The organism is Planomonospora antibiotica (assembly GCF_014647955.1).
Classification (GTDB): domain Bacteria; phylum Actinomycetota; class Actinomycetes; order Streptosporangiales; family Streptosporangiaceae; genus Planomonospora; species Planomonospora parontospora.
On record NZ_BMQE01000039.1, the window covers coordinates 1 to 56,771 of the forward strand.

Annotated in this window: 52 protein-coding genes (1 of these 52 running past the window's edge); 31 read left to right on the forward strand and 21 right to left on the reverse strand. The window is 73.0% G+C overall.

Going from position 1 to position 56,771, the window contains the following annotated elements; genetic code table 11:
* Nucleotides 1–59 precede the first annotated feature (59 nt).
* Nucleotides 60–308 carry a hypothetical protein gene (locus tag IEZ06_RS36700; protein ID WP_229798769.1) on the reverse strand — a complete coding sequence of 83 codons (249 nt, stop codon included), beginning with the start codon at nt 306–308 and terminating at the stop codon, nt 60–62.
* Between IEZ06_RS36700 and IEZ06_RS27085 the strand changes: the two genes are divergently transcribed.
* Genes IEZ06_RS27085 through IEZ06_RS27095 form a run of 3 tightly spaced genes read left to right on the forward strand, consistent with a single transcriptional unit; the run spans nt 286 to nt 2,249 of the window.
* Nucleotides 286–1,326 (forward strand): sensor histidine kinase, encoded by a 1,041-nt coding sequence (locus IEZ06_RS27085; RefSeq protein ID WP_203872262.1) that lies wholly within the window; start codon nt 286–288, stop codon nt 1,324–1,326. The two genes, IEZ06_RS36700 and IEZ06_RS27085, sit on opposite strands and share 23 nt — an antisense overlap.
* Entirely contained in the window at nt 1,323–2,021 is a 699-nt protein-coding gene (locus IEZ06_RS27090; RefSeq protein ID WP_189239507.1) for a response regulator transcription factor, read from the forward strand. Before IEZ06_RS27085 ends, IEZ06_RS27090 begins: the two co-directional genes overlap by 4 nt.
* 57 nt (nt 2,022–2,078) lie before the next feature.
* A complete protein-coding gene (locus IEZ06_RS27095) occupies nt 2,079–2,249 on the forward strand; it encodes a hypothetical protein (protein WP_189239508.1) in 171 nt (56 codons plus the stop codon).
* 45 nt (nt 2,250–2,294) lie between these two features.
* Here IEZ06_RS27095 and IEZ06_RS27100 read toward each other — a convergent pair whose 3' ends face one another.
* Genes IEZ06_RS27100 through IEZ06_RS27110 form a run of 3 tightly spaced genes read right to left on the reverse strand, consistent with a single transcriptional unit; the run spans nt 2,295 to nt 4,816 of the window.
* On the reverse strand, nt 2,295–3,500 hold the full coding sequence (locus tag IEZ06_RS27100) for an MFS transporter (protein ID WP_189239509.1): 1,206 nt from the start codon (nt 3,498–3,500) through the stop codon (nt 2,295–2,297).
* 51 nt (nt 3,501–3,551) lie between these two features.
* Nucleotides 3,552–4,343 (reverse strand): SDR family NAD(P)-dependent oxidoreductase, encoded by a 792-nt coding sequence (locus IEZ06_RS27105; protein WP_229798747.1) that lies wholly within the window; start codon nt 4,341–4,343, stop codon nt 3,552–3,554.
* Nucleotides 4,340–4,816, reverse strand: a complete 477-nt coding sequence (locus IEZ06_RS27110; RefSeq protein WP_229798749.1) for a MarR family winged helix-turn-helix transcriptional regulator — start codon at nt 4,814–4,816, stop codon at nt 4,340–4,342. The genes IEZ06_RS27105 and IEZ06_RS27110 overlap by 4 nt, the downstream gene beginning before the upstream one ends.
* Nucleotides 4,817–4,936: 120 nt before the next feature.
* Here IEZ06_RS27110 and IEZ06_RS27115 point away from each other — a divergent pair, with 120 nt between their 5' ends.
* The 4 genes from IEZ06_RS27115 (at nt 4,937) to IEZ06_RS27130 (ending at nt 11,736) form a co-directional block, all read left to right on the forward strand.
* A complete protein-coding gene (locus tag IEZ06_RS27115) occupies nt 4,937–8,191 on the forward strand; it encodes an efflux RND transporter permease subunit (RefSeq protein ID WP_189239511.1) in 3,255 nt (1,084 codons plus the stop codon).
* Nucleotides 8,192–8,362: 171 nt separating this feature from the next.
* The gene (gene purB, locus IEZ06_RS27120) at nt 8,363–9,793 is read left to right on the forward strand and encodes an adenylosuccinate lyase (protein WP_189239512.1); all 1,431 of its coding nucleotides are present in this window, start codon (nt 8,363–8,365) and stop codon (nt 9,791–9,793) included.
* Between the two features lie 3 nt (nt 9,794–9,796).
* Nucleotides 9,797–10,606 (forward strand): GNAT family N-acetyltransferase, encoded by an 810-nt coding sequence (locus IEZ06_RS27125; RefSeq protein WP_189239513.1) that lies wholly within the window; start codon nt 9,797–9,799, stop codon nt 10,604–10,606.
* A 125-nt stretch (nt 10,607–10,731) separates the two neighbouring features.
* Nucleotides 10,732–11,736 carry a DUF4037 domain-containing protein gene (locus IEZ06_RS27130; RefSeq protein WP_229798750.1) on the forward strand — a complete coding sequence of 335 codons (1,005 nt, stop codon included), beginning with the start codon at nt 10,732–10,734 and terminating at the stop codon, nt 11,734–11,736.
* Between the two features lie 30 nt (nt 11,737–11,766).
* Here the strand turns inward: IEZ06_RS27130 and IEZ06_RS36705 are convergent, their stop codons facing one another.
* The gene (locus IEZ06_RS36705) at nt 11,767–12,099 is read right to left on the reverse strand and encodes a DUF3817 domain-containing protein (protein WP_229798752.1); all 333 of its coding nucleotides are present in this window, start codon (nt 12,097–12,099) and stop codon (nt 11,767–11,769) included.
* 269 nt (nt 12,100–12,368) lie between these two features.
* Between IEZ06_RS36705 and IEZ06_RS27140 the strand changes: the two genes are divergently transcribed.
* Entirely contained in the window at nt 12,369–13,196 is an 828-nt protein-coding gene (locus tag IEZ06_RS27140; protein ID WP_189239514.1) for a MerR family transcriptional regulator, read from the forward strand.
* 220 nt (nt 13,197–13,416) lie between these two features.
* Here IEZ06_RS27140 and IEZ06_RS27145 read toward each other — a convergent pair whose 3' ends face one another.
* From IEZ06_RS27145 to IEZ06_RS27155, 3 genes are all read right to left on the reverse strand, one after another.
* Nucleotides 13,417–14,034, reverse strand: coding sequence for a hypothetical protein (locus IEZ06_RS27145; protein ID WP_189239515.1), 618 nt, complete (start codon nt 14,032–14,034; stop codon nt 13,417–13,419).
* Between the two features lie 241 nt (nt 14,035–14,275).
* The gene (locus IEZ06_RS27150; protein WP_229798754.1) at nt 14,276–15,343 is read right to left on the reverse strand and encodes a tyrosine-type recombinase/integrase; all 1,068 of its coding nucleotides are present in this window, start codon (nt 15,341–15,343) and stop codon (nt 14,276–14,278) included.
* 98 nt (nt 15,344–15,441) lie between these two features.
* A complete protein-coding gene (locus tag IEZ06_RS27155; RefSeq protein ID WP_189239517.1) occupies nt 15,442–16,185 on the reverse strand; it encodes a CTP synthase C-terminal region-related (seleno)protein in 744 nt (247 codons plus the stop codon).
* A gap of 77 nt (nt 16,186–16,262) precedes the next feature.
* On the opposite strand from IEZ06_RS27155, the gene IEZ06_RS37325 reads away from it, so the two are divergent.
* The gene (locus tag IEZ06_RS37325) at nt 16,263–17,231 is read left to right on the forward strand and encodes a LysR family transcriptional regulator (protein ID WP_189239518.1); all 969 of its coding nucleotides are present in this window, start codon (nt 16,263–16,265) and stop codon (nt 17,229–17,231) included.
* Here IEZ06_RS37325 and IEZ06_RS27165 read toward each other — a convergent pair.
* From IEZ06_RS27165 to IEZ06_RS27175, 3 genes are all read right to left on the reverse strand, one after another.
* Entirely contained in the window at nt 17,174–18,577 is a 1,404-nt protein-coding gene (locus tag IEZ06_RS27165) for a serine hydrolase domain-containing protein (protein WP_189239519.1), read from the reverse strand. The two genes, IEZ06_RS37325 and IEZ06_RS27165, sit on opposite strands and share 58 nt — an antisense overlap.
* A gap of 49 nt (nt 18,578–18,626) precedes the next feature.
* Nucleotides 18,627–21,008: a HelD family protein gene (locus IEZ06_RS27170; RefSeq protein WP_189239520.1), complete on the reverse strand. Its 2,382-nt coding sequence runs from the start codon at nt 21,006–21,008 to the stop codon at nt 18,627–18,629.
* 162 nt (nt 21,009–21,170) lie between these two features.
* Nucleotides 21,171–22,358: an NAD(P)/FAD-dependent oxidoreductase gene (locus IEZ06_RS27175; protein ID WP_203872264.1), complete on the reverse strand. Its 1,188-nt coding sequence runs from the start codon at nt 22,356–22,358 to the stop codon at nt 21,171–21,173.
* 181 nt (nt 22,359–22,539) lie between these two features.
* Here IEZ06_RS27175 and recD2 point away from each other — a divergent pair, with 181 nt between their 5' ends.
* From recD2 to IEZ06_RS27195, 4 genes are all read left to right on the forward strand, one after another.
* Nucleotides 22,540–24,759: an SF1B family DNA helicase RecD2 gene (recD2, locus tag IEZ06_RS27180; protein ID WP_189239522.1), complete on the forward strand. Its 2,220-nt coding sequence runs from the start codon at nt 22,540–22,542 to the stop codon at nt 24,757–24,759.
* Between the two features lie 151 nt (nt 24,760–24,910).
* On the forward strand, nt 24,911–25,882 hold the full coding sequence (locus IEZ06_RS27185) for a GlxA family transcriptional regulator (protein WP_189239523.1): 972 nt from the start codon (nt 24,911–24,913) through the stop codon (nt 25,880–25,882).
* Nucleotides 25,879–26,562 (forward strand): DJ-1/PfpI family protein, encoded by a 684-nt coding sequence (locus IEZ06_RS27190; RefSeq protein ID WP_229798755.1) that lies wholly within the window; start codon nt 25,879–25,881, stop codon nt 26,560–26,562. The genes IEZ06_RS27185 and IEZ06_RS27190 overlap by 4 nt, the downstream gene beginning before the upstream one ends.
* Before the next feature lie 225 nt (nt 26,563–26,787).
* Nucleotides 26,788–27,993: a L,D-transpeptidase gene (locus IEZ06_RS27195; protein ID WP_229798757.1), complete on the forward strand. Its 1,206-nt coding sequence runs from the start codon at nt 26,788–26,790 to the stop codon at nt 27,991–27,993.
* A 148-nt stretch (nt 27,994–28,141) separates the two neighbouring features.
* Here IEZ06_RS27195 and IEZ06_RS27200 read toward each other — a convergent pair whose 3' ends face one another.
* On the reverse strand, nt 28,142–29,098 hold the full coding sequence (locus IEZ06_RS27200; protein WP_189239525.1) for a radical SAM protein: 957 nt from the start codon (nt 29,096–29,098) through the stop codon (nt 28,142–28,144).
* 174 nt (nt 29,099–29,272) lie between these two features.
* Between IEZ06_RS27200 and IEZ06_RS27205 the strand changes: the two genes are divergently transcribed.
* Together IEZ06_RS27205 and IEZ06_RS27210 are read left to right on the forward strand one after the other, a co-directional pair.
* Nucleotides 29,273–29,836 (forward strand): GNAT family N-acetyltransferase, encoded by a 564-nt coding sequence (locus IEZ06_RS27205; protein WP_189239526.1) that lies wholly within the window; start codon nt 29,273–29,275, stop codon nt 29,834–29,836.
* Entirely contained in the window at nt 29,833–30,210 is a 378-nt protein-coding gene (locus tag IEZ06_RS27210; protein WP_189239527.1) for a DUF952 domain-containing protein, read from the forward strand. The genes IEZ06_RS27205 and IEZ06_RS27210 overlap by 4 nt, the downstream gene beginning before the upstream one ends.
* Nucleotides 30,211–30,379: 169 nt before the next feature.
* Here IEZ06_RS27210 and IEZ06_RS27215 read toward each other — a convergent pair whose 3' ends face one another.
* Nucleotides 30,380–30,805 carry a VOC family protein gene (locus tag IEZ06_RS27215; RefSeq protein WP_189239528.1) on the reverse strand — a complete coding sequence of 142 codons (426 nt, stop codon included), beginning with the start codon at nt 30,803–30,805 and terminating at the stop codon, nt 30,380–30,382.
* Nucleotides 30,806–30,900: 95 nt separating this feature from the next.
* Here IEZ06_RS27215 and IEZ06_RS27220 point away from each other — a divergent pair, with 95 nt between their 5' ends.
* Complete coding sequence (locus tag IEZ06_RS27220) at nt 30,901–31,881, forward strand: helix-turn-helix transcriptional regulator (protein WP_189239529.1); 981 nt, start codon at nt 30,901–30,903, stop codon at nt 31,879–31,881.
* 108 nt (nt 31,882–31,989) lie between these two features.
* On the opposite strand, the gene IEZ06_RS27225 is transcribed toward IEZ06_RS27220, so the two are convergent.
* Entirely contained in the window at nt 31,990–32,184 is a 195-nt protein-coding gene (locus IEZ06_RS27225; RefSeq protein WP_189239530.1) for a DUF6203 family protein, read from the reverse strand.
* 147 nt (nt 32,185–32,331) lie between these two features.
* Between IEZ06_RS27225 and IEZ06_RS27230 the strand changes: the two genes are divergently transcribed.
* From IEZ06_RS27230 to IEZ06_RS27240, 3 genes are all read left to right on the forward strand, one after another.
* Complete coding sequence (locus IEZ06_RS27230; RefSeq protein WP_189239531.1) at nt 32,332–32,586, forward strand: hypothetical protein; 255 nt, start codon at nt 32,332–32,334, stop codon at nt 32,584–32,586.
* A 180-nt stretch (nt 32,587–32,766) separates the two neighbouring features.
* The gene (locus IEZ06_RS27235) at nt 32,767–33,651 is read left to right on the forward strand and encodes an MEDS domain-containing protein (RefSeq protein ID WP_189239532.1); all 885 of its coding nucleotides are present in this window, start codon (nt 32,767–32,769) and stop codon (nt 33,649–33,651) included.
* Nucleotides 33,648–34,592 (forward strand): anti-sigma factor RsbA family regulatory protein, encoded by a 945-nt coding sequence (locus tag IEZ06_RS27240; RefSeq protein WP_189239533.1) that lies wholly within the window; start codon nt 33,648–33,650, stop codon nt 34,590–34,592. Before IEZ06_RS27235 ends, IEZ06_RS27240 begins: the two co-directional genes overlap by 4 nt.
* Here IEZ06_RS27240 and IEZ06_RS27245 read toward each other — a convergent pair.
* Complete coding sequence (locus tag IEZ06_RS27245; protein WP_373293952.1) at nt 34,575–35,624, reverse strand: tyrosine-type recombinase/integrase; 1,050 nt, start codon at nt 35,622–35,624, stop codon at nt 34,575–34,577. The genes IEZ06_RS27240 and IEZ06_RS27245 overlap by 18 nt on opposite strands.
* Nucleotides 35,625–35,945: 321 nt before the next feature.
* Between IEZ06_RS27245 and IEZ06_RS27250 the strand changes: the two genes are divergently transcribed.
* Nucleotides 35,946–37,625 (forward strand): ATP-binding protein, encoded by a 1,680-nt coding sequence (locus IEZ06_RS27250; RefSeq protein ID WP_189239535.1) that lies wholly within the window; start codon nt 35,946–35,948, stop codon nt 37,623–37,625.
* Between the two features lie 81 nt (nt 37,626–37,706).
* Here the strand turns inward: IEZ06_RS27250 and IEZ06_RS27255 are convergent, their stop codons facing one another.
* Nucleotides 37,707–38,282: a dihydrofolate reductase family protein gene (locus IEZ06_RS27255; RefSeq protein WP_189239536.1), complete on the reverse strand. Its 576-nt coding sequence runs from the start codon at nt 38,280–38,282 to the stop codon at nt 37,707–37,709.
* A gap of 14 nt (nt 38,283–38,296) precedes the next feature.
* Nucleotides 38,297–39,091, reverse strand: coding sequence for an alpha/beta fold hydrolase (locus tag IEZ06_RS27260; protein WP_189239537.1), 795 nt, complete (start codon nt 39,089–39,091; stop codon nt 38,297–38,299).
* Nucleotides 39,092–39,185: 94 nt separating this feature from the next.
* On the opposite strand from IEZ06_RS27260, the gene IEZ06_RS27265 reads away from it, so the two are divergent.
* Both IEZ06_RS27265 and IEZ06_RS27270 read left to right on the forward strand, forming a co-directional pair.
* Nucleotides 39,186–39,806 carry a TetR/AcrR family transcriptional regulator gene (locus IEZ06_RS27265; RefSeq protein WP_229798759.1) on the forward strand — a complete coding sequence of 207 codons (621 nt, stop codon included), beginning with the start codon at nt 39,186–39,188 and terminating at the stop codon, nt 39,804–39,806.
* Between the two features lie 537 nt (nt 39,807–40,343).
* Nucleotides 40,344–40,703, forward strand: coding sequence for a hypothetical protein (locus IEZ06_RS27270; RefSeq protein ID WP_189239539.1), 360 nt, complete (start codon nt 40,344–40,346; stop codon nt 40,701–40,703).
* Between the two features lie 302 nt (nt 40,704–41,005).
* Here IEZ06_RS27270 and IEZ06_RS27275 read toward each other — a convergent pair whose 3' ends face one another.
* From IEZ06_RS27275 to IEZ06_RS27290, 4 genes are all read right to left on the reverse strand, one after another.
* Nucleotides 41,006–41,245, reverse strand: coding sequence for a hypothetical protein (locus IEZ06_RS27275; RefSeq protein ID WP_189239540.1), 240 nt, complete (start codon nt 41,243–41,245; stop codon nt 41,006–41,008).
* Between the two features lie 45 nt (nt 41,246–41,290).
* The gene (locus IEZ06_RS27280; protein ID WP_189239541.1) at nt 41,291–41,986 is read right to left on the reverse strand and encodes an alpha/beta hydrolase; all 696 of its coding nucleotides are present in this window, start codon (nt 41,984–41,986) and stop codon (nt 41,291–41,293) included.
* Between the two features lie 207 nt (nt 41,987–42,193).
* A complete protein-coding gene (locus IEZ06_RS27285) occupies nt 42,194–42,565 on the reverse strand; it encodes a spore germination protein GerW family protein (protein ID WP_189239542.1) in 372 nt (123 codons plus the stop codon).
* Between the two features lie 190 nt (nt 42,566–42,755).
* The gene (locus IEZ06_RS27290) at nt 42,756–45,071 is read right to left on the reverse strand and encodes a phosphoketolase family protein (RefSeq protein WP_189239543.1); all 2,316 of its coding nucleotides are present in this window, start codon (nt 45,069–45,071) and stop codon (nt 42,756–42,758) included.
* A 193-nt stretch (nt 45,072–45,264) separates the two neighbouring features.
* On the opposite strand from IEZ06_RS27290, the gene IEZ06_RS27295 reads away from it, so the two are divergent.
* The 9 genes from IEZ06_RS27295 to IEZ06_RS27335 all read left to right on the forward strand — a co-directional run.
* Nucleotides 45,265–45,678: a pyridoxamine 5'-phosphate oxidase family protein gene (locus IEZ06_RS27295; protein ID WP_189239544.1), complete on the forward strand. Its 414-nt coding sequence runs from the start codon at nt 45,265–45,267 to the stop codon at nt 45,676–45,678.
* A gap of 138 nt (nt 45,679–45,816) precedes the next feature.
* Nucleotides 45,817–48,501, forward strand: coding sequence for a multicopper oxidase domain-containing protein (locus tag IEZ06_RS27300; protein WP_189239545.1), 2,685 nt, complete (start codon nt 45,817–45,819; stop codon nt 48,499–48,501).
* On the forward strand, nt 48,498–48,935 hold the full coding sequence (locus tag IEZ06_RS27305; RefSeq protein WP_189239546.1) for a hypothetical protein: 438 nt from the start codon (nt 48,498–48,500) through the stop codon (nt 48,933–48,935). Before IEZ06_RS27300 ends, IEZ06_RS27305 begins: the two co-directional genes overlap by 4 nt.
* Before the next feature lie 363 nt (nt 48,936–49,298).
* Nucleotides 49,299–53,033: a nitrate reductase subunit alpha gene (locus IEZ06_RS27310; protein ID WP_189239547.1), complete on the forward strand. Its 3,735-nt coding sequence runs from the start codon at nt 49,299–49,301 to the stop codon at nt 53,031–53,033.
* A complete protein-coding gene (narH, locus tag IEZ06_RS27315; RefSeq protein WP_189239548.1) occupies nt 53,033–54,697 on the forward strand; it encodes a nitrate reductase subunit beta in 1,665 nt (554 codons plus the stop codon). Before IEZ06_RS27310 ends, narH begins: the two co-directional genes overlap by 1 nt.
* On the forward strand, nt 54,694–55,320 hold the full coding sequence (gene narJ / locus IEZ06_RS27320) for a nitrate reductase molybdenum cofactor assembly chaperone (protein ID WP_229798761.1): 627 nt from the start codon (nt 54,694–54,696) through the stop codon (nt 55,318–55,320). Before narH ends, narJ begins: the two co-directional genes overlap by 4 nt.
* Nucleotides 55,317–56,048, forward strand: coding sequence for a respiratory nitrate reductase subunit gamma (gene narI, locus IEZ06_RS27325; protein WP_203872380.1), 732 nt, complete (start codon nt 55,317–55,319; stop codon nt 56,046–56,048). Before narJ ends, narI begins: the two co-directional genes overlap by 4 nt.
* Nucleotides 56,049–56,199: 151 nt before the next feature.
* On the forward strand, nt 56,200–56,394 hold the full coding sequence (locus tag IEZ06_RS27330) for a hypothetical protein (RefSeq protein WP_189239549.1): 195 nt from the start codon (nt 56,200–56,202) through the stop codon (nt 56,392–56,394).
* Nucleotides 56,395–56,665: 271 nt separating this feature from the next.
* Nucleotides 56,666–56,771: the beginning of a YceI family protein gene (locus IEZ06_RS27335; protein WP_189239550.1), read on the forward strand. The gene runs 428 nt beyond the window's last position; the window shows 106 of its 534 coding nt (coding positions 1–106); it begins with the start codon at nt 56,666–56,668; the stop codon falls past the right edge of the window.

The following is a 56,771-nucleotide window of genomic DNA, read 5'->3' on the forward strand; positions in this document are numbered from 1 at the left end:
CGTCCGCCTGTGGAGACGGTGTGAGACCTCAACGGGAGTCCTCCCGGACGGGGCGGTCGTCAGTGAAGCAGGAACCCCAGCGGGCGACCGCTGGAATCCCCCGCCTTTAGGTGGGGGAGGAAGTCAACACCGTGATGCAGGTCCAGGGCACGATGGTCCGCAATGCCGGCGAGGTGGTGCAGCGTCCCCTTACCGACCTCGGAAATCTGGGATACGTCCTGCTGATCGCGGGTGGCGCGGTCGTCGCCGTCCGCCGCCGGTGGCCGCCGCCGGTGGCCGGCGCCGGTGTTCGTCACCGCCGCGCTCACCAGCCTGGTGTACTACACCCTTGACTTCCCGGACGGGCCCGGCTGGCTCGGGCTCTTCGTCGCCCTCTACACCCTTGCCGCCTACGGTGACGGGCGCCGGTCGCTGGTGATCGCCGGCGCGGGCACCTCGGTGCTCGCCGTCGGCTGGCTGATCGCCGCGACCGGCATCGAACCACGCGCCGCCATCGGCTGGGTGTACTTCCGGATCGGTGTGTCGGTCATGAGCGCGGCCCTCGGCGAGTCCGTCCGGTCCCGGCAGGTCGTCGCGGCCGAAGCCCGGGAACGCGCCGAGTCGGCCGAGCGGACGCGCGAGGAGGAGGCGCGGGCGCGGGTGGACGCCGAACGGCTCCGGATCGCCCGTGAGGTCCACGACACCGTCGCGCACGCCATAGCGATCATCAACGTCCAGTCCGGTGTCACCGCGCACGTCCTTGACAAGCGGCCGGAAATGGCGCGTGAAGCGCTGCGCGTCATCGAGCAGACCAGTTCCCGGGCGCTGCAGGAGATGCGGGCCGTCCTCGGGGTGCTCCGTGACGGCGACGGTGACGACGAGGGGCGGGTGCCGTACCCCGGGCTGGGGCAGATCGGCGAACTGGCCGCCGAGGCACGGGCGGCGGGACTCGATGTCGAACTCGAGGAGACCTCGCCCGCGGCGCCGTTGCCCAGCGCGGTGGGAGGCGCCGTCTACCGGATCGTTCAGGAATCGATCACCAACGTGGTCCGTCACGTCGGCCCCACCCGGGTGACGATAGCGCTGAACCCCGGGATCGAGGCACTGGAGGTCCGCGTGACCGATGAGGGCCGCCGTGCCGCCCCGGATCACGACTCCGCGGATCCGCGCCTGTCCGCCAGGGGTCCGAGCGGTACGGGCGGCTCGGCCGGGCCCGGCCGCGGGATCGTCGGCATGCGCGAGCGTTGTCGACTGCTGGGCGGAGAGGTCGACGCCGGGCCGATGCCGGGCGGCGGTTTCGAAGTCAGGGCACGGCTGCCCACCGCGCCGACCGGGTCGCGCCGGTGAACGCGCCGGCCGCCTCACCGCTGACCGGGGCTTCCATCAAGGTGCTGGTCGCCGACGACGAGGGCCTCGTGCGATCCGGGTTCAAGGTCCTGCTCGACCTCGAGGACGACATCACTGTGGTGGGGGAGGCCGCCAACGGCGCCGAAGCCGTCGAGCGGGCCCGCGCCACCCGTCCCGACGTCGTCCTCATGGACATCCGCATGCCCAAGGTGGACGGAATCCAGGCCACCGCCCGGATCGCCGGAACGCGCGGGTTGGAGCAGGTCCGAGTCCTCATCCTCACCACCTACGACACGGAGGAGTACGTCTTCGACGCCTTGCAGGCCGGTGCCAGCGGCTTCCTGCTCAAAGACGCCGGGCCGGCCGAGCTCCTGCACGCCGTACGGGTGGTCGCCGCCGGAGAAGCGCTGCTCGCACCGCGGATCACCCGGCGCCTCATCGGCCGGTTCACCGCGCGGCGAACGGCCGCCCGGGCCGGGGAGGAGCGGCTCGCGGTGCTGACCGGCCGCGAGCGCGAAGTGCTGGCTCTGGTGGGGCGGGGCCTGAGCAACCATGAGATCGGTGCCGAGTTGTCTCTCAGCCCGGCCACAGCGCGCACCCATGTCAGCCGGGCGATGGCGAAGCTGGGTGCGCGCGACCGTGCGCAGCTGGTCGTCATCGCCTACCGGACGGGGCTGGTCGACCCTGCGAGTTGAGCTGTCGGCGCAGGTGCTCGGGGGTCCGAGCTGCCGGAGGGGCAGGAGTCGCACCTGTTGCGGATCGACGTCACCGGAGTGGTCCGCAGGTTCGTGGACGCGGACGGGGAGCACCTGGTCATCCAGATGTGGCGTGAGGGCCGGGGCTTCCACGAGGTCCGGCGCCGCCAAACAATAATCTACATAGTAAAGGCGGTGGGTTGTTTCATGAAACAACCCACCGCCTGAAAACCCAGCTGCAAAAGGGAAAGCGCCCTCTCGGCCGACCTGGTCTCAGGGGTCGGGGCGGACCGCCGCCGCGGTGTCCCCGGCGTCGCGGGGCGCACGGGGGCGCAGGGCGCCGGCGGAGGCCGCCATGAACGCCGCCAGGACGGCGGGGATGGCCAGAGCGGTGGGCAGGTCGGTGAGCTCTGAGACGCCGCCGATGATGGCGGGCCCGGCGACGAGCCCGGTGTAGCCGACGGTGGCGACCTGGGCGATCGCCTGCCCGGCCCGGGCGGGGTCGTGGTTGCCGGCGGCGGAGAAGACCTGGGGGACGATGGTGGCCAGGCCGAGGCCGAACAGGGCGAAGCCGACGATGGCGACCGGGACGCTGCCGATGAGCAGGGCGGCGCCGAGACCGAGCGCGGCGATGACGCCGGAGACGCGGACGAGGCGGACGGGGCCGTGCTTCAGGGCGAGGTGGTCCCCGGCGAAGCGGCCGACGGTCATGGCGACGGAGAAGACGGCGAAGCCGAGGGCGGCGACGGTCTCGGAGGCGTGGAGGTCCTCGAAGAGGTAGACGGAGGTCCAGTCGACGGCGGCGCCCTCTCCGACGAGTCCGGCGAAGGCGACGACTCCCATGAGGACGATCCAGCCGGTCCAGCGGGCGGGTCCTGCGCGGTCCTGCGTCTGCCGGGCGGAGGGGCGGCGGTCGGCGGGCAGGAGGTGGCGGCCGGCGTACAGGGAGATGAGCGCGAGGGGGATGCCGGTGGCGGCGAGGGTGGCGCCCGCGCCGAGGCCGAGGAGGGCGAAGAGCCCGCCGATGCCCGCGCCGAGGAGTCCGCCGATGCTGAACATGCCGTGGAAGGAGGACATGATCGGGCGGCCGTAGGCGCGTTCGACCTCGACGCCGTGGGCGTTCATGGAGACGTCGAGGGAGGCGTTGACGAGGCCGTACAGGAAGAGGGAGGCGATGAGGGCGGGGAGGGTGGGGGCGTAGCCGGGGGGGATGATGGTGAGGGCGGTACCGATGGCGGCGGGGACGATGACGCGGGCGCTGCCGAAGTGGTCGGTGAGGCGTCCGGCGAAGCGCATGCCGACGACGAGGCCGACGGCGATGGCGAGCAGGCCGTAGCTGAGTTGTCCGTCGCTGAGTCCGAGGTCGGTTTTGACGGCGGGGATGCGGGCGGCCCAGGCGCCGGAGACGGTGCCGAGGACGATGAAGAAGTAGGAGACGGCGCGGCGGGCGTTGGCGGCCTGCCGGGGTGTGGTGCTCATTGGCCTCTCGGGTCGGTGTGTGGGCCTGGCGGGCTGGTCGTGTCCGGTTGTTCAGTGGACGGAGAAGCCCCCGTCGACGCAGAGGGCCTGGCCGGTGATGTAGGCGCCGGCGGGGCCGGCGAGGAGGACGGCGAGGCCGGCGAAGTCGGTGGGCAGGCCGTTGCGGCCGGTCATGGTGCGGTCGGCGAGGGCTTCGACACGGCCGGGGACGGCCTGGACGGCTTCGGTGAGGGGGGTGAGGACGAAGCCGGGGATGATCGTGTTGCTGGTGACGCCGTGGCGGGACCAGGCTTCGGCCTGGGAGCGGGTCAGGCCGGTGAGGGCGGCCTTGGCGATGCCGTAGGCGCCGCTGTCGCCGAAGGCGCGGATGGACTGCTGGGAGCCGATGTTGATGATGCGTCCCCAGCCGCGGGCGGCCATGCGGGGGCCGTAGTGCTGGCCGAGGAGGTAGGGGGCGGTGATGTTGACGGCCATGGTCTGCTCGTAGTCGTCGGTGGTGAGTTCGGCCATGGGGCGGCGGATGTTGTTGGCGGCGTCGTTGACGAGGATGTCGATGTCGCCGTGGTGGGTGGCGGCGTCGCGGCAGAGGCGGGTGAGGTCGGTGCGGTCGGCGAGGTCGGCGCTGAGGGCGGTGGCGTTGACGCCGTGGGCGCGCAGGCGGGCGACGGCGGTGGCGAGGGGTTCGGGGCGGCGGGCGACGATGACGAGGTCGGCGCCTGCGCGGCCGAGGGCTTCGGCGATGGCGTAGCCGATGCCGGAGCTGCCGCCGGTGACCAGGGCGGTTCTTCCGGTGAGGGAGAAGAGGGTGTCGAGGTAGCCGGGCATGAACAGAAAACCTATCATCCTACCTTTCTGGCGGGAGGGTCTTCTTCCTGGAGCGTGGCGGCGACGGCCTGGATGCGGTCCATGACGGAGCACAGGTCGTGCAGGGTCTGGGTGTCGAGGTGCACGAGCAGGCGCCGGAAGTCGTCGAGGCCCGCGTTGGAGATGTGCTCCATCAGGGAGTGGCCGGCCGGGGTGAGTTCGGCGCGGCGGACGCGGCGGTCGTGGGGGTCTTCGCGGCGGGCGGCGAGGCCGTGGCCGACGAGTCGGTCGACGAGGCCGGTGACGGTGCCGAGTCCGACTCCGAGGTGGTGGGCGAGCTCCTGGCCGGAGGCCGAGCCGCGGGCGGCCAGGAGCATGACGACCTTGAGCTGGCGCATGGTCAGGCTGGAGTCGAACAGGGGGGAGGACTGGCGGTTCTGGGCGAAGATGCGGCCCAGGTCGCGTTGTATGTCGCCGATCCGGCCGATCAGCCGGTCACGTTCGTCGTCCACGCTCACCCCTCGTTTCCTGAGAAGGTTATCAGGATCGTGAGACTCCGTTAAATATTCGTTCGAGGCGAAGTGTTAGTCTGGCGGCAACATTATTCTGACGTCCTCTAGGAGCCCCCTCTTATGACCGCCCTGGCCAGGTTGAGCCTCGCCAACCGCAGCCTCGTCATAATGATCGCGGTCGTGGTGAGCGCGTTCGGCGCCTTCGCGATCCCGTCGCTGAAACAGCAGCTGCTGCCCTCGCTCTCGTTCCCGGGGGCGTTCGTGGTGACCGCCTACCAGGGCGCCTCTCCCGAGATCGTCGAGGAGCAGGTGACCAAGCCGATCGAGGACAGCTTCCAGGGCATCGCGGGGGTCACCGAGGTGACCTCCACCTCCCGGGAGGGCCTGTCGCAGGTCCAGGTGGCGTTCGAGTACGGCACGGACATCGACGACGCGGTCGCCAAGATGCAGCAGTCGGTGGCCAGGATCGAGGCCGGGCTGCCGGAGGGGACCGACCCGCAGGTGATGACGGGCGGCACCGACGACATCCCGGTGCTGGTGCTGGCGGTGGGGGACGGCGGCGACGGCCGGGCGATGGCCGACAAGCTCGAGCGGATCATGGTTCCGGAGCTGCGGGGCATCGAGGGCGTGCGCGACGTGGCGGTGACCGGCGTGCGCGACGAGACCGTGGTGATCACTCCTGACCTCAAGAAGCTCGCGCTGCTCGGCCTGCAGCCGACCGCGGTCGCCGACGTGCTGCGGGCCAACGGCCAGCCGATCCCGGCGGGCGCCCTGACCGAGGGGAACAGGTCGCTGACCGTGCAGGTGGGCGACCGGATCGATTCTCTGAAGGAGCTGGAGGACCTCTATCTGACGCCGGCCGCTCCGGCGGCGCAGGTTCCGCAGGCCCAGCAGCAGGCGGCGCAGCAGGGCCGCCAGGTGCCCGGCACCGGGGGCCGGGCGGGGCAGGCCCGTCCCGCGGCGGCGCCGAAGGCGCCCAAGCCGGTCAGGCTCGCCGACGTGGCCGACATCGAGCGGGAGCCGGCGGCGGCCACGTCGCTGACGCGGACGAACGGTGAACCGAGTCTGGGCGTGTCGGTGACGATGGCGCCGGACGGCAACGCGGTGGCGATCTCCCACGAGGTGGAGAAGCGGATCCCGGAGATCGTCCGGGCGATCGGCGACACCGCGGAGGTGACGGTCATCTTCGACCAGGCGCCGTACGTGGAGCGGTCGATCGAGGATCTGACGACCGAGGGCCTGCTGGGGCTGGCGTTCGCGGTGCTGGTGATCCTGGTGTTCCTGCTGTCGGTGCGTTCCACGCTGGTGACGGCGGTGTCGATCCCGCTGTCGGTGGTGATCGCGCTGATCGCGCTGTGGCTGGGCGACTACTCGCTGAACATGCTGACGCTGGGCGCGCTGACCATCGCGGTGGGCCGCGTGGTGGACGACTCGATCGTGGTGCTGGAGAACATCAAGCGGCATCTGGAGTACGGCGAGGCCAAGCGCGACGCGGTGCTGGCGGGTGTGCGCGAGGTGAGCGGCGCGGTGACGGCCTCGACGCTGACGACGGTGGCGGTGTTCGCGCCGATCGCGGTGGTCGGCGGCATGGTGGGGCAGCTGTTCGCGCCGTTCGCGATCACGGTGACGGTGGCGTTGCTGGCGTCGCTGCTGGTGTCGCTGACGGTGATCCCGGTGCTGGCGTACTGGTTCCTGAAGGCTCCGGTGCTGGGCGCGGAGGAGGCGCGGGCGGTCCGGGAGGAGGCCGAGGCCAAGGAGCTGCGCAGCCCGCTGCAGCGGGCGTACCTGCCGGTGCTGCGGTTCGCGACGCGGCGGCGGCTGGTGACGGTCCTGGTGGGCGTGGTGGTCTTCGTGGCGACGATGGGCCTGGCGGGGCGGCTGGAGACGAACTTCCTGGACTCCTCCGGGCAGGACACGGTCTCGATCAGCCAGAAGATGCCGGTGGGCACGGATCTGGCGACCACGGACGCGGCGGCCAGGAAGGTCGAGGAGGTGCTCGCCGGCCTGGAGGATCAGGGTGTGCAGTCCTACCAGGTGAACGTGGGTTCCGGTGGCGGGTTCATGCGGGCGATGGGCGGCGGCGGTGACAGCGCGTCGTACTCGGTGACGGTGGCCGAGGGCACGGACACGCCGGCGCTGGAGGAGACGCTGCGTGAGCGGCTGAAGGGCCTGTCGGGCGTCGGTGAGATCACCGTGGGCGGCGGACAGGGCGGCGGCATGGGCGGTTCGGCCAACCAGGTCCAGGTCATCGTGCAGGCGCCGGACATCGAGACGCTGGAGGCGGCCGCGGAGAGGGTGCGCGGGGCGATGGCCCCTCTGGAGGGGCTGCGGGACGTGTCGTCCAACCTGGCGGCCAGCGCGGAGCGGGTCGAGGTCCGGGTGGACCGGGAGAAGGCGGCGGCCAGGGGCCTGACGGAGTCGTCGGTCGGCCAGTTGCTGGCGCAGCGGTTCCGCGGTGCTCCGCTGGGCCAGGTCACGCTGGACGGGCGGGCGGAGGATCTGATCCTGCGCACCGGTGAGGCGCCCGAGGACGTCGAGGCGATCCGGAAGCTGGAGCTGCCGACGGCCGCGGGGATGGTGGAGCTGTCGGATGTGGCCGCGGTGGAGAAGGTCGAAGGCCCTCCGCAGGTGACCCGGATCGACGGCGAGCGCAGCGCGACGGTGTCGGGTACGGCGACCGCCAGTGACCTGGGCGGTGTGACGGCGTCGCTGACGACGCGGCTGGAGGGGCTGTCGCTGCCGGAGGGGGCCTCGTACGAGATCGGCGGGGTGAGCGCGGACCAGGAGGAGGCGTTCGGTCAGCTGGGGCTGGCGATGCTGGCGGCGATCGCGATCGTCTTCATGATCATGGTGGCGACGTTCCGGAGTTTCGTGCAGCCGCTGATCCTGCTGGTGTCGGTGCCGTTCGCGGCGACGGGTGCGATCGGGCTGCTGCTGGCCACGGGCACTCCGCTGGGGGTGCCGGCGTTGATCGGCATGCTGATGCTGATCGGCATCGTGGTGACGAACGCGATCGTGCTGATCGATCTGATCAACCAGTACCGGGAGCAGGGGATGGGGATCGTGGAGGCGGTGATCGAGGGGGGTCGCAGGCGTCTGCGGCCGATCCTGATGACCGCGGTGGCGACGATCTTCGCGCTGGTGCCGATGGCGCTGGGGCTGACCGGGTCGGGCGGGTTCATCTCCCAGCCGCTGGCGATCGTGGTGATCGGCGGGTTGCTGTCGTCGACGCTGCTGACGCTGGTGCTGGTGCCGACGCTGTACGTGATGCTGGAGCGGACCAAGGAGCGGCTGCGCCGGGGGCCGGGGAAGGCCGCGCGGGAGGGGGCCGAGGTGAAGGTGTACGACGCCGACGAGCTGGCGGCTTCGCGCTAGCGGTCCGGGCCGGTCGCCGTGCGGTGGTGCGCTGTGTCGCGCCCGCCGTACGGCGGCCGGTTTTTCGGCGGGTCCGGTGCTTGGCGGGCTGCGGTGGGCCGGCGGGGTGCCGGCGGGCGGGGGAGGACCCCGGGCGCGCGGTGCGCGCGGGCGCCGATAAGCTGAGGCAACGTGACTGCCAAGCCGCGTATCCCCAATGTCCTGGCCACCCGCTACGCCTCGGCGGAGCTGGCCCGTCTGTGGTCTCCCGAGTACAAGGTGGTGGCCGAGCGCCGCCTGTGGCTGGCCGTGCTGGCCGCCCAGGCCGAGCTGGGCGTGGAGGTCGGCGCGGGGGTGGTGGCCGACTACGAGAAGGTGGTCGAGCGGGTCGACCTGGCGTCGATCGCGGAGCGGGAGCGCGTCACCCGCCATGACGTGAAGGCCCGCATCGAGGAGTTCAACGCGCTGGCCGGGCACGAGCACGTGCACAAGGGCATGACGTCGCGGGACCTGACGGAGAACGTCGAGCAGTTGCAGATCCGCGACAGCCTGGTGCTGGTGCGGGACCGGTGCGTGGCGCTGCTGGCGCGGCTGGCGGGTCTGGCCGCCGGGCATTCGCAGACGGTGATGGCGGGCCGTTCGCACAATGTGGCGGCGCAGTCGACGACGCTGGGCAAGCGGTTCGCGTCGGCGGCCGACGAGCTGCTGGTGGCGTTCGCGCGGCTGGAGGAGCTGATCGCCCGCTACCCGCTGCGCGGGATCAAGGGCCCGGTGGGCACGGCGCAGGACATGCTGGACCTGCTGGGCGGGGACCGGTCCCGGCTGGCGGAGCTGGAGGACCGGATCGCGGCGCATCTGGGGTTCGCCCACCGGTTCACCAGTGTGGGGCAGGTGTACCCGCGGTCGCTGGACTACGAGGTGGTGACGGCGCTGGTGCAGCTGGCGGCGGCGCCGTCGTCGCTGGCGAAGACGATCCGGTTGATGGCCGGGCACGAGCTGGTGACCGAGGGGTTCGCCGAGGGGCAGGTCGGGTCGTCGGCGATGCCGCACAAGATGAACACCCGCTCGTGCGAGCGGGTGAACGGGCTGGCGGTGGTGCTGCGCGGGTACGCGTCGATGGCGTCGGAGCTGGCCGGGGACCAGTGGAACGAGGGGGACGTGTCGTGTTCGGTGGTGCGCCGGGTGGCGTTGCCGGACGCGTTCTTCGCCTTCGACGGGCTGGTGGAGACGATGCTGACGGTGCTGGACGAGTTCGGGGCGTTCCCGGCGGTGGTGGCCGCGGAGTTGGACCGGTACCTGCCGTTCCTGGCGACGACGAAGATGCTGATGGCGGCGGTGCGGGCCGGGGTGGGCCGGGAGACGGCGCATGAGCTGATCAAGGAGCATGCGGTGGCGGCGGCGCTGGCGATGCGGGAGCGGGGGGCCGGTAACGAGTTGCTGGCGCGGCTGGCGGCCGATGAGCGGTTCCCGTTGGATGCGGCGGCGCTGGAGGCGCTGCTGGCCGACCGGGTCTCCTTCACGGGGGCGGCGGCCGAGCAGGTGGAGGCGGTCGTGGCGCGGGTGGGTGAGATCACCGCCCGGCATCCGCAGGCGGCCGGCTACGTTCCGGGCGCGATCCTGTAGCCGGTGGTGGAGTTGTTCACGGTCCCGGACGTGGTGGCCGCGTCCGGGGGCGACTGCATGGTGCTGTGGGCCGCGCAGGGGCTGCGGGGCGGGGTGCGGGCGTGGGCGCTGGACGGGGCGGTGGCGGTGGCCAGTCCGCAGTTGAACCGGCGTGACCGGTTGACGGTGCACGGTCCGGCGGTGGGGGCGGCGGAGCTGGTGCGGCGGGTGCTGCCCGGGTTGGGGCCGTCCTACCGGTTGCTGGGGGAGCGGTCGCTGGTGGCCGCGGTGGTGGAGCGGCTGCCGGGGGCGCGGCCGCCGGTGGGGTTCGAGTGGATGGACACCGCGATGGACACCGCGATGGACACCGCGATGGACACCGCGGCAGACGCGGGCGCGGCGGTCGCCGGGGGCGGGGCGGGTGGTGTGGACGGCTCTGGCGCGGTGTGGCTGCCGGCGGAGGCCGACGGTGAGGTGGCGGCGCTGCTGGCGGAGGCGTCGCCGTCGGCGTGGGCGGTGCCGGGGGTGGCGGGGATCCGCAGGTGGGCCGGGGTCCGGGAGCCCGGCGGGAGGCTGGTGGCGGTGGCCGCCGATGCGTGGTCGGCGCCGCAGGTCGGTTTCGTGGCGGGGGTGGGTACGGCGCCGGCCTGGCGGGGCCGGGGGCTGGGCGAGGCGGTGTGCCGGTTCGTCTTCGGCGAGCTGGCCGCCGGGCACGGCAGGGTGGCGCTGATGGTCGATACCGCCAACCGGGGCGCGATCCGCGTCTACGAGCGGTTGGGCATGCGGATCCGGCCGGTCGCCGCGGCGGAGCTGCCCGCGGTCTGCGGGGGGTGACGGGTTTCCCCCCGGCCTGGGGGCGGTGTGGAGGTGGTGGGGGGACGGGCCGCGGCCGCGCGGGGAAAACCGGGTGCGCGGGGAGGGCGGGCCGGGGCAGAGTGGACGGAATGATGTCCAGTTTCGTGCCTGGTTTGCAGCTGTCGCGTGACTTCTACACCGAGGTGGTGCGGCCCCTGGTCGCCGGGGTGCCGCACAGCGCCGCGCTGATCGGCGCGGGTTCGGAGGTGCTGGCGTTCGACACCGAGCGCTCGACCGGCCACGGCTGGGGGCCGCGGGTGGTGCTGTTCACGGCCGCCGGGGTCGCGCAGGAGGTGCGGGAGGCGGTCGGGCGGGGCCTGCCCGAGGTCTTCGCGGGCTATCCGACGGTGTTCGGGGGCGGTAGCGGTGTCGTGGTCGCCGATCCCGGTGAGTGGTTCTCCGGGCGGCTCGGGTTCGATCCGGGCCGGGGGGTGGGCGTCCTGGACTGGTTGTCGGCGCCGTGGCAGCGGCTGGCGGAGGTCACCAGCGGGGAGGTCTTCCACGACGGGCTGGGCGTGCTGGAGCCGGCGCGGGCCGCGCTGCGCTGGTATCCGGCTGATCTGTGGCGGTACGTACTGGCGGTGCAGTGGCGGCGCCTGGCGCAGGAGGAGTCGTTCCCGGGCCGGTGCGGGGAGGTGGGGGACGATCTGGGTTCGGCGGTGCTGACCGCCGGGCTGGCGCGCGAGGTGATGCGGCTGGCGCTGCTGATGCGCCGCCGCTATCCGCCGTACTCGAAATGGCTCGGCAGCGGGTTCGCCCGCCTGTCGGGGGCGGCCGAGCTCGGTGACGCGCTGTCGCGGGCGGTGGCGGCGCGGGAGTGGCGGGAGCGGGAGCGTCATCTGCGCCGCGCGTGCGAGCGGGTGGCGGCGCTGCACAACCGGGTGGGGCTGGCCGAGCCGCTGGAGGCGGCGGTGCGGGGTTCCTCCGGCGGGCCCTTCCAGGTGATCGGCGCCGGGCGGTTCGCCGACGCGCTGGTGGCGGCGGTCACCGACCCGGTGGTGGCGGCGCTGCCGCCGGCCGGGTCGGTGGACCAGTTCGCCGGCTCCGCCGACGTGCTGACGTGCCCGGATCGCTGCCGCGCCGTCACACGGACCGTGCTGGGTCTTTGACGGGCGCCCTGGGGCGGGCCGACAGGGCCCTCAGGCGGCGGTGGCCGGGGCGGCGGTGGACAGGCGGGCGGACATGCGCCGTTCGAACCACAGGGAGGTGAACGGCGGCACCGCGCACGCCAGGCCGAGTGCGATCGTGCCGGTGCTCCAGCGGGCCGCGCGGGCGGCGGCGAGTGCTCCGAGGACGTACAGCACGAACAGGGCGCCGTGGACCGGGCCGAAGATCTTCACACCGAGGTCGCCGGTGGCGGCGATGTACTTGAAGTACATGCCGGCGAGCAGGCCCGCCCATGAGCACGCCTCGGCGATCGCGACGTAGCGGAACAGACGCAGAGCTGCGGGCGCGGCGGGGATGCTGGACACGGCGGGGCACCTTCCTTCGGAACCGGGAACGGCCTTCAGCCTAGGGGGCCGGGACCGTGCTCCCCGCCGGGAGGGCGGCGGGCCCGGCGGGTAGGGTGTCGTGCGGCGTGCGCGCCGTCGCTCCCGGCGGTGCGGGCGGCCCGCCCGCCCGGCCGGTCGGTCTCCTTTCTTCCGGCCGGTGTCGCCGGGGCGGATCCGTCCGGTGCGTGCGGTGCGGGCCGGTTGGCGCGATTGGACCCTCCTCGCGGGGGAGGGGCCATGCTGGGGACGTGAACGAGGATCGGGAAGAGGATCTGCTGCCGATCGGGCGGTTCGCCCGGTTGTGTCGCCTCAGCGTCAAGCAGTTGCGCCACTACGCCGAGCTGGGCCTGCTGCCGCCGGCGTGGGTGGATCCGGGCACCGGCTACCGCTACTACCGGGCCGGGCAGGCTCGCGAGGCGCTGTCGATCGGGTTGCTGCGCTCGCTGGACGTGCCGCTGGCCGCCATCGGGGAGGTGCTGTCGGGTGCCGACCCCCACCGGGCGCTGGGCCGGGTCCGTGACGGACTGGAGGCGGAGCTGGCGCGGCGGCGCCGTACCCTGGCGACGCTGGAGCGGGTGCTGGGCACGGGCCTGCCCGCGCTGCCGGTGGAGGTGGTGGCCGAGCCCGCCCGCAGGGTCGCGCTGGCCCGGGAGATGGCCGCCTCGACCGAGGACATCGGCCGGGCCGTCGCGGTGTGCGTGGCCCGGCTGGGCGTCCCCGCACCGGACGGCGACGGTCCGGCCGGGCTGGTCGGGTTGTTCCCCGTGGAGCTGGAGGGCCCTCTGCCGGTGGCGATGGCCGCGCTGCTGGATCCCGGAGGCCCCGGCGGGGGCGGCCACCGCCCGCGGCCCGGGACGGAGTTGGACCTGCTGCCCGGCGGGGCCTTCGCCCGCGTCGTCCACATCGGCCCCTATGACCAGTCGGCGCCGGCCTACCACTCGCTGCTGGCGTGGTGCGCCGAGCGGGGGCATCCGGTGCGGGGCCCTGTCCGCGAGGTCTACCTGTCCGATCCGGCCGTCACCGTGCCGGATCGGCTGGTCACCCATCTGATGGTCCGGTTGGAGGATCTGGAGTGACCGGGACGGAGCGGTGCCGGGCGGCGCGGCTGCCGTCGGCGCTGGACGGGGTCCAGCCGTCGGGGGCGGTGACGTGGCCGGCGAAGCACACCGAGCCTGTTCCTCCGGTCTTCGTCCAGCAGGCGAGGAGAAGCTGCGCGGCTGCGGCGGAGAAGCCCCGGCGCGCCGGCGCGGCGCTGGAGGCCGAGGCCGCCGACGCCGGCCGGGGGAGCGCCGCCTCTCAGTTGCCGCAGTCCTGCCTGTCGAGAGCCATGACCATCTGGTTGATCCTGCCGCCTGACAGGACGAAGATGTAGTCACCCTTCGGGTTGCGCGGAAGCGGAGCGTAGAAGACTCCGCTCGGGCTGCGGCGCACCTTCGGATAGGCCTGCTTCATCTGCTTCCTGGTGGAGCCGACTCCGATCCCCCGAGGGGTTCTGGCGCTCCGGGGTGCCTCAATGTAGGCCACGGCACGGAGTCTCTTGGAGATGCCCAGGGACGCGCGCGGGGGCGTCCTGAACCTCCAGGTCGAGCAGGTGCCCCTGCTGCTCACACGTCTGATCTTTCCTGTCGCCCGCGCCTTCTCGGCTCTCATCCCGAGTTTGATCCCGCGATAGCCGAACGGCCCGAACCTGCTCTTCGCGGCTGCGGCGGACTCGGCCGTGGTGACGGTGGCCGCGGCCGCGGCCGTGGTCACCGCCGCGTCGGCGGAGCCGCCGCTCAGAAGCATGCTCGCGGTCAGCGCGGCCGCCAGCAGCGGGTGGCCCGGCATCGGGGTCGAGTACCTCATCATGGTCCCCCTGGTGGTGATCGACGATCTGGTCTCACCCGGTGCGGTGATGCGTGCGCAGACTGTCACGTGATCGTGTTTCTGCAGGTTAATCGGTGGGCGCCCGCGAGATCGTGCACGTGGCCGGTGTGTCGCTCATGCTTCCCGTGACCGCAGTTCGCAGGATGCACCGGGTGCCGGTGCAGCCCGGCCGACCCGGACGTCGCACGGGCGGTGCCGGCCGTGCCTCGGGAGCGGTTCGACCCGGAGCAGCGGTCGCTGGTGCAGGGCAGGGTGTCCGGCCGTCCGGGCTTCCCGCGCGGGGCGCAGGTCAGGCGCCGTCGGGGCGCTGGGCGGGCCCGCGCAGCAGGGGGTGGGCGCGCATGGCCACCTCCAGCTCACCGGGCAGCTCGTCGCGGTAGCGGCCCAGCGTCGCCAGGTCGCTGTGGCCCAGCACCCGCCGCACCGCGTCCATGTCCACCGCGTCGGCCAGCAGGTGCGTGGCCGTGGTGTGCCGCAGGCCGTGCGGCGTCACCGAGCGCCGCCGGTCGGCCTCCACCCGCCGCTGCACCCGGTCGATCACCGCCTGCACGTCTCCCCGCGCCAGCCGGCGTCCCCGCCACGACAGCAGCAGCGCCTTGTCCGGCGAGCCGGCCCGGCCCCGCTCCAGATAGGCGTCCAGGACCCGCGCCACGTCGGCGGGCAGCGGCACGTCCCGGGTCCTGCCGCCCTTGCCGAAGATCCGCCAGTAGCGCACCCCGCCGTTGGTGTAGAAGTCCTCGACGTTGGCGCGGACCAGCTCCGACACCCGCGGGCCCAGCGTCGTCAGCAGCAGCACGATCAGCGCGTCCCGCAGCTCGGTGCGCTGGTCGCGGCGCCTGCGCCGCTCCCGGTCGGCATCCGGACCCGCGCCGGAGCCGGAGCCGGGATCGGGGTCCGCGCCGCCGCCCAGCCGCCGGGCCGCGCCGATCAGTCCCTGTGCCTGCTCGCGGGTGAGCGCCCGCCGCTCGGGGCGCAGCCCTCCGCGCTCCCTGGAGGTCACCGTCGCCGCCGCCATCGGGTTGATCTGCACCCAGCCGGCCAGTGCCGCGTGCTTGAACAGCGCCGAGACCGACCGCCGGAACCGCGCCTGCGACGACGCCGACTGCACGGCCCGCCCGGGAGCCGGGGCAGGAGCCCCGTCCGGCCGGGTGCGCCGCTCGTCGGGCTTGCGGGCGAACGCCAGCAGGACCGCGTCGACGTCCTCGCCGGTCAGGTCGTCCAGCACCCGGCCGGCGCCGGCCAGCCGCACGAAGGTGGCCACGTCCCGGGCGTAGACCTCCGCGGTGGCCGGGGACAGGGCGCCGGTCGAGGTCTTGGCCCGGATCAGCTCCACATAGCGATCGGCCGACTCCTGCACGGTGAGACGGTTCAGCTCCGCAGGCCGCATGGTTTCGGGGACGCCCTTTCTCGATCTTCCCGGATGCTACCGGCCGGCACCGACATCCGGCCGCCGGATCACCTCCCCGCCGGGCTGCGCTCCGGATACGGCGAGACGGGCCCGGCGGGGTCCGCGGCCCGGGCGACGGCGGCCGCGGCGAAGGCGGTGATGATCGGGTGCGGGCGGGTGCCGTCACCGGCCAGCTCGGGCTGGAAGAGCGTGGCCAGGAAGAACGGGTGGCCGGGCAGTTCCAGGATCCGCGGCGCCCCCGCCCCGTCGCGGCCGGAGAAGCGCAGCCCGCCGCCGGTCAGGGCCGGCAGGTAGCGGGCGTCGGGCCCGTAGTGGCAGGAGTAGCGCTCCATGGTCTGCTCGGCGCCGATGATCTGCTCGGCCAGGGAGCCGGGTGCCAGCCGTACCGCGTCCTCATGGCCGGCCAGGGAGCACTCCAGGGGCACCAGCAGCGGGTCGGCGGTGGCGGCGGGGTCGTTCTCGGCGTGCGATACGGCCAGGCCCAGGACGTGGCGGGCGTACTCCAGGAGAGCGTGCTGGAAGCCGCCGCAGGTGCCCAGGAACGGGACGGCGTGCTCGCGGGCGGTGCGGGCGGCCCGCAGCGCCCCGGCCTCGCTCCGGTACGGGCTGCCCGGCAGCATCCAGATCGCGTCGAAGCGCTCCAGATCGCCGGTGTCGGTGGTGGGGATCCAGTAGGCGTCCAGCGTCAGCCCGTCGCGCCCGCGCAGCGCCGACAGCAGGGCGGGGATACGGGCGTGGGCCTGGACATGGGGGGATCGGTCGCCGACCAGGGCGACGGTCGCGGTGGTCATGCGCCCATCCTGACCGGCCTCCCGCCTTAAGCGCCAACGATGATCCCTGCTGATGCGATAAGGGATACTGATGGGCCGTGGACCCCCATCTGCTGCGCACCTTCGTCGCCGTCGCGGACCTGCGCTCCTTCTCCGCGGCGGCCGAGCGGCTCGGCTACACCCAGTCGGCGGTCTCCCAGCAGATCGCCGCGCTGGAGGCCGACCTGGGAGTGGTACTGCTGGGGCGGCGGCCGGTGGCGCCCACCCCGGCCGGGCGGCGCCTGCTGGAGCACGCCGGTCCGCTGCTGCTGCGCCACCGGGCCGCCCGCGCCGACGTGCTGCGCGCCGCGGCGGGGCCGCCGCGGACGGTCGTCGTGGCCGCTTCGGCGCTGGCCTGCCCGCCCGCTCTCGCCCGAGCGCTGCGCGGGCCCCGGCTGGAGGTGACGGTGCGCACCGTCGACCGCCGCCGGGTCGCCGAGCAGGTCGCCTCGGGTGCGGCGGACCTGGGGCTCGTCGACGGGATCGCCGCGCCCAGCGACCCGCTGCGCCTGCCCGACGTCGGGCCGCTCACCGCCGTCGGCGTGGCGTCCGGGCCTTTGGCGGTGGTCGTGCCGTCCGGTCATCCGCTGCAAGGGCGCAGCGGCCTGGCGCTGGGCGACCTGGCGGGTGCGCTGTGGCTGCAGGCGCCGGCCGCGGTCACGGTGGAGCGGCTGCGCGAGCTGGCGGGCGAGCCGCCCGGCTCCGGCGGTTTCCGGGTGGCCTGCCGCTATGACGGGCACGACCTGCACACGGTGCTGAACCTGGTCGCAGCCGGGCACGGCCTGACCCTGCTGCCCGTCTCCGCGGCGGCCCGCCCGGCGCCCGGGGGGACGGCCGCGGTCCCGCTGAGCGCGCCGCGCGTGGTGCACCGGGTGGAGGTGCTGCACGGCGCGCTCGCCGGCGGCCGGGGCGACGGCGAGGACGCCGGGGACGCCGTGGCCGCCGGGGACGCCGTGGCCGCGCTGGTCGCTCAGCTGCGCCAGCCGCCGTCGTCCACGCCGCCGGGCACGCCGGCCTCCGGGTCGTAGGGGGTGCGGGTGAAGACGAACGTCGCCAGGTCCAGGTGGCGGACCGAGCCGTCTCCCCGGCGGACCGGGCGCAGCGTCTCCCCGGCGTAGTAGCCGTCCAGGCCGAGCCAGGTGCCGTCGGGCCGCGCGGTGAAGCGGGAGGCGCGGCCGGTGCCGCCGAGCGGCGTCAGCGACAGGTCGCGGCCGCCCAGCAGCCGCAGCGCGTAGGGGGCCGGTCCCCAGTACCAGGGGCCGGCCAGTTCCAGCAGGGCCGGATCGACCTCGGCGGGCGCCCACTCGGCCGGCAGCCGCGGCTCGCAGGCGTCCAGGATCGCCAGCAGGTCGGTCAGCAGGGTGCGGCCGGCCCCGGAGGTGGAGTTGGCGCAGAACAGCACACCGGTCCGGTCGGAGGGGTCGGCCCAGACGGTGGCCAGGAAGCCGGGCATGGAGCCGGTGTGCCCGGCCAGGCGGCGCCCGCCCGCCCTGGCCAGTTGCAGGCCCAGGCCGTACCCGCCGGTCCAGGCGTCGCCGTCGTCGACGGTCGCCGGTTCGCGCATCTCCGCCAGCGTCGGGGCGGCCAGTACGCCGCCGGTGTCGCCGGCCACGAACGCCGCCCACCGGGCCAGGTCGGCCGGGGTGGACCAGATCTGCCCCGCCGGGGCCATGGCGCCGGCGTCGTGCTCGGGCTCGGGCAGCAGCACGTCGGCCCACGGGTGGACGGCGTAGCCGCGCGCGTGCGGCGCGCGCGGCCGCGTCGTGGTGTCGCGCATGCCGAGCGGCTGGAGGATCTCCTCGCGTACGGCGGTGGCCCAGTCGGTGCCGCGGTGGCGGGCGACCAGCTCGCCCAGCAGGCCGAAGCCGACGTTGGAGTAGTGGTAGCGGCGGCCGGGCCGGTGCCGGGCCGCCTCGGGGCCGAGCAGGGCCAGCAGCTCGGTGAACGGCAGGCCGGGGGTCCGCTCCCACCACTGGCCGGGTGGTTCGGCGGTCAGGCCGGAGGTGTGCGACAGCAGCTGCGCGACGGTCACCTCGTCCACGGGGGTGCCGGGCAGGTGCTTGCCGATCGGGTCCGTCAGGTCCAGGCGGCCCTCGTCGCGCAGCCGCATCACCACGACGGCGACCATGCTCTTGGTGATCGACCCGATGCGGTACTGGGTGTCCGTGGTGGGCGCAGCGGGCGCAGCGGCCTCCTGCGCGCCGCCTGCCGCGCCGTCCCCGCCGGTCCCGTCGACGCGGCCGCGCGCGCCGAACCAGGCGATCTCCCCGCCGCGCACCACGGCCGCCGCCAGCGACGGCAGCCTCGACTCGGACTGCTCGGCCGCGATCCTGCGCAGCAGAGCGCGAGCCGTACCCTCCAGCACCGGTGACATCGACGGGGCTCCTCCCCTGTGAGACGACTGGGACCACTGACCGCCCACGTTAGCGCCGGGCCAGCCGCGACAGCATCGGCGGGAGGTCACCGGCGAAGAGCACGGTCAGCCGGCGGGTGGCGCGGGTGACGGCGACGTACAGGTCATGGCCGCCCCGGGGGGAGCCGGCCAGGATCTCGGCGGGCTCGACCACGATCACCGCGTCGAACTCCAGCCCTTTGGCGGTGGTGGCCGTCAGCACCGCGACGGGGCGGTCCAGCACGTCGGGCCCGGCGCCGTCCTGCGCGCCGGACTGCGGTCCCGCGGCCCGGGCCCGGGGTTCGACGCCGTTCCGGGCGCCCGCCTGCGCGGCGGAGGGCGCGGCCGGCTCCGGCAAGCCCGCGCGGGCGAGGACGGTGGCGACCTCGGCGTGCCGGGCGGCGGGCACGATGACCGCCAGCCGGCCCTCGCCGATCGCCTCCAGTTCCCGCTCTGCCAGGACCGGCAGCTCCCCGATGCCGGCGCGCACCGCGCGCGGCCGGTCGCCGCCCGCCCGCACCGACTCCGGTGGCCGCCGGTCCGGCGCGACCGCCGCCAGGACGTCGGCGGCGACCTCCATGATCTCCGCCGGGGTGCGGTAGTTGACCTGCAGCCGTTCCACCCGCCACCGGCCGGCGACGTAGGGGTCGAGGACCTCGCCCCAGGAGCGGGCCCCGGCGGCCGAGCCGGTCTGCGCCAGATCGCCGACGACCGTCAGGGAGCGGGCCGGGATGCGGCGCATCACCGTCCGCCAGGCCATCGCCGACAGCTCCTGGGCCTCGTCCACGATGACGTGCCCGTAGACCCACGTGCGGTCGGCGGCGGCCCGCTCGGCGGTGGTGACGTGCGGGCCGGCCGGGCGGTGGCGCTCGGCCAGCGCCGCGGCCTCCATCATCTCGTCGGCGGCCAGGCCGGTGAACTCCAGCACGCCCCGGGCGTAGGCCTCCTCCTTGCGCCGCGCCTCGGCGGCGGCCCGCTCGGCGGCCGGGCTCACCGAGTCGTCGACGCCCAGCAGTTCGGCGGCCTCGTCCAGCAGCGGGACGTCGCCGGTCGTCCACGGCGAGCCGGGCGGGCGCAGCAGGGCGCCGCGTTCGGCGGCCGACAGCCGCGGCGCGGCCCGCTCCAGCGCCTCCGGGTCGGACAGCAGGTCGCCGACCAGCCGCTCGGGGGTGAGGTCGGGCCACAGGGCGTCCAGCGCGGCGCGCACCTGGGGGCGGCTCCACAGCACCTTGCGGGCGTAGGCCAGGTCCTCGGCGTCGGCGGGGGCGTCCAGCCGGGCGGCCTCGTCGGCGGCCAGCGCCCGCAGCACGTCCAGCACGAACAGCCGGCGGGCGACGTTGTGCGGGCGGCCCGAGCGCCGGGCCCGGTCGCGGGCGGCCGCGCAGACGGCGCGGGAGGCGCGGAGGGTCATCTCCTCGACCACGACCTCGACGCCGCCGCGCAGGGAGGTCCGTACCGGGAAGGTGACCTCCAGGTCGCCGTCGGGCAGGCGCTGGCGGTCACCGATCGCGGCGGCGACGACGGCGGCCATGCGCAGGTCGCCCTTGACGACGGCGGCGGCGGGCGGGTCGTCGGCGGCGGTCCGCACTCCGGGGTGCAGCTCGCCCACGGTCGCCACCACCACGTCGGTCTCGCCGAGGGAGGGCAGCACCTGGCCGATGTAGCGGGAGAACAAGGTGGTGGGGCCGATGACGAGGATGCCGCGCCGCGACAGGACCTCGCGGTGGGTGTAGAGCAGGTAGGCGGCGCGGTGCAGCGCGGCGACGGTCTTGCCGGTGCCGGGGCCGCCCTCGACGACCAGCGCTCCGGCCAGGCCGGAGCGGATCACCCGGTCCTGCTCGGCCTGGATGGTCGCCACCACCTGGCTCATCCTGCCGGTACGGCCGCGCCGCAGCGCCGCCATGAGCGCGGCCTCGCCGACGAGGGTGCGCCGGTCGGGTTCGGTGAGGCGGTCTGGGTCGAAGACCTCGTCGTCGAGGCCGACCACGGTGCGCTCGCGGGTGTGCAGGTGGCGGCGGCGCACCAGCGGGCCGGGGTCGGCGGGCGTGGCGGTGTAGAAGGGGCGGGCGGCGGGGGCGCGCCAGTCGGTCAGGACGATCTCGCCGTCGGTGCCGCGCAGCCCGGTCCGGCCGATGTAGAGGGTCCGGCCCTCGGTGTCGTCGGTGCGGCCGAAGCACAGGCCGTGCTCCACGGCCGACAGCTGCGCCAGGCGGCGGGCGTGCTCGGCGGCGGAGACGTCGCGTTCGAGGCGGGCCTGGTGGGTGCCGCCGGCCGTGCCGCCGGCGTGGGCGGCGGCGAGCGCGGCGCGGGTCCGCTCGCGGACGGCGTCCAGGCGGTCGTAGAGGGCGGTGAGGCGGGTCTGCTCGGTCAGCAGGGCTTCGGCGAGGGCGGGGTCGGGTTGACGGGATCCCATCTCTTTGATAGACTCCTGTGTGATAGCCTACTTGCAGGGTGAAGACGATCGAGTATAGCGCTCTCGCCTTCTTCTCCGCATGCCCGCGCGCCGCAGTACGCCGCCGCCGCACCCGCAGGGCCGGCCTGCCCGCCGGTCGGCTCCGGGCAGGTCCTCCCGTGCTCAGCGGCCGCGCAGCCGCAGCCCGTCCAGCAGCCAGCGGCCGGCCACCGCCCCCGCCAGCCGCGGCGGTACGGTCCCCGCCCCCAGGCCCACCTCCACCAGCAGGTCGAACACCTCCCGGCGCCGGGAGGCGACGGCGATCGCCGCGTCGATGAAACCGGGGGAGCGGGCGGCGCGGGCCAGCACGTCGGTGGTGCGCAGATGGCGCCCCAGAGCCCCGCGCAGCGCACGCCGGTAGGCGGGCAGCGGGTCGCCGGCCGCCCGCACCGCCGCCTCCCCGGCCAGACGGCCCGACAGCAGCGCGTAGTAGATGCCCTCGCCGGTCAGCGGGTTGATGAGGCTGGCGGCGTCGCCGGCGAGCATCACCCGGCCCGCACCGGGCCGCGGCCGCCCGCACGACAGCGGCAGGTGGTGGGCCCGCAGGTCCCGGGCGGGCAGGTGGGGCAGCAGCTCGGCGAGCCGGCCGTGCAGGACCCGGCGGCCGGGCAGGTCGCAGGCCCGCAACCGGGGCAGGAGCATCCCGAAGCCGACGTTGGCGCTGCCGTCGCCGACCGGGAACGACCAGGCGTAGGCCGGCCAGCCCTCCCGCTGCATGGCGATGAGCTGGACGTCGTCGCCGGCCGGCACGTCGGCGTAACCGCGCACCGCGATCGCGGTGTGCCGCTCGGGGGTGGCCGGCAGGCCGATGAGGCGCCGCACGGTCGAGTTGGCCCCGTCGGCGGCGACGACGGCGCGGGCGGCGAAGGCCCCGTCGACGACCACGTGCGAGCCGCGCTCGGCCAGCGCCCGCACCCGGTGGCGGCGCACCTCGACCCCGCGGGCCCGGGCCGCCTCCACCAGGCGGGCGTCGAAGACGCGGCGGGGCACGACGTGGTTGGGCCGGGCGACGGTCGCGTGGACGCGCTCGCCGCCCGGGGAGACCACCTCCAGGCGCCGCGTCGGCCGGTGGTCGTCGATCAGGCCGGGCAGGCCGAGCCGGACGAGCTCGTCGCGGCCGTGGGCGGCGATGCCGTCGCCGCAGGCCTTGTCGCGGGGGAAGTCCTCGCGGTCCAGCAGCAGCACCCGCGCGTCGGGGCGCAGCTGCCTGGCCCGCAATGCCGCCGCCGAGCCCGCGGGGCCCGCCCCGACGACCACCAGGTCCCATACGCCGTCCGCCGCACCTCTCACCCAGGTGGTCTGCCACGCCACGCCCCGGCGAAACCCGCCCGCGCCCGCCCGCGCCGTCCGGGGATCTTCACCGCCCGGCCGCTCCCGCTCCGCGGGACCGGCACCGGAAGGGCCCGGGACGGCCGGAGCCGTCCGGGGATCCGTCCGGGGCCGCGGCGCCGGGAGAGAGAGGTTGTCGGGGATCTGCGGCACAATACCCGCCATGACCACTGCGGAGGCGCAGCGTCCCCCCGGCACCGTGCTGGAGGCGGTGCTGGAGCGCATCACCTATGCCAACGAGGAGACCGGCTACACCATCGCCCGGGTGGCCACCGAGCGGTCGGGGTCGGAGCTGCTGACCGTGGTGGGCCCGCTGCTGGGCGCGCAGGTGGGCGAGTCCCTGCGGCTGACCGGCCGGTGGGGCTCGCACCCGCGCTACGGCCGCCAGTTCGAGGTGTGGTCCTACACCACGGTGCTGCCCGCCACCGTCCAGGGCATCCAGCGCTACCTCGGCTCCGGGCTGATCAAGGGCATCGGGCCGAAGATGGCCGAGCGGATCGTCGGCCACTTCGGCACCGCGACCCTGGACGTCATCGAGACCACCCCCGAGCGCCTGGTCGAGGTCCCCGGCCTGGGCCCCAAGCGCACCAAGATGATCGCGGCCGCCTGGGAGGAACAGAAGATCATCAAAGAGGTGATGATCTTCCTGCAGGGGGTCGGGGTGTCCACCTCCATCGCGGTGCGCATCTTCAAGCAGTACGGCGACCGCTCCATCGAGGTCGTCAGGAGCGAGCCGTACCGGCTGGCCGACGACGTGTGGGGCATCGGCTTCAAGACCGCCGACACCATCGCCCAGGCCGTCGGCATCCCCCACGACAGCCCCGAGCGGGTCAAGGCGGGCCTGCGCTACACCCTGTCGCAGGCGGCCGACGACGGCCACTGCTACCTGCCGGCGCCCAACCTGATCGGCGACGCCGTCAAGATCCTCGACGTGCCCGCCGAGCTGACCGCGCAGTGCCTGGAGGAACTGGTCGCCGAAGAAGGCGTGGTCCGCGAGGAGCTGCCCGCGGGCGACGTGACGATCCCCGCGGTCTACCTGGTGCCGTTCCACCGCGCGGAGCTGTCGCTGGCCCGCTCGCTGCGGGCGCTGCTGGGCGCAGGCCACGACCGGCTGGGCGTCTTCGCCGACGTCGACTGGCCGGTGGCCCTGCAGTGGCTGCGCGGCCGTACCGGCGCGGATCTGGCCGCCGAGCAGGAGAAGGCGGTACGGCTGGCGCTGTGCGAGAAGGTCGCGGTGCTGACCGGCGGCCCGGGCTGCGGCAAGAGCTTCACGGTGCGCTCCATCGTCACCCTGGCCCGCGCGAAGAAGGCCAAGGTGATCCTGGCCGCGCCCACCGGCCGGGCCGCCAAGCGCCTGGCGGAGCTGACCGGCCACGAGGCGACCACCGTGCACCGGCTGCTGCAGCTGCGCCCCGGCGGGGACGCCACCTTCGACCGCGACAACCCGATCGACGCCGACCTGGTCGTCGTCGACGAGGCCTCCATGCTCGACCTGCTGCTGGCCAACAAGCTGGTCAAGGCCGTCGCGCCCGGCGCGCACCTGCTGTTCGTCGGCGACGTCGACCAGCTGCCGTCGGTCGGCGCCGGGGAGGTCCTGCGCGACCTGCTGGCCGCCGAGGAGGAGATCCCGCGGGTACGGCTGACCCACATCTTCCGCCAGGCCCAGGAGTCGGGCGTGGTCACCAACGCCCACCGGGTCAACACCGGCCTGATGCCCGCACTGGAGGGCATGAAGGACTTCTTCCTGTTCCCGTGCGAGGAACCGGAGGAGATCGCGGCGCTGACCGTCGACGTGGTCGCCAACCGCATCCCGCGCAGGTTCGGCCTGAACGCCCGCCGCGACGTGCAGGTGCTGGCGCCGATGCACCGCGGCGCGGCCGGCGCCGGCAACCTCAACACCGTGCTGCAGGAGGCGCTCACCCCGGCCCGCGAGGGCATGCCCGAGCGCCGCTACGGCGGGCGGGTGTTCCGCATCGGCGACAAGGTCACCCAGCTGCGCAACAACTACGACAAGGGCGCCGCCGGGGTGTTCAACGGCACCGTCGGAGTGGTCACCGACATCCGGCCCGACGACCACAAACTGCTGGTGCGCACCGACGAGGACGAGGAGGTCGAGTACTCCTTCGACGAGCTCGACGAGCTCGCCCACGCCTACGCGGTCTCCATCCACCGCTCCCAGGGCAGCGAGTACCCCGCGGTGGTGATCCCGCTGGCCACCAGCGCGTGGATGATGCTCCAGCGCAACCTGCTCTACACCGCGATCACCCGCGCCAAGAAGCTCGTCGTCATCGTCGGCTCACGCCGGGCGCTGGGCCAGGCGGTGCGCACCCGCGGCGCCGGGCGCCGCCACACCAGCCTGACCCACCGGCTCCGCCAGGGCTGACCGGGGCCCGCCGGGCCGCCCCGGTCCCGCTGCTCCTGCCCGGAAGACGCCCCGCGGATCCCCGCGAGACGCCCCGCGGAGAAGCGGCATGGCGCAATCTGCAATACCTGTGTCGTTGACGCCGCGGCGCCCCGCTGGCCAGCATGAGGGCATGCACCGACGCGTCGTCCTCGTCGTCTTCGACGGCTTCCAGCTGCTCGACCTGGCCGGCCCGGCCGACGTGTTCGCCGTCGCGGACCTGCTGACGCGCGGGCAGGGCTACCGCGTGGAGGTGGCCGCCGCCCGCGCGGGAGCCGTACGGGCGCAGAACGGGATCGAGGTCACCGCGCAGGCGGCGCTCGCCGACGTCGAAGGGCCGATCGACACGCTGCTGGTCACCGGCGGGCTGCCGGCGTCGGAGCGGTCGCGCGACCCGGAGCTGCCCGGTCAGGTCGCGCGGCTGGCCTCCGGCGCCCGCAGGGTCGCGTCGGTCTGCACCGGGGCGTTCGTCCTGGCCGAGGCCGGGCTGCTCGGCGGCCGGCGCGCGACCACGCACTGGCTGATGGCCGGCGACCTGGCCGAGCGGTACCCGGACGTGCGGGTGGACGTCGACCCGATCTACGTCAGGGACGGCGACGTGTGGACTTCGGCCGGGGTCAGCGCGGGGGTGGACCTCGCTCTGGCCCTCGTGGCCGACGACCACGGCCACGCCCTCGCCCGCGACGTCGCGTGCGGGCTGGTGGTGTACCTGCACCGGCCCGGCGGGCAGAGCCAGTTCAGCACCCAGCTGAACGCCCTCACCCCGCGCAGCGAGCCGCTGCGGGAGGTGCAGGCGTTCATCGACGCCAACCCCGCCGGGAACCTGAGCGTGCCGGCCCTGGCGCGGCGCGCGGGGATGAGCGAGCGCCACTTCTCCCGCCTGTTCACCGAGCAGACCGGCCTGCCGCCCGGCCGCTACGTCGAGCGCAGCCGGGCCGACGCCGCCCGGCGGCTGCTGGAGGTCACCGGCCATCCGCTGGACCGGGTGGCCAGGGAGTCCGGGCTCGGTGCGCCCGAGACCCTCTACCGGGTCTTCCGCCGGCACTGGCGCGTCTCACCCGGCGACTACCGCCGCCGCTTCCACTCCGAGGAGAACCGACCGTGAACCCTTCACCGCACCCCTCCGGCCGCCCCGCAGAGCCCGCCGCGCAGCGCTCCGGCCTGCGGGTCGCCATCCCGCTCTACCCGCGCTTCACCGCCCTGGACGCCGTCGGGCCGTACACGGTGCTGGCCTTCGCGCCCGGCTGCACGGTCACCTTCGCCGCGGCCCGGCCGGGTCCCGTCGCCGACGACCGCGGCAGCCTCGCCCTGACGGCCGCGGCGTCCTACGCCGACCTGCCGGACCCGGACGTGATCATCGTGCCCGGAGGACCCGGGACCGCCGAGGCGCTGGCCGACGAGGCCCTGGTCGGCTGGATCGCCCGCGCCCACGAACGCACCCGCTGGACGGCCTCGGTGTGCAGCGGCTCGTTCCTGCTAGGCGCCGCCGGCCTGCTGAAGGGCAGGAGGGCCACCACCCACTGGGGATGGCTGGAGCACCTGGCGGGCTTCGGCGCCGAACCGGTGAGCGAGCGCGTGGTCGTGGACGGCAGGATCGTGACCGCGGCGGGCGTCTCCTCCGGCATCGACATGGCCCTGACCCTGCTGGCCCGGATGAGCGGCGAGGAGACGGCCCGCGCCGTGCAACTGGCCATCGAGTACGACCCGGCCCCGCCCTTCGACAGCGGCTCGGCCAGGACGGCCCCGGCCGGCCTGGCCGAGAAGGCCATGAGCCTGATCGGCTGAACGGCCGGGCCTCCCGGAAGGGCGGCGGGAAGGCGGGCCGCCGGTGGGCATACGGAGCCGGATTCATCTTGATGAGCCGGTGACTCCAGGTCAATGGCCGCCTGACCTTTGAATGTTACCTAAATGTGACACTTTCGGGCTGAACCCTGCGCACCCCGCACGCATCTCCTATTAGTGTTTTTAGACGCAGTTTGCTGCCGTATGGGGGATGGGGTTGTGTTGAACGTGGGATCACGACGACTCAGGACGCCGCTGGCCGGACTGGCCGCGGCGGCCACGGCCGTGCTCGTCGCCTCCTGCTCCAGCGGATCGGCCGAGACGGCGCCGGTGGCGGACCGCAAGGACGCCGGCGCCGGCAACGCGCAGGCCACCCCGGCCGCGCCGGTCATAAAGATCAGCCCCGCCGAGGGCAGCGACACCGTCCGCCCGGACAAGAAAGTGGTCGTCACCGCCGCCGGCGGGCCCCTCGAGCAGGTCACCGTGGAAAGCGGCGGCGAGCAGCTCGAAGGCGAGTTCGACGCCTCCCGCGGCAAGTGGGTCTCCACGACGCCGCTCAAGCCCGCCAGCGACTACACCGTCTCGGCGACCGCCGCGGGCGGGGTCACCGCCAGCAGCTCCTTCACCACGCTCAAGCCGAAGATCGAACTGGCCGTGGCGGACGTGACCCCCGCGGTCAAGGGGGAGAAGGTCGGCGTGGGGGCGCCGATCATCGTCAGGTTCAACCACCCCATCCCCTCCAAGGCGGGCAAGGCCAACGTCGAACGGGCCCTGCAGGTCGAGGCCGAGCACCCCGTCGAGGGCGCATGGCGGTGGATCGACGACACCACGGTGATCTACCGCACCGCCAAGTTCTGGAAGGCCCACCAGAAGGTGACCTTCACCGCCCGCCTCGAAGGAGTGCAGGGCGGCAAGGAGATGTACGGCACCAAGGACCTGACCAAGACCATCCGCATCGGCGCCGCCCAGGTCTCGACCGTCGACACCCGCAAGAAGAACATGATCGTCAGGCGGGACGGCAAGATCGTCAAGAAGATGCTGATCAGCGCCGGCATGGCCACCACCCGCGCCTACACCACCACCAGCGGCGTCCACCTGGTGATGGGCAAGTCCAACCCCGAGCGGATGATCTCCCCGGGCTTCCCCAAGGGCCACCCGGAGTACTACGACGTCATGATCAACCATGCCGTCCGGTTCTCCAACAGCGGCGAGTACGTCCACGCCAAGGACAACGTCTGGGCCCAGGGCCGGCGCAACGTCAGCCACGGCTGCATCAACGCCCGCCCCGACCAGGCCAAGTGGTTCTACGAGAACGCCCAGCGCGGGGACGTGATCACCATCAAGGGCACCGACCGCGAGGTCGAGTGGAACAACGGCTGGAGCTACTGGCAGCTGTCGTTCAAGGAGTGGAAGAAGGGCAGCGCCCTGTCCTAGCCGGCCGTGCCGCCGGCGGCGGCACGGCCGGGACGTTCCCGCCGCCGGCGCGCACGCGAGCCGTACACGGAGCCGCGCACGCGCCGCGCACGCCCGCCGGCGCGCCGGACGGTCCCGCCCGCCGCCCCGGGTCCCGGACGAGCGCTCTTCAGAGGAGCGACAGCTGCCGCGCCGCCGCCACCGCCGGCCTGCCCGCGGGCGGGCCCACGGCCAGGCCGTACCGGGCGGCCAGCGCCTCCACCTGACCGGCCACCCGCGCCGCGTAACCCGCCTCCACCTCGGCACCCCCGCCGTACAGCTCCCCGTAGCGGGCCACCAGCCCCGGATGCCGCTCGGCCAGCCACGACATGTACCACTCCCGGGCCCCCGGCGGCAGGCGCAGCACCTGCGGCTCCAGGCTCACCGCTCCCGCGGCGGCGATCCGGCGCACGGTGGCGGCCAGCTGATCGGGGGAGTCGGTCAGCAGCGGCAGGACCGGCGCCATCGCCACCCCGCACACCACCCCGTGCTCGGCCAGCGCCGCCACCAGCTCCAGGCGCTTCTGCGCGCTGGGCGCCCCCGGCTCGACCTCCCGGCGCACCTGGTCGTCGACGAACGCCACCGACACCGCCACACCCGCCCCGGCCGCCCCGGCCAGCACGGCGGCGTCGCGCAGCACCAGCGGGCTCTTCGTGCGCACCGTGAACGCCGCCCCCGCCTCGGCCAGCGCGGCCACCACCCCGGGCATCAGCCGGTAGAGCTCCTCGGCGTGCTGGTAGCAGTCACCGGTCAGGCCCACCGCGACCGGCGCCCCGTCCCACCTGCGGGCCAGGTCGGCCCGGAGCCGCCGCACGATGTCGGTGCGCACCACGATCCGCGAATCGAAGTCGGCGCCCGAGTCCAGGCCCAGGTAACGGTGCCCCCGCCGCGCCGGGCAGTAGCGGCACGCCTGCACGCACCCGCGGTACGGGTTCACCGCCCAGCCGCCGGGCACGGCCTCCAGCGCGGTGCGGGCCCGCACCTCGTAGCAGGTCAGCGTGCCATGGACCCGCCTCACCGCGGTGCGCTCGATCCGCGGCCGGGTGTCGGGCGCCTCGGCCACCAGCGCAGGGGAGTCCCATCCCATACGGCCCAGTGGAACACGCTTTCGACTCCGGCCGCAACCGGTTCACCGCGGAGCCGGCCCCGCGCGCCACCGCGCCGGCGAGGCCCGCCCCGACCCCGCCCCGGCCCGGCGTCGGCCCGGCGTCGGCCCGGCGCGAGCCGCTCGTTCCCGCGCCGCGTGTCCTAGGCTGGCGGAGTGCTGAAACCCGCCTACCCGATCCGCACCGAGCGCCTCCTGCTACGCCCCTTCACCCCCGGCGACCTGGACGCCCTGCACGCCGTCCAGTCGCTGCCCGACGTCACCCGCTACCTGTACTGGGGACCCCGCGACCGCGAGCAGGTCCGCGAGGCCCTGGAGATCAAGACCGGCCAGACCGCGCTGCTCGACGAAGGCCAGGCCCTGTCCCTGGCGGTGGAGGTCGCCGCCACCGGTGAACTGGCCGGCGACGCCCTGCTGTTCTGGCACAGCCGCGTCCACCGCTCCGGCGAGATCGGCTACGTCTTCCACCCCGACCACCACGGCCGCGGCTACGCCACCGAAGCCGCCCGCGCCCTGCTCGAACTCGCCTTCGACGGACTGGACCTGCACCGCGTCACCGCCCGCCTGGACGGCCGCAACACCGCCTCGGCCCGCCTGCTGGAACGCCTGGGCATGCGGCGCGAGGCCCACCTGGTGGAGAACGAGTGGGTCAAGGGCGAGTGGACCGACGAGCTGGTCTACGCGATCCTGCAGCGCGACTGGCGGCAGGCGACGCGATGAACGGCGCCGCGCACGACCCCGGGGGCAGCCGGGCGGCCGTCCCCGAAGTCATCCTGCACCTGGCCCTGAGCGCCGACTGGCAGGCCGCCCGCACCACGGGGGAGTACCGCGTCTCCACGCTGGGCCGGACCCTGGAGCAGGAGGGCTTCATCCACGCCTGCGCCGACCGCGCCCAGCTGGACGGCGTCGCCGACCGGTTCTACCGCACGGTCACCGAACCGCTCACCCTGCTCACCGTCGACCCCCGGGGCCTCGACGTCCGCATGGAGGCCCCCGCCGGCCCCGCTCCCGCCGCCACGGAGACCTTCCCGCACGTCTACGGGCCGATCCCCGTCTTCGCCGTGATCTCGGCCACCCCGTTCACCCTCTGCTGACACCCCAGGCCTCCGGTGAGGCCGAGCACGGAAACCAGCGGCAGGAAACCGATCCCCGTCGAACAGGAGCCGGCGGACCAGGGTCACCCGGTTGAGCGCCCGCAGGTCGAGACGCGCCGTCACGGCTGCTCTCTCCCGAGCGGGCCGGGCCGTGCACCCGCGCGGCGGATCAGCCGGCGTCGTCCCCGGCGGCGACGTCGAGGACCCAGGTGACGCCGAAACGGTCCTTGAGCATGCCGTAGAGCGGGGACCAGCCGGCCGGGCCGAGGTCTTCGACGACGGTGGCGCCGTCGGACAGGCCCTTCCAGTAGGCGGTGATCTCGTCGGCGTCCCTGCCGCGGACCGAGACGAAGAACGCCCGGTCACCGGCGTCGTAACCCTGCTCCTCGCGCACGTCGTAGGCCATGACGTGGAAGCCGTTGTCGGCCCGGACCTCGCCCCACGAGACCCGGCCGGCGTCGGCCGGGTGCCGCACGCTCCCGGCGTCGGCGTTGGTGAACGCGACGAGGCGGCCGCCGAAGACGGACTGGTAGAACTCCAGCGCCGCGCGGGCGCTGTCCTGGAAGTTCAGGTGAACGGCAGTGGTGATGCTCATGACGGCTCCGTCGAATCAGGTTTTCCGGTTGCAGGACCGAAACTCGCAGCAGCAGGTGCCAGGATGTGTCACCTACCTCGGGCAGAATCACATTCATGCCGAAAACCTCCGCCCGGCTGCTGGCCCTGCTGTCGCTGCTGCAGACCCGCCGCGACTGGCCCGGCACGTTGCTGGCCGACCGCCTCGACGTCAGCCTGCGCACCGTGCGCCGCGACGTCGACCGGCTCCGCGAGCTCGGCTACCCCATCACCGCCGCCAAAGGCCCCGACGGCGGCTACCGGCTCAGCGCCGGCACCGAACTACCGCCCCTGCTGTTCGACGACGAACAGGCCGTCGCCCTCACCGCCGCCCTGCAGATCACCGCCACCACCGAGGGCAACGGCCTCGCCGAACCCGCCGCGCGAGCCCTGAACACCCTGCGCCAGGTCATGCCCGCCCGGCTCCGCAACCGCGTCAACGCGCTGCAGGTCACCGCCGTCGAACGACCCGCCGACCGCCCGGCCGCACCCGTCGACGGCGCCGCGCTGCTCACGATCAGCGCCGCCGTCCACGCCCACGAGACCCTGCGATTCGACTACGGCACCGGGACCGCGGACGAGCCCCCACGCCACGCCGAACCGCACCACCTCATCACCTGGGACGGACGCTGGTACCTCATCGCCTGGGATCTCGACCGCCAGGACTGGCGCACCTTCCGCGCCGACCGGATCACGCCGCGCACCCCCAACGGACCCCGCTTCACCCCCAGGTCGCTGCCCGGAGGCGACGTGGCCGCCTTCGTCACCAGCCGGTTCCGAGGCTCCGCCGACGCCTCCGGCCGCTGGCCCTGCCGAGGCACCGTCATCCTCGACCTGCCCGCCGCCACCGCCGCCCTCTACACCCGCGACGGCATCATCGAGGAGATCGGCCCCGACCGCTGCAAGCTCACCCTCGGCTCCTGGTCCTGGCCCGGCCTCGCCGCCGCCATCGCCCGCTACGACGCCGACATCGAAGTCGTCGGCCCCTGCGAACTCACCCACGCCTTCACGCACCTGGCCCGCAGATTCACCGAGACCGCAGCCAGGCCCACCGCGTGACCGGGGCAGCCGACAGAGGCGGCAGCGGCCCCAGCGCCCACCCCGGTGCGCAGCCCACCGGAGGCCGGCATCGACACGCCGCCGGCCCGCCCGCCGCCGCAGCGCACCTCACCGGCGCGCACGGGCCCGATCCCCGACCGCCCGCCGGCCCGCCCGCCGCACACCGGAACCCCGCACCGGGCCGGCCTGCGCCGCCCGCCGCCTCCTGCGCCGCCCCAGCAGCCAGCCCGCACCCAGCACGGCCAGCCCCAGCGGAGTACGCGCCAGCCACCGCGTGGCCACGATCTTCACCAATCTCCTCATCACCGCCCCCTGCCCGACCCGGCCGCCCGCATGCGCGCCCACCCCGCGCGGCGGCACCCCCTCGACCGGCTACCGCCGCAGCGGCGACCGGGATTGAATAGGCCGGTGTAAGACCGATCGACACCGAGAAAGCGAGACCGCGCCCCCATGACCGACACGCTCTCCATCATCCTGCTGACCGCGCTGTTCGCAGCGCTGGTCATCGGCCTGATCCTGCTGGCCGTACGGCTGGCCCAGCGGCCCCGCAACGCCCTGCTCGGCAGCACCCTCAGCCCCGAACTGGTCGAACAGGTCCGCGAACTCAAAACCACCGGCCAGTTCGACCAGGCGGTCTTCATGGTGCGCGGCGAGACCGGCATGAGCCACCGCGCGGCCAGCCGCTTCGTCAAGAAGATCCGCTGACCGGACCCCTCGCCCGGACCCCTCGCCCGGACCCCCGCACAGCCCACCGGCACCCGGCCGCCCCCGACACCGTAGGATGAGACGGCCGACACCGCTCCACCGGGCCCGCGACACCCCGGCACCCGCCGACCCGGCCGCCCCTCCCGCCGACACCACCGCGCAGATCGCGAGGCCGCCCCGATGACAGCAGGCGCCGTAGTCCGCCAGGTCCGCGACGTGGAACCGGGCGACCACCTGTGCCTGCCCTTCTCCGAAGACGCCGAGCAGCGCGAAGTGGCCGCCGCCTTCATCACCGGCGGCCTGGCCCGCGGCGAGCGCGTCCTGTACTTCACCGACCGGCGAGACCCCGAGACCGTGCACTCCTGGCTGCCCGCCGCCGACCTCACCGCCGCCCTGCGCAGCGGCCGGCTGAGCGTGCGCACCGCCGAGGACAGCTACCTCGCCGGCGGCCGCTTCGACCCCGACGCCATGGTCGCAGCCCTCAAAGAGGAGACCGAACGCAGCCTGCGCGACGGCCACGCCGGCCTGCGCGTGAGCGGCGAGATGAGCTGGGCCCTGCGCGACGTGCCCGGAGCCGAAGGACTCGAAGACTACGAACGCAAGGTCGCCGCCGTCTTCGCCACCGGCCTGTCCAGCGCCGTCTGCCAGTACGACACCCGCCGGTTCGGCCCCGCCCGCACCCGCGTCTTCACCCGCTGCCACCCCGGAGTCGTGGGGATGAACGCCCTCCACCACGACGGCCTCGTCCGCATCGTCCCCGCCTACCAGGCAGGCCACCGCACCATCCGCGTGACCGGCACCATCGACCAGGGCAACGCCCACGGGCTCGCCGCCGCCCTGCAGACCGCCACCGGCTGGGACGGAGACATCCACGTGGACCTGAGCGAACTGGAGTTCATCGACGTCGCCGGCCTGCGCACCCTGACCCTCGCCGCCGGCCACCTCGACCCCGCCCGGCGGCTCCGGCTCCTGCACCTGGCCCCCATGCTCCACGACATCATGCACCTGGTCGGCTGGGACCGCGAACCACAACTGGTCCTGACCACGGAAGCGGACCGCCCATGACCACCGACCGGCTCACCGGGCTCATCCACCACGCACTCATCTACGACTCCGACCAGGCCTTCCTGGACACCACCACCGGATTCTGCCTCGACGGCCTGGAGAACGACGACGCCGTCCTGGCCGTCACCACCCCGGCCAACATCGCACTGCTGCGCGACAGCCTCGGCACCGCCGCACGCCACGTCGAATTCACCGATGCCGCCGCCTGGTACGCCACCCCCGGCCGCACCCTGGCCGCCTACCACCGCTACGTCGACCGCCACTCCGCCTCCCACCGGCGGACCCGCATCATCGGCGAACCCGTCTGGCACGGCCGCGACCCCGCGCAGACCCTCGAATGGACCCGCTACGAGTCGGTCATCAACCGCGCCTTCGCCGACTCACCGGCCTGGATCATCTGCCCCTACGACACCAGGACCCTCCCCGCCGCGATCGTCGAGGACGCCCGGCGCACCCACCCCCACCTGGCGACCGGCCCCCGCACCCACCCCAGCGCCCTCTACACCGACCCCGAGCTCTTCGAAGACACCCGCAACCACCGGCTCACCGACCACGGACACGGCGCCAGCATGCACTTCGACAGCGACCTCAGCAAGGTCCGCACCTTCGTCACCACCCAGGCGGCGACCCTCGGCATATCGGACGACGACACCGAACTCCTCGTCTTCGCCGTGAACGAGGTCGCCACCAACGCCGTCCAGCACGGCGGCGGAACAGGCGAGATACGGCTCCACCGCCACGAGGGCAAAATCATCTGCGACATCGGCGACCCCGGCCACCTGACCGGCGGCTTCGCCGGCTACCTGCCCCCCACCGGCCCCCACCACGGCCAAGGCCTGTGGGTCGTACGCCAGCTGTGCGACCTCGTCGAGATCCACACCCGCCGCCCCGGCACCGTGGTCCGCCTCCACCTCACCCTCACCTCAGCCGCCCAGGACTGAAGCCCCGCCCCCACCGCCCCCACCGGCCGCGGCCGGACCGGCCAGCAACCGGTCCAGCACGCCGTACGCCGGATTGCCCTGCGCGGCCCGCCGCACCTCACGAGCCGACGACGCCACATAGGCCTGCCCCGTCACGATGGACGAGTGCCCCAGCAACTCCATCAGCTCATGCGCCGACGCCCCCCGCTCCGCCAACCGCGTCGCGAACTCATGCCGCAGCGCGTGCACCAGCGTGCCCCGCTGCACCCGATCATGAACACCCGCGTACCGGTAGCACTGCCGCACGAGATACTGCAGCCCGCCCCGCCGCAACGGCTCACCCGCCGTGTCCACCAGCAGCGCCGCCGACCGCGGCAGCGAAGCGAGCCCGAACCGCTCCAACCGGCTGCGCAGGTAACGCTCGACCAGCTGCTCCACCGGAGGCTCGATCGGCAGCGACCGCGTCCGGCCCCCCTTGCCCAGCACCTGAACCCGCCGATCACCGGGAGAACCCCCGATCGACCCCAGCGTCAACCCCAGCAGCTCCGCCGACCGCATCCCCGTCACCAGCGCCAGCCCCAGCACCACCAGATCCCGCTCCACCCACGGATCACGCGCCTTGCGAGCCCCCGCCGCGATCCGCTCCAGCAGCGTCGCCGACGCCGTACCGTCCCCCAGGAACGGCTTCGGCGCCTTGGCCGGCTGCCTCGGCCTCGGGACCGCCGCCATCGGATTGCCCTCCAGCAGCCCCTCCGCCACGCAGAAGGTCAGAAACTGGTTCCACGCACTCCACGCCCGGTTGACACTGGCCGCCGACCGAGGCTGCGAGAACTCCGCGAACGCCCCCCGCACCAACCGCCCCGCCAGCGCCCTGACCTCCAGCTCCGCCACCGGCACGCCCGCCAGCCCCGCCGCGATCTCCGCCACCAGCCGCAGATCCCGCTCATAACCCGCCACCGTGTTCACCGACAGCTTCTTCGCCCGCAGCGAGGACAAGAACTCCGCCACAGCCTCCGGCACCCGCAGGAGCACCAGCGGATCACCACCCACCACAGCCTCCATCCGCCACGACGGCCTCCCACCACGCTGCGCAGAATTATGCACCGGCCGGCCTGCTGACCGGCCCCCTCCCACGCCGCCGACCGGCGCGCCGGCACCTCCGGCCCACCGGCCCCGCAACCCTGCCCGCAGACGGCATACCGGAACGCGAGCAGGGAAGGCTCCCCCTGACCGACCCAGACCGCACCCGGCCCGCCACCGCGCAGGCCGCCGAAGACCCACCGACCACCCATGCCCCGACCACGCCCCGCCCACCGGCCCCGAGCCGCCCGGCGCGACCCACCGGCCTCCCGGAAGTAAGTAAGGAAGACGGCCATGCCGGACACCGACCGGGAGAAAGCACTGGTGGAACTGCTCGACAGCACCACCGACTCGGTACGGGCCGCCGACGAACTCGAACCCGCCGCCCGGGCCACGCTCGAGGCCGTCTGCAAACTGACCGGCTGGCCCCTGGGCCACCTGTGCGTCCCCGCCGGATCCGGAGACGAGTTCGTCTCCTCCGGCATCTGGGTCGGCGCCACCGAGGAGTTCGCCGGCCTGCGCGAGGTCACCGCCCGCACCGCCTTCACCAGCGGCGCCGGCATCGTCGGCAGAGTCGCCGCCACCGGCGAACCCGTCTGGTCGCACGACGTCGACCGCGACCCCAACTTCGTACGGACCCACCAGGGAGCCGACCTCGGAGTGGGAGCCGCGTTCGCCTTCCCCGTCGTGGCCGCCGACGGCGTCGCGGCCGTACTCGAGTTCTTCTCCACCCGCACCGTCCCCCCCGACGCGCCACTGATGCGGGTCATGGCCAACCTCGGGCACCAACTCGGCCGCATCGTCGACCGGCGGCGAGCCCGCGAAGCACTCGAGGCCAGCCGGGCCCGCACCGAGCAGATGATCGAAACCTCGGTCGAGGCGTTCATCGCCATGGACTCCGCCGGCCGCATCATCGGCTGGAACACCGCCGCCGAACACATGTTCGGCATACCGTGCGGTGAAGCCCTCGGCCGCATACTCGCCGACACGATCATCCCGCCCCGCTACCGCGCCGCCCACCGCGACGGCCTCGCCCGCTTCCTCACCACCGGACGTCCAAAAGTCCTCAACCGGCGCTTCGAGATCACCGCCCAGCGGCCCGACGGCACCGAATTCCCCATCGAACTCGCCATCTGGCCCATCCGCGACCGAGACCAGTGGCTCTTCAACGCCTTCCTGCACGACATCACCGACCGCCGCCGCGCCGAAGAGGCCCTGCGCGCCGCCTACGAACAGGAGCAGGCCACCGTCACCCGGCTCAAGGAACTCGACCAGGCCAAGAACGACTTCATCGCCACCGTCTCCCACGAACTGCGCACCCCGCTGACCGCCATCAGCGGCTACCTCGAAATGCTCCTGGAAGGAGACGCCGGACCGGTGCCCCCCTCCCAGCAGCGCATGCTCAACGCGATGGCCGGCGGCGCCGCCCGCCTGCACCACCTGGTCGAAGAACTCCTCACCGCCAACACCATCGACACCGGCAAACTCCTCATCACCCCCGAACCGGTGCACGTCCGCGCCGTCATCGACCGAGCCCTGCAGTCCACCGCGGAACTCGCCCAACGCCACGGCCACACCGTCGACGTCCACCTCGACGACGACGTCGGGCACGTCCACGCCGACTGCACCCACCTGGCCGACGCACTCCGCGCCCTGCTGTCCAACGCGATCAAATCATCGCCCCCCGGCGCGACCGTCACCGTCCACGCCTCCACCGCCGGCGGCACCACGTCCATCTCCGTCACCGACACCGGCGTCGGCATCCCCGCCGAAGAACTGCCCCTGGTCTTCGACCGCTTCTACCGCACCCGCCTGGCCACCGAACAGGCCGTCCAGGGCATCGGCCTGGGCCTGACCATCGCCCGGTCCATCGCCGAAGCGCACAGCGGGACCATCACCGCCACCAGCACCCTCGGCGAGGGCTCCACCTTCACCCTCACGCTGCCCACCCTGCCCGCAGGCCTCCGGGCCTGACGCCGTAGACACCCGGCCGGGTCTGTCCCAGTGAACGGTGTGACCCGATACCTGGACGCGGCCGCGATCGGCCCGTCGCAGCTATGAGCTGAGAGGCGTGGCGCGGGTTCTGTAGTGCAGGTGGACGACTGCGTTGTCGAAGGTCCTGGCATCGGCCAGGGTGAGGTCGGTGCGGCCTGCGCCGAACAGGGGGCGTCCGGCGCCCAGGGCGGTGGGGTGGATGAACAGGCGGTATTCGTCGACCAGGCCGAGGTCCATGAGTTCGTGGGCGATCTGGCTGCCGCCGAAGAGGACCAGGCCCTTGCCGGGCTGTTGCTTGAGGCGGGTGACTTCGGCGGCGAGGTCACCGTTGATGACGGTGGTGTTCCATCGAGCGTGCTGAAGGGTCTCGGAGAAGACGATCTTAGGGGTGTCGCGCCAGATCGGGGCGTAGGCACGCTCGTAGTCGGTGGACGAGTCCTGCCGGTCGGCGGTGGGCCAGTAGCCGGCCATCATCTCGTAGACCTTGCGGCCGAACAGGAAGGTGTCGAACCGGGACGCCAGATCGACGAAGTAGCCGAGTACTTCCGGTTCCACGACAGGCCAGTCGAACTCGCCGTGCGGGCCCTCGGTGTAGCCGTCGAGGGACATCTGCATCCAAACGGTCAGGTTGCGCATGCTCGGTCGCTCCTTCAGATGTAGAACCGCTGCAGGACGGGGGCCAGCGCGGCGGGCGAGACGTCGTGGTCCTGACCGTCCAGGGTCGCGCGAGAGGCGCCGGGCAGCACCGCGGCCAGGGCGTTCGCTGCGCCGCTCATCCAGGGCCCGCTGGCTCCGCCGTCGATGACCAGCACCGGGGCGGTGACGTCGGCCCACCGGCCGCCGGGCAGAGGCCGACCGGACATCGTGTCGCCCATGACCTCACCGTCGTAGGCCAGGGTGTGGGCGACGGCCTCCATGTCGGCCCAGAACGGCGCGGATCGCATGCCCTCGACGAACTCGGCCGGCACGCCGGCGGCGGTGGTGAGGAAGAGGGCGGCGGCGTCGCCGGTCCTGCCGTCGGCCAGCAGCGACTTCAGCTCGGCCAGGTAGCCGGCGGGCACCGGAGGGCGGCTGTCGTCCACGACGAAGGGAGCCTCGTAGACGGCGACCTTCGTGACCGCCGTCTCGGCGGCGGCTGCGTCCAGGGCCAGGGCCGCACCGGAGGACATGCCGAACAGGTGTGCCCGGCCGCCGGCCTCCTTGATCAGCGCGACGATGTCCTCGACCTCCCGCGCCGGGGCGTAGGGGCCGGTGTCGCCGCTGTCACCACGGCCGCGGCGGTCGTAGGTGAGGACGGTGAAATGTGCGGCCAGGGCCGCGGCCAGGTCGGCGAACCTGGGGTCGCGGCGGACCTGGAAGGCGCCGCCGACCAGGATCAGGGACGGCCCCGAGCCGATCGTGTCGTAGGCGATCGTGGTGCCGTCCTGTGAGGTGACGGTGTTCATGGGTGTTCCCTCCGGCTCTTCTCTGGAACTGGACGGTACAGTACTGATAACAGTACTGAGCTGTCCAGTACCGTGATGGAGGAAAGGAGACGTGATGGACGGGGAGAGCAGATCCGCGCGCAAGCGACGGGAGATCATGGAGGCCGCGACCCAGGTGTTCCTCACCAAGGGCTACCTGGGCACGAGCATGGACGAGGTGGCCGCGCTGGCAAAGGTCTCCAAGCAGACCGTCTACAAACATTTCGCCGACAAGGAGAACCTGTACACCCAGATCGTTCTGGCCACGACCGACAAGGTCGAGGCCCTGTTCACCGTGGTGACCAAGAGCCTCGCCGACTCCGACGACCTGGAAGGCGATCTGCGCGCGATGGCGCGCCAGTTCATCGCCTTTCTCGTGCAGCCGGACAGGTTGCGGCTGCGCCGGCTGGTCATCGCCGAGGCCGACCGCTTCCCCGAACTGAGCCGCACCTACTTCGAGCGCGGCCCCGACCGCGTCCATGGGCTCCTCGCCGACAGCCTGACCACCCTGCACGAACGCGGCAGGCTGAGAGCAGCCGACCCGCGCCTTGCCGCCGAACAGCTCACCTGGTTGATCATCTCGATCCCGCTGAACAAGGTCATGCTGTGCGGCTCGCAGGAGACCTTCACCGAAGACCAACTCCACCACTACGCCGACGAGGGCGTCCGGGTGTTCCTCGCCGCCTACGGCACCTGACCGCCCGCCGTGCCGACTGCCGGCGGCCTGGCCGCCGCCAAAGGACCGATCCTCCCGGCCACCGCCGGCGCCCGCCGAAGAAGCGACCTCCCGCAGGCCCGGAGCACAACAACCGGGGGAGTGGCGACCCAGCCGGCAACGAAGCGCACCGGCCCCGGACCGTGCTCTTCACCGACCGGAACCACCCACTCGCCGCCGACGGCACGCACAGGCGGGGGAGAGGCGCACAACACGGATCGCCGACACGAAGAGAACGACGGCGAAGAGGGGCAATAGGCCCGCGCGAGGGTTCGGTTCCGGCGGACGACGGAGAGACGGCGAGCCGACGACGCTCCGGCGGACCGAGGGGAGGGGATCAGAAATGCAGCATAAGTGCGATTATGCATCAAACCCGCTCTGACCGATGGGGCGACCGGGGCACATCTTCGGGATACCGTCGTACTCTCAGGAGAAATAGACGGCGCCGACGGAGCGACGGATTCACGCACCGCCGCCGACCGCCACCCCGGCGCAAAGGCGTTCCACGAAGGAGAGCGGATGACAGAGGCGCGCGTGCTGGTGATCGGCCTCGATCCCGCCAAGATCCAAGGCTGGGATCCGGAGCCGATCCAGGCGGCGATGGCACGCGGCCAGGCCCGCTTCGACGAGCACGACCTCGAAGCCGACTGGTGCCTGGTGGCGCTCGACGATGACCCCGAAAGAACGATCACGCAGGCGTTGGCCCGCGCAGACTATGGCTGCGTGGTGATCGGGGGTGGTATTCGCAAGCACGAACCGTTGCTCGACCTGTTCGAGAAGGTCATCAACCTGGTGCACCGCCATGCGCCTGATGCGGCCATCGCCTTCAACAACAGCCCCGAGGACTGCGCCGAGGCAGCACTGCGGTGGCTGCGCTGACCTGGCGGGACCGATTGAAGGCATTGGGCCGCCCTCGATGCGGACCTTTGCCACACGACTCCCTATACCAGACAGAAGCTGAATTCTGTTCGGTATAGGGAGTCGTGTGGTGTCTGGAGATACTTCGTCCACTCATGCCCGGCGGTGCTGGATTTCTGGTCGGCGGGGCGGACGGCGTGCTCCAGCCGACCGGCCGCGTACCTGCCGATTCCGCCATGAGCGGTTCGGAGTCACCGCCGGCCCGGGATCGCGTACGAGGCCTCCCGGGCCGGGGCCTCCTCTCCCCCGCCGCCGGGCGCCTGTCAGCTGTCGGGGCTGTGGTAGCCGGTCTGCGTGTTCGGTGACATGTCCTGCTGCTTGCCGCGGTGGGGTGAGGAGGTGCGTTCCTCGTGGTGGTGCGGTTCGCTCTTGGGACGGGAGTGGCGCTGCTTGGAGCCTCCCGTGGTGGCGTTCTCCTGGCTGGCGTTCTTGCCCGACTCGCGTGCCTTGCGGGCGGCGGCCCGGCGCTGCTGTTCGTTTCCTTCCATCTTCTTGCGGACCATGGTCTTGTCCCCCTGTTCTGGTGGGTGTTGCGGTTTCCGGGAGGTTCACTCCTGCGTCCACCAGCGCATCGCGTCGGCCGCGGTGGGCGCGGGTATCTCGTGGCCGCCGGTGAACTCCTCGTAGGTGACGGGGTATTCGCTCTTGCGCAGCCGGGGGACGAGACGGCGGCTGCAGCGTTCGATCGGCAGGACGCGGTCATCGGTGCCGTGGGAGATGTAGAAGCGGGGGCGGCCGTGGCGGACGAGGGGGGCCATGAATCCCGGGGAGAAGGCGAGGACGGCGGTGAAGAGGTCTCCGTTGGTCACGCCGAGGGAGATCGCGTAGGAGGCGCCATCGGAGAAGCCGGCGACGGCGACCCGACCGGGTTCGACAGTGGTGCGGGTGAAGGTCTCGTGCAGGGCGGCGTTGAGGCGGGTCACGTCGGGGCCGTATCCGCTGGCGATCATGTCCCAGGTGGATGAGATGGACTGGGGTGCCAGGAGCAGGGCGGCGGCGGTGTCCGCGTAGGGGGAAAGCCAGTTCAGGGCTTGTCCGGCGGTGCCTCCGGCTCCATGGAGGACGACGGCCAGGCGGGTGGGTGGGCGGGTGGTCCGGGGGACGTGCAGCAGGGCCTGTCCGGTCAGGCGTCGGGTACCGGGTTCGGCGGTGGCGGTGGTGAGGGCGGGGCGGGCGGTCAGGCGGCCGTGCCGGGCTCCTTCGGCCGGGTGGGTGTGGGCGGGGGCCGCTTCCGGTGTCGGCACTGCGATCACCTTTCACCGTGGGTGCTCTTCGGGCGCATCCTCCCCGTGCCCGGTGCCATCTGGATGAAAGGGCCTATAGCGTCATATTTCGGTAATCACGGTGGTGTGCATTCTCCGCTCCGGCCGCCTCCGTACGGCGAGGCGGAGGCGGCCGGGCCTGCTCGGCGGGCGGCGAGGAGGTGGGCGTCCAGTTCCGCGCCTCGGTCGTCAGCGCCTGCCGCGCCGGCGGGTCAGCAGGCGGGTGACGGCGCGGATGGTCAGCAGCAGCACCACGCCGACGATCTGGCCGCCCAGGACGATGCGGTTGACGTCGAGGGCGGGTTGCCAGCGGACCTCGCCGTCTTTGATGACGAAGACTCCTGCGGGTGCGGCGCGGAGTCCGAATCCGCCTCCCGCGCCTTCGCCGGTGTCGGGGTGCGCACCGTCCTGCCGCCTGCCGCTGCCGCTGCCTCCTCCCCCGCCGCCGGCGATCTTGGTGACGGGGATGACGGTGACGCCGTCGCGGGTGACGGGTTCGCCGAACACGCGGTTGACGGCGGTGGCGTCGCGGGCCTGCTCGGCCAGTTTCATGATGTCCATCGTGGTCGTCCTCCCGGTTGGTGGGGGCCGCCCGGAGGCGGCGGTTCCAGGTGCTCCTCTCCCCCATGATCATGCCTTGTCCGGCCGGTGGGGTGGTGGGCCGGAGTGGGAGAGGACCGGCCCCGGCACACCCCTCCCGCCGCCGGTCCTCTCCCGCGGGAGGGGTGTGCCGGGGCCCGGGAGGGCGCCGTCAGCGGGTCCAGGTCCAGTCGCGGATCTCGGGGAGGTCTTCGCCGTGCTCGCGGGTGTGGGCGCGGGCGCGCAGGCGGGCGTCGGACATCTGCTGGCGCAGGTGGGCGGCGCGGGTGCCCAGGCCGGGGACGCGGTCGATGACGTCCATGACCAGGTGGTAGCGGTCGATGTCGTTGAGCATGGCCATGTCGAAGGGGGTGGTGGTGGTGCCTTCTTCTTTGTAGCCGCGGACGTGGATGTTGTGGTGGCCGCTGCGGCGGTAGGTGAGGCGGTGGATGAGCCAGGGGTAGCCGTGGAAGTCGAAGATGACGGGTTTGTCGGGGGTGAACAGGGCGTCGAACTGGGCGTCGGACATGCCGTGGGGGTGTTCGCTGGGTGGTTGCAGGCGCATGAGGTCGACGACGTTGATGACGCGGACCTTCAGTTCGGGCAGGTGCTCGTGCAGGAGGGCGGCGGCGGCGAGGGTCTCCAGGGTGGGGACGTCTCCGGCGCAGGCCAGGACGACGTCGGGTTCGGTTCCGGCGTCGTTGCTGGCCCATTCGATGATGCCCAGGCCGCGGGTGCAGTGGGCGATGGCCTCGTCCATGGTGAACAGGTCCAGGACGGGTTGCTTGCCGGCGACGACGACGTTGACGTAGTCGTGGGAGCGCAGGCAGTGGTCGCCGACCGAGAGCAGGGTGTTGGCGTCCGGCGGCAGGTAGACGCGCACCACGTCGGCCTTCTTGTTGACCACGACGTCGAGGAAGCCGGGGTCCTGGTGGCTGAAGCCGTTGTGGTCCTGGCGCCAGACGTGGGAGGAGAGCAGGTAGTTGAGTGAGGCGATGGGGCGGCGCCAGGGGATGTCGTGGCAGGCGTCGAGCCATTTGGCGTGCTGGTTGAACATGGCGTCGATGATGTGGATGAAGGCCTCGTAGCAGTTGAACAGGCCGTGGCGGCCGGTGAGCAGGTAGCCTTCGAGCCAGCCCTGGCAGAGGTGTTCGCTGAGGACCTCCATGACGCGGCCGCCGGGGGCGAGGTTGTCGTCGCCGGGCAGGATCTCGGCGTTCCAGGTGCGGTCGGTGGTCTCGAAGACGGCGCCGAGCCGGTTGGAGGCGGTCTCGTCGGGGCCCATGAGGCGGAAGGTCTGGGGGTTGGCGGTGATGATGTCGCGCAGGAACGCGCCGAGGACGCGGGTGGGTTCGCTGTGCTGGGCGGCGGGTGTCTTGACGTCGACGGCGTAGTCGCGGAAGTCGGGCAGGGCCAGGGGGCGGAGGATCTCTCCGCCGTTGGCGTGGGGGCTGGCGCTCATGCGGCGGGTTCCTGCGGGTACGGTTTGCAGGATCTCGGGCGTGGGGCGGCCGTCGGCGTCGAAGAGTTCCTCGGGCCGGTAGGAGCGCATCCACTCTTCGAGCAGGCGCCGGTGTTCGTCGTTGCCGCGGACGTTGGACAGGGGGACCTGGTGGGAGCGCCAGGTGCCTTCGACGGGCAGGCCGTCGACTTGGCGGGGGCCGGTCCAGCCTTTGGGGGTGCGCAGGATGATCATGGGTAGGCGGGCGGCGTGGCCGTTCTTGAACTCGGTGATCTGGTCGAAGACGGTGTCGAGGGTGCGGGCCGTCAGTTCGTGCATGGTGGCGGGGTCGTCGCCGGAGATGATGTGGGGGCGGTAGCCGTAGCCCTCCATGAGTTTGAGGAGTTCTTCTTCGGGGATGCGGGCCAGGACCGTGGGGTTGGCGATCTTGTAGCCGTTGAGGTGCAGGATGGGCAGGACGACGCCGTCCCGGTAGGGGTCGAGGAATTTGTTGGAGTGCCAGCTGGCGGCCAGTGGTCCGGTCTCGGCTTCGCCGTCTCCGACGATGCAGGCCACCACCAGGTTCGGGTTGTCGAAGGCCGCGCCGTAGGCGTGGGCCAGGGCGTATCCCAGCTCGCCGCCCTCGTGGATGGAGCCGGGGGTCTCGGGGGCGACGTGGCTGGGGACGCCGCCGGGGAAGGAGAACTGGTGGAAGAGTTTCCGCATGCCTGCGGCGTCCTGGGTGATGTCGGGGTATTTCTCGGTGTAGGAGCCTTCGAGCCAGGCGTGGGCGACTGCGGCGGGTCCGCCGTGGCCGGGGCCGGCGATGTAGATCATGTCCTGGTCGCGTTCGGCGATGATCCGGTTGAGGTGGGCGAAGCAGAAGTTCAGTCCGGGGGTGGTGCCCCAGTGTCCGAGCAGGCGGGGTTTGATGTGCTCGGTTGCGAGGGGTTCGGTGAGCAGGGGGTTGTCCAGCAGGTAGATCTGTCCGACCGACAGGTAGTTGGCGGCTCGCCAGTAGGCGTCGATGCGCTGCAGTTTCTCCATGGGGGTGACGGTTCCCCCTTTTCCCATGATCATCTAGGGGAGAAGGTCCTTTTTCGATCATGGATGTCCGCCTCGGGTGCGGGAGCCGTACGGGCTCGGCGTCCCGTGGTGGGGGGTGTGGAGGGCGTCCGGCGGGCGATGAAGGGACTTTCGCCCCTGATCCCGCAGGTGGGCGGTCTGCGAGGCTGGGGGCATGAGACTCGACTCGGCCGGCCTGCAGGTGCTCTCCTACGAGGAGTGCATGAGTCTGCTGGGTTCGTGCCCCATCGGCCGGATCGTCTTCACCGACCGTGCTCTGCCGGCGGTGCAGCCGGTGAATTTCTGCCTCGACGGGGAGGACATCGTCATCCGTACGACGGTCGGCTCCAAGCTGGCCGCCGCCACGCGCCGGACCGTGGTCGCCTTCGAGGTCGACGAGTTCGATCCGGCCGCGCGCACCGGGTGGTCGGTGACGGTGGTCGGGCACGCGCGGGCGGTGGAGGACCCGGTCGAGGCCGACCGGCTGGCCGCGCTGCCGCTGACGCCGTGGGCGCCGGGCACGCGTGACCACTTCATCGTCATCGCCACCGAGCAGGTGTCGGGCCGGCGCATCGATCAGCGGGACTGAGCGGCGGCTACAGCAGTTCCGCCAGGTCGCCCGTGACCGGCGGGCTGCCCGCCGAGCTCGCGCTGCTCGTGTTCGCCGGGTGCGCCGCCGCGCTGGTGCGGCGGGCGCACCCGGGCATCGATGGGAAGGTGACCCGAGGTGACATCGGTCGAGGTGCGTATCGAGAAGGGCCCGCCTCCCGGGCCGCCGCCGGGACCGGTGCGCCGCCGCGCGCCCTGGCATCTGCGGGCCAACGCGCTCGTGGTGGCGTGGCTGGGGCTGACGGTCGTGGTGGCGCTGGCCGGTGACGGGCTGCCGGCGCCGCGCTGGCTGCTGATCCACGTCTTCCTGCTGGGCGCGGTGAGCACCGCGATCCTGATCTGGAGCGAGCACTTCGCCGTCGCGCTGCTGCGCGCCCGCACGCCGGATCCGCGCTGGAGCCTGGCCCGGATCGGGCTGTTGAACGCCGCGGCGGTGGCCGTGCTGTACGGTGTGGCGGCCGGTCCGGCGGCGGTGGCGGCCGGCGGGGCGGGTGTGATCGTGGTGGTCGTGGTGTGGCACGCCGCGGCGCTGGTGCGGCTGGCGCGGCGGGCGCTGCCCGGCCGGTTCGGCCATGTCATCGCCTGGTACGTGTGCGCGGCCGGGGCGCTGGCGGCCGGCGGCACGCTGGGCGGGCTGATGGCCGTGCACGCCGGTCACGGCGCCGTGCACGAGCGGCTGCACGCCGCGCACGCGCAGGCGAACCTGCTGGGCTGGGTGGGCCTGACCGTGCTGGGCACGCTGTTCACGCTGTGGCCGACGGTGCTGCGCACCCGGATGCCGGAGCGGACGCGGCGGGCCTCCCTGGTCGGGTTGCGGCTGGCCGTGCCCGGGCTGGTGCTGCTGGTGGGGGGTCTGCTGTCGGATCTGCGGCCGGTGGCGGCTGCCGGGGCGGCGGTGTACGCGGCCGGGGCGCTGGCGGCGCTGGTGCCGCTGGCCGAAGCGGTGCGGGCGCGCCGCCCGCACACCGGGGCGGCCTGGATGCTGGGCGCCGGTGTCGTGTGGTTCGAGGTGGCGCTGGTCGCGGACGTGGTGGTCGTGGCGACCCGCCCGGCGGGTGAGGTCGCGGCCGGGCTGGAGCCGCTGGTGCCGCTGGTGGTGGCCGGGTTCGTCGGCCAGGTGCTGCTGGGTTCGCTGCTGCACCTGCTGCCGGCGGTGCTGGGCGGCGGTCCGGCGCGGTTCAAGGAGAACGCGGCGCTGCTGGAGCGCGGCTGGACGGTCCGGCTGGCCGCGTTCAACGCCGGGGTGCCGCTGCTGGCGCTGGCGGTGCCGCGGCCACTGGCGCTGCTGGGCTGGGCGCTGGTGCTGGTGCCGGCGGCGGCGTTCGTCGTGCTGGCCGGGGTGGCGCTGGGACGGGCCGCCTCCGCCGAGCGGGTCCGGCCCGCGCTGGCCGGGGCGGGTGCTCGGGGCGGGAGGGGGAAGGCGGTCGTCTCCCCCGCGCTGGCCGGGGCGGTCGCCGGATGCCTGCTGACGGCCGCCGCGGTCGTCGTGGCCGTCACCGGTGGTACGGGTTCCGGTCCGGTGGTGACCGCGACCGGCGCGAAGACGGTCGAGGTGACGCTGTCGGGGATGCGGGTGCGGCCGGCGGTGATCGAGGCCGCATCCGGCACGGTGCTGACGTTGCGCGTCACCAACACCGACGCACAGCGGCACGATCTGCGGCTGGGCAGCGGGGAGCGCACCCCGATGCTGGGGGCCGGGCAGAGCGCCGTGCTGACGCTGGCGCCGCTCGGCGGGCAGGTCGAGGGCTGGTGCACGGTGGCCGGGCACCGGGCCGCGGGCATGACGCTGCGGATCGTACCGGTGGGCGCGCTCGCCGGGCCGGGTGCGGGCACTGCGGGGGACAACACGGCGGGGACGGGGCACGGCGCGCACGGCGCGACGGCCGGAGCGCAGGCCGGTACGGGCGCCGGGGGCGCTGCGGGGACCGGCCTGGACCTGGGGGCGGCGATGTCGCCCGGGTGGAGGCCGTACGACGCGGCGCTGAAGCCCGCGCCCGGCGGCACCGAGCACCAGGTGGAGGTCCGGGTGGACGACCGTGCGGTGCTGGAGGTCGCGCCCGGGGTGCGGCAGCGGATGTGGACGTTCAACGGGACCGTCCCCGGGCCGGTGCTGCGGGGGAAGGTCGGGGACGTGTTCACGGTGACGTTCGTCAACGGCGGCACCATGGGACACGGCATCGACTTCCACGCCGGGGCCAACGCCCCCGATGAGGTGATGCGCACGATTCAGCCGGGTGAGCGGCTGACCTACCGGTTCCGGGCGGATCTGGCCGGGGCGTGGCTGTACCACTGCTCGACCGTGCCGATGACCCAGCACATCGCCTCGGGCATGTACGGGGCCGTGGTCGTCGACCCGCCGGGTCTGGCACGGGTGGACCGCGAGTACCTGCTGGTCCAGGGTGAGCTGTACCTGGGCGAGCCGGGCGGCGACGCGCAGGTCGTCAAGCTGCGCGAGGGCCGGCCCGACGGGTGGATGTTCAACGGCACCGCGGCCGGCTACGACCACGCCCCGCTGGAGGCGAGGGCCGGTGAGCGGGTGCGGATCTGGGCGGTGGCGGCCGGGCCGAGCTCGGGTACGGCGCTGCACGTGGTGGGGGCGCCGTTCGACACCGTCTACGCCGAGGGCGCCTACCGCTTGCGCGCCGGTGGTCCGGGCGGGGCGCAGGTGCTGGACCTGGCGCCGGCGCAGGGGGGGTTCGCCGAGCTGGTCTTCCCCGAGGCGGGTACCTATCCGGTGGTCGACCACACGATGCGCCAGGCCGAGGGCGGCGCGCACGGCCTGTTCGAGGTGGGGGCGCGGTGACCTGGTGGACGGTGGTGCGGTTCGCGCACGTGCTGTCGGCGGCGCTGTGGGTGGGCGGGCAGCTGACGGTGTCGCTGGTGGTGCTGCCGCTGGTGCGGCGGTCGCTGGACGGCGGGCGGCGTGACGGGGTGATGCGCGCGGTGGGCCGCCGCTTCGGGATGTTCACCGGGGCGGTGTTCCTGCCGGTGCAGCTCGGTACGGGGGTGGTGCTGGCCTGGCGCAAGGGTGTCACGTGGGCGTCGCTGGCCGAGCCGGGCTACGGGCGGGTGCTGGCGGCCAAGCTGGTGCTGTTCTGTGCGGTCATGGCCGCGGCGGGCCTGCACGGGTGGGCGGTCGGCGCCGGCCGGCCCGCCCTGGCGCGCGCTTCGGCGGTGGCGGCGCTGGTGGGGTCGGTGGGCGTGGTGCTGCTGGCCGCGGCGCTGCCCGCCACCTGAGCGCCGCCCGCTCCCCCGGCCGCCGCACGCCGTTTCCGCCCGGCCGCTTCGCCTGCTCCTTCCCCTGTCTCTTCGCCGGCCCGGGTCGGCTCGCGGGGCGGGGGGTGGTCTGTGGAGATCTTTGGGCCTTTGGGCCTGACCGGCGGGACTAAAGACCCTGAGGCCGGGATATGCCCTGTCGGGAGGATGAGGGACGGCGCCCCGGGCCTGCTCCGGGGCTGCAGGGACCCGGAACGGATCCCGCGGCCGGGCTCCGGCCGCGCCCTTGCCCGGAGGACCCGGCCGCGCGATGACGGAGAAAAAAGTCATGAAAGCGGGCGTTGCGGGGATGTGCGGTCTGTGACGAGAGAAAGAGGATCACGTATGGCGGGCATGGACGGGCCGGTCGACGACGCGCTGCTGCGGCTGGGCCGGCATCTGCGCGCTGGGACGGTCTCCGACGACCTGCGGACGCTGCACCAGATCGGCGGCCGGGCGGCGGACGCGTTCTACCGCGACCGGTGGAGCCACGACAAGGTGGTGCGCTCCACGCACGGGGTGAACTGCACCGGGTCGTGCTCGTGGAAGGTCTACGTCAAGGACGGCATCATCACCTGGGAGTCGCAGCAGACCGACTACCCCAGCGTCGGGGGCGACCGGCCGGAGTACGAGCCGCGCGGCTGCCCGCGCGGCGCGGCGTTCTCCTGGTACACCTACTCCCCCACCCGGGTGCGTTTCCCGTACGCCCGCGGCGTGCTGGTGGAGATGTACCGGGAGGCCAGGGCGCGCCTCGGCGACCCGGTGGCGGCCTGGGCGGAGATCACCGCGGATGAGGACAAGCGGCGCCGCTACCAGTCGGCGCGCGGCAGGGGGGGTCTGGTCCGCGTCACCTGGGACGAGGCGACCGAGATCATCGCGGCCGCGCACGTGCACACCATCAAGGCCTACGGTCCCGACCGGGTCGCCGGGTTCTCCCCCATCCCGGCGATGTCGATGGTCTCGCACGCCTCCGGTGCCCGGTTCGTGTCGCTGATCGGCGGCACGATGCTGTCGTTCTACGACTGGTACGCCGACCTGCCGGTGGCCTCGCCGCAGGTGTTCGGCGACCAGACCGACGTGCCGGAGTCGGCCGACTGGTGGGACGCGTCCTACCTGATGCTGTGGGGCTCCAACGTGCCGGTGACGCGCACCCCGGATGCGCACTACATGACCGAGGCGCGCTACCGGGGGCAGAAGGTCGTGGTGGTCACCCCCGACTACAGCGACGCGACGAAGTTCGCCGACGAGTGGCTGGCGCCGCATCCGGGCACCGACGGGGCGCTGGCCATGGCGATGGGGCACGTGATCCTCAAGGAGTTCTTCGTCGACCGGCAGGTGCCGTACTTCACCGACTACGTCAAGCGCCACAGCGACCTGCCGTTCCTGGTGGCGCTGACCGAGCGCGACGGCGGCGGGTACGTGCCGGGCAAGTTCCTGACCGCCGCCGACCTCGGGGAGGCCGGCGAGGAGGCGGCGTTCAAGACGGTGCTGCTGGATGCGGCGACCGGTGAGCCGGTGGTGCCCAACGGTTCGCTCGGCTTCCGCTATGCGCAGGCCGGCGAGGGCCGCTGGAACCTCGACCTGCAGGGGGTGGACCCGCTGCTGAGCCTGCACGGCGGGCGCAACGCCACAGTGCTGCTGCCCCGCTTCGACCAGGCCGGCGACCAGGCCGGTGGTGAGGGCGCGGGCGGGGTGCTGCGGCGCGGCGTGCCGGTGCGCGAGGTCGCCGGCCGGCTGGTGACGACGGTCTTCGACCTCATGCTCGCCCAGTACGGCGTGGCCCGGCCGGGCGGCTCGAGCCGCGCCGGCGGCACCGGTACCGGGCCGGAGGCCGGCGGTGAGCGGCACTGGCCGGTCTCCTACGACGACGCGTCGGCGCCGTACACGCCGGCCTGGCAGGAGGCGATCACCGGGGTGCCCGCGGCGAAGGCCGTGAAGATCGCCCGGGAGTTCGCGCGCAACGCCGAGGAGTCCGGCGGCCGATCGATGATCATCATGGGGGCGGGGACGAACCACTGGTTCCACTCGGACACGATCTACCGCTCCTTCCTGGCGCTGACCACGCTGACCGGCTGCCAGGGCGTCAACGGCGGCGGCTGGGCGCACTACGTCGGCCAGGAGAAGTGCCGGCCGGTCACCGGCTGGGCGCACATGGCGTTCGGCACCGACTGGTCGCGGCCGCCCCGGCAGATGATCGGCACCGCCTACTGGTACCTGCACACCGACCAGTGGCGCTACGACACCTACAGCGCCGGCACCGTCTCCTCGCCGCTGGGCGGGGGCGCGTTCACCGGCAAGGCGACGGCGGACCTGCTGTCGGCGTCGGCGCGGCTGGGCTGGATGCCGTCGTATCCGACGTTCGACCGCAACCCGCTGGAGCTGGCCGAGGAGGCGGCGGCCTCCGGGCAGGAGGCCGGGCCGTACATCGCCGCCAAGGTCGCCGCCGGGGAGCTCGGCTTCGCCTGCGAGGATCCCGACTCCCCCGCCAACTGGCCGCGGGTGCTGACGGTGTGGCGGGCCAACCTGCTGGGCTCGTCGGCCAAGGGCAACGAGTACTTCCTGCGGCACCTGCTGGGCACCGACTCCTCGCTGCGCGCGACCGAGGCCGGGCCCGCGCACCGTCCCGGTGACGTGCGCTGGCACCCCGAGGCGCCGCAGGGCAAACTCGACCTGCTGCTGTCGCTGGATTTCCGGATGACGTCGACGACGCTGTTCTCCGACATCGTGCTGCCGGCCGCCACCTGGTACGAGAAACACGACCTGTCCTCCACCGACATGCATCCGTTCGTGCACGCGTTCAGCCCGGCGATCGACCCGCCGTGGCAGACCCGCACCGACTTCGCGGCGTTCGCCTCCATCGCCGAGGCGTTCAGCGCGCTGGCCGCCACCCATCTGGGGGTGCGCAAGGACGTGGTGGCGGTGCCGCTGCTGCACGACACGCCGGACGAGTTCGCCACGCCGGGCGGGGTGGTGCGCGACTGGCGGGCCGAGGGCCGCACGCCGGTGCCGGGCCGGGACTTCCCGAAGATCGTCACGGTGGAGCGGGACTACGGCGCGATCGCGCAGAAGATGGCCGCGCTCGGGCCGCTGATGGAGAGACTCGGCGCCACCACCAAGGGCCTGACCTACGACGTGTCGGGGGAGATCGAGCGGCTGGGCCGGATGAACGGCACCGTGCGCGGCGGGGTGGCCGACGGGCGGCCGTCGCTGGCCCGCGACACCCACATGTGCGAGGCGATCCTGGCGCTGTCGGGCACCACCAACGGGCATCTGGCGGCGCAGGGGTTCGCGACGCTGGGCCGGCGCACCGGCACGAGCTTCGACGGGCTCGCCGACGAGCACAAGAAGATCACGTTCGCCGACACGCAGGCGCGGCCGGTGCCGGTGACGACCTCGCCGGAGTGGTCGGGCAGTGAGACGGGCGGGCGCCGCTACTCGGCGTTCACCATCAACGTGGAGCACCGCAAGCCCTGGCACACCCTGACCGGCCGCCAGCACTTCTTCCTCGACCACGACTGGATCCACGAGGCGGGCGAGGCGCTGCCGGTCTACCGGCCGCCGCTGAACATGACGGCGCTGTTCGGCGAGCCGGGCATCGGCTCGGCCGGGGAGCCCGGCGCCGACGGGATCACGGTGCGCTACCTGACGCCGCATTCGAAGTGGTCGATCCATTCGGAGTACCAGGACAACCTGCTGATGCTGACGCTGTCGCGGGGCGGGCCGACGATCTGGATGAGCCCGGCCGACGCCGCGCGGGCGGAGATCCGCGACAACGACTGGGTGGAGGCGGTCAACCGCAACGGCGTCGTGGTGGCGCGCGCGATCGTCTCGCACCGCATGCCGGCCGGGACGGTGTACATGTACCACGCCCAGGAGCGGGTGGTGGACGTGCCCAAGAGCGAGACCTCGGGCAGGCGCGGCGGCATCCACAACTCCCTGACCCGCCTGATGATCAAGCCTACGCACCTGATCGGCGGCTACGCCCAGCTGTCGTTCGCGTTCAACTACCTCGGGCCGACCGGTAACCAGCGTGACGAGGTCACCGTGATCCGCCGCCGCAACCAGGAGGTCGACTACTGATGCGCGTCATGGCACAGCTGGCCATGGTGATGAACCTCGACAAGTGCATCGGCTGCCACACCTGCTCGGTCACCTGCAAGCAGGCGTGGACCAACCGGGCCGGCACCGAGTACGTGTGGTTCAACAACGTCGAGACCCGTCCCGGGCAGGGCTACCCCCGCACCTACCAGGACCAGGACAAGTGGAAGGGCGGCTGGGAGCTCAACTCCCGCGGCCGGTTGAAGCTGAAGGCGGGCGGGCGGCTGAAGAAGCTGTTCTCGATCTTCGCCAATCCGCTGATGCCGTCGATCCAGGACTACTACGAGCCCTGGACCTACGACTACGACCGCCTGTTCTCCGCGCCGATGCAGGCCGACACGCCGGTGGCGCGGCCGCGTTCGCTGATCACCGGCGAGCCCACGAAGATCAGCTGGAGTGCGAACTGGGACGACAACCTGGCCGGCGGTCCGGAGCTGGCGCCGGCCGACCCGGTGCTGCGCAAGGTCTCCGACCAGGTCAAGCTGGACTTCGAGAACGCGTTCATGTTCTACCTGCCGCGCATCTGCGAGCACTGCCTCAATCCGTCGTGCGCCGCCTCGTGCCCGTCGGGGGCGATCTACAAGCGCTCCGAGGACGGCATCGTCCTGGTCGACCAGGACCGCTGCCGCGGCTGGCGGATGTGCGTGACGGGGTGCCCGTACAAGAAGGTGTACTTCAACCACCGCACCGGCAAGGCGGAGAAGTGCACGTTCTGCTTCCCGCGGGTGGAGGTGGGCCTGCCCACGGTCTGCTCGGAGACGTGCGTGGGCCGGCTGCGCTACATCGGGATCATCCTGTACGACGCCGACCGGGTGACCGAGGCGGCCTCCGTCGCCGACGACAAGGACCTGCTCGAAGCGCAGAAGGGCGTGATGCTCGACCCGCACGACCCCGCGGTGATCGCCGCGGCCCGCGCCGAGGGCATTCCGGAGGACTGGCTTCAGGCGGCGCGCAACTCGCCCATCCACAAGCTGATCTTCGAGTTCGGGGTGGCGCTGCCGCTGCACCCGGAGTACCGGACGATGCCGATGGTCTGGTACATCCCGCCGCTGTCGCCGGTGGTGGACGTCTTGAGCGGCACCGGCCACGACGGCGAGGACGCCGGCAACCTGTTCGGGGCGATCGACGCGCTGCGCATCCCGATCGGGTACCTGGCGGAGCTGTTCACCGCCGGTGATCCGGAGCCGGTGCGGGCGGTGCTGCGCCGCCTGGCCGCGATGCGCTCCTACATGCGCCGCCTCAACCTGGGCCAGGAGCCCGACGAGTCGATCGCGGCCGCGGTCGGCATGACCGGCCAGGGCGTGCAGGACATGCACCGGCTGCTGGCCATCGCCGCCTACGACGAGCGCTACGTCATCCCCAAGGCGCACGCCGAGCAGGGCGCGCAGCTGGAGGAGCTGGCGCTGGGCAGCGGCTGCAGCCTCGACTACGAGGGCGGGCCCGGCATGAACGGCCCGTTCGGTGAGGCCTCCGGCATGCCCGCCCCGATCGCGGTGGAGAACTTCCACGCGCTCAAGGAGCGCCAGCGCGGCGACGACCTGGACGAGGCGAACGAACTGCGCGGCCGGGTCAACCTCCTCAACTGGGACGGCAAGGGCACCCCGGACGGGCTGTTCCCCAAGAACGGCAAGAAGGAGGAGTCGTGACGGCGCTGGACGAAGGCGCGCTGCGCACCGCCCACATGGTGGCCTCGGTGCTGCTCGGCTACCCCGACGAGCGGCTGTACGGCGGGCATGAGGTGCTCGCCGGGGCGGTGGCCGGCCTGCCGGAAGGAGAGGTCCGCACGCGGCTGGCGGCCTTCCTGGAGCACGCGCGGGCCGCCGACCGGGTCGAGCTGGCGGCCCACTACGTGGCGACGTTCGACCTGAAACGGCGCTGCTGCCCGTACCTGACGTACTACGCCTACGGTGACACCCGCAAGCGCGGCGCGGCGCTGCTGCGTTTCAAGCACGCCTTCCGCAGCGCGGGCTTCGAGCTCGCCGACGGTGAGCTGCCCGACCACCTGGCGGTGGTGTGCGAGTTGTCGGCGCGCGGCGCCGTGCGGGAGGCCAGGCGGCTGCTGCAGGAGAACCGGGCCGGGGTGGAGCTGCTGCGCAGGGCGCTGGAGGCCGAGCACTCGCCGTACGCCGGCGTGGTGGCCGCGGTGCTGGCCACGCTCGGCCCGGCGAGCCCGCGCGAGCAGGAGGCCGCGCTGCGGCTGGCCTCCCAGGGGCCGCCGGCCGAGGAGGTCGGGTTGGAACCGTACGCGGTGATGGAGGCGAGCAGGTGAACGCAGTGGACGTGGTGCTGTGGGTGGTGGCGCCGTACGTGGCGCTGACGGTGTTCGTGCTGGGGCACGTGTGGCGCTACCGCTACGACAAGTTCGGCTGGACCACCCGTTCGTCGCAGATGTACGAATCCAGGCTGCTGCGCATCGGCAGCCCGCTGTTCCACTTCGGTGTCCTGGTGGTGCTGCTCGGCCACATCGGCGGGCTGGTGATCCCCAAGAGCTGGACCGAGGCGGCGGGTGTCAGCGAGCACGCCTACCACGTCGTCGCGGTCGTGCTGGGCACGATCGCGGGGGTGGCCACCCTCGGCGGCCTGGCGATCCTGATCTACCGGCGCCGCACCGTCGGCCCGGTGTTCTCCGCCACCACCCGCAACGACAAGCTGATGTACGCGGTGCTGGCCGTCACCATCGTGCTGGGCCTGGCCGCGACGGTGATGGCGAACATCGTCGGCGGCGGCTACGACTACCGTACGACCATCTCGCCGTGGTTCCGGTCGATCTTCTACTTCCAGCCGGATCCGGCGCTGATGGCGGGCGCGCCGCTGCTGTTCCAGTTGCACGCGCTCAGCGCGCTGGTGCTGTTCGCGGTCTGGCCGTTCACCCGGCTGGTGCACATGCTGACCGCGCCGGTGGGTTACCTGACCCGGCCGTACGTGGTCTACCGCAGCCGCGACGAGCAGCCGACCGGCTCCCGCGCTCCCCGGCGCGGCTGGGAGCCGTCGCGCTGAGGGGCCGCCGGTCCCCGTGCGGGCCGGCGGCGCGGGCTCCGACCGGTACGGCGTCGAGGAACGCCGTGCCGGTCGGCCGTTTCCGCGGCCCGGTCCCCCGGCCGGTCGCGGGCGGGCATCGGCCGAACGCCTTCCGGGGCGCCTTGCGGGCATGGCCCGGCACTCCCGAAACTCCGGCGAGCCGCTGGGCGTCATCGGCGCCGGGCAGGTCCGCAGCGCGGACGCGGTCACCGCGCACGTCGCCGAGATCGAGAAGGCCCGCGCCCGCCTCATCGACGCGATCGGCATCGCCGACATCCTGCTGCAGACGCTGAACGGGCTGTCGGCGATGCTCGGCGAGGACTGAGCCGCTCCGCGCACCCGCGCTGCTCCCCGGCGGCTCGGTTACCAGGCGAGGGGAGGAGGTCTCCGCCGACCGGCTCTTCGGCCCCGCCGTCTCGAGGCGGTGTACCTACCCACACCTGAGGTGTGCACGTAGTCGGATTCCGGCGGTGATCCGGCTTTTCTATCGTCGTCTCCATGGAGATCATCGAAGCGGCACGCGTTGGCAAGCGCTCCCCGGGGCATGCGACCGCCGACGCCATGCCGTCCGCCATCGGCAGAAGGAAGCGGTCGGCGTGATAGAAGATCCAGATGTCAGCCGGCTCGGGGTGTCACCGGGCGTTTACCGCATAGACCCGGGCGCGACGACGATCCGGTTCACGACACGTGCGGTGTTCGGTC

Excerpts from the sequence above, each read along its gene's own strand:
- narH (WP_189239548.1), top strand. The coding sequence starts at position 53,033 with ATGCGCGTCATGGCACAGCTGGCCATGGTGATGAACCTCGACAAGTGC.
- IEZ06_RS27235 (WP_189239532.1), top strand. The coding sequence starts at position 32,767 with ATGACAGCAGGCGCCGTAGTCCGCCAGGTCCGCGACGTGGAACCGGGC.
- IEZ06_RS27165 (WP_189239519.1), bottom strand. The coding sequence starts at position 18,577 with ATGTCACCGGTGCTGGAGGGTACGGCTCGCGCTCTGCTGCGCAGGATC.
- IEZ06_RS27270 (WP_189239539.1), top strand. The coding sequence starts at position 40,344 with ATGACAGAGGCGCGCGTGCTGGTGATCGGCCTCGATCCCGCCAAGATC.
- IEZ06_RS27100 (WP_189239509.1), bottom strand. The coding sequence starts at position 3,500 with ATGAGCACCACACCCCGGCAGGCCGCCAACGCCCGCCGCGCCGTCTCC.
- IEZ06_RS27215 (WP_189239528.1), bottom strand. The coding sequence starts at position 30,805 with ATGAGCATCACCACTGCCGTTCACCTGAACTTCCAGGACAGCGCCCGC.
- IEZ06_RS27290 (WP_189239543.1), bottom strand. The coding sequence starts at position 45,071 with ATGGAGAAACTGCAGCGCATCGACGCCTACTGGCGAGCCGCCAACTAC.
- IEZ06_RS27250 (WP_189239535.1), top strand. The coding sequence starts at position 35,946 with ATGCCGGACACCGACCGGGAGAAAGCACTGGTGGAACTGCTCGACAGC.
- IEZ06_RS27260 (WP_189239537.1), bottom strand. The coding sequence starts at position 39,091 with ATGAACACCGTCACCTCACAGGACGGCACCACGATCGCCTACGACACG.
- IEZ06_RS27225 (WP_189239530.1), bottom strand. The coding sequence starts at position 32,184 with ATGAGGAGATTGGTGAAGATCGTGGCCACGCGGTGGCTGGCGCGTACT.
- IEZ06_RS27295 (WP_189239544.1), top strand. The coding sequence starts at position 45,265 with ATGAGACTCGACTCGGCCGGCCTGCAGGTGCTCTCCTACGAGGAGTGC.
- IEZ06_RS27220 (WP_189239529.1), top strand. The coding sequence starts at position 30,901 with ATGCCGAAAACCTCCGCCCGGCTGCTGGCCCTGCTGTCGCTGCTGCAG.
- IEZ06_RS27275 (WP_189239540.1), bottom strand. The coding sequence starts at position 41,245 with ATGGTCCGCAAGAAGATGGAAGGAAACGAACAGCAGCGCCGGGCCGCC.
- recD2 (WP_189239522.1), top strand. The coding sequence starts at position 22,540 with ATGACCACTGCGGAGGCGCAGCGTCCCCCCGGCACCGTGCTGGAGGCG.
- IEZ06_RS27170 (WP_189239520.1), bottom strand. The coding sequence starts at position 21,008 with ATGGGATCCCGTCAACCCGACCCCGCCCTCGCCGAAGCCCTGCTGACC.
- IEZ06_RS27240 (WP_189239533.1), top strand. The coding sequence starts at position 33,648 with ATGACCACCGACCGGCTCACCGGGCTCATCCACCACGCACTCATCTAC.
- IEZ06_RS27255 (WP_189239536.1), bottom strand. The coding sequence starts at position 38,282 with ATGCGCAACCTGACCGTTTGGATGCAGATGTCCCTCGACGGCTACACC.
- IEZ06_RS27200 (WP_189239525.1), bottom strand. The coding sequence starts at position 29,098 with ATGGGATGGGACTCCCCTGCGCTGGTGGCCGAGGCGCCCGACACCCGG.
- IEZ06_RS27155 (WP_189239517.1), bottom strand. The coding sequence starts at position 16,185 with ATGACCACCGCGACCGTCGCCCTGGTCGGCGACCGATCCCCCCATGTC.
- IEZ06_RS27185 (WP_189239523.1), top strand. The coding sequence starts at position 24,911 with ATGCACCGACGCGTCGTCCTCGTCGTCTTCGACGGCTTCCAGCTGCTC.
- IEZ06_RS27265 (WP_229798759.1), top strand. The coding sequence starts at position 39,186 with ATGGACGGGGAGAGCAGATCCGCGCGCAAGCGACGGGAGATCATGGAG.
- IEZ06_RS27105 (WP_229798747.1), bottom strand. The coding sequence starts at position 4,343 with ATGATAGGTTTTCTGTTCATGCCCGGCTACCTCGACACCCTCTTCTCC.
- IEZ06_RS27115 (WP_189239511.1), top strand. The coding sequence starts at position 4,937 with ATGACCGCCCTGGCCAGGTTGAGCCTCGCCAACCGCAGCCTCGTCATA.
- IEZ06_RS27310 (WP_189239547.1), top strand. The coding sequence starts at position 49,299 with ATGGCGGGCATGGACGGGCCGGTCGACGACGCGCTGCTGCGGCTGGGC.
- IEZ06_RS27330 (WP_189239549.1), top strand. The coding sequence starts at position 56,200 with ATGGCCCGGCACTCCCGAAACTCCGGCGAGCCGCTGGGCGTCATCGGC.
- IEZ06_RS27230 (WP_189239531.1), top strand. The coding sequence starts at position 32,332 with ATGACCGACACGCTCTCCATCATCCTGCTGACCGCGCTGTTCGCAGCG.
- IEZ06_RS27210 (WP_189239527.1), top strand. The coding sequence starts at position 29,833 with ATGAACGGCGCCGCGCACGACCCCGGGGGCAGCCGGGCGGCCGTCCCC.
- IEZ06_RS27285 (WP_189239542.1), bottom strand. The coding sequence starts at position 42,565 with ATGGACATCATGAAACTGGCCGAGCAGGCCCGCGACGCCACCGCCGTC.